The organism is Streptomyces sp. 3-6, from assembly GCF_056323165.1.
In genome coordinates this window covers 229,863-287,533 of record NZ_JBWHZP010000003.1, presented here as the reverse complement: position 1 = coordinate 287,533, position 57,671 = coordinate 229,863, and the positions used below count along the sequence as shown (strand labels likewise).

Genomic DNA, 57,671 nt, shown 5'->3' with positions numbered 1-57,671 from the left:
GACACGGCCACGATCTCGTCCGCGACGGTCCGGTCGTAGGCGGTCGGCCAGAAGTCCTCGCCGACGCCCTCGACCAGGTACGGACGCCCGGAGCCGCCGGAGTAGACGGAGCCCTCGGGGTCGGCGCCGATGACCTTGACGCGGCCGTCGCTGGCGTCCTTGAGGTAGCGGCCGGTGCCGGAGATGGTGCCGCCGGTGCCGACGCCCGCGACGAAGTGGGTGATCTTCCCCGCCGTCTGCTCCCACAGCTCGGGGCCGGTGGAGTGGTAGTGCGACAGCGGGTTGTTCGGGTTGGAGTACTGGTCCGGCTTCCAGGCGCCGGGCGTCTCACGGACCAGCCGGTCGGAAACGTTGTAGTACGAGTCGGGGTGCTCGGGCGCCACGGCGGTCGGGCACACCACGACCTCGGCCCCGTACGCGCGCAGGACGTTGATCTTGTCCAGGGACACCTTGTCCGGGCAGACGAAGATGCACTTGTAGCCCTTCTGCTGGGCCACGATGGCGAGCCCCACGCCCGTGTTGCCGCTGGTGGGCTCGACGATGGTGCCGCCCGGCTGCAGTTCCCCGCTCTTCTCCGCGGCCTCGACCATGCGCAGGGCGATGCGGTCCTTCACGGAGCCGCCGGGGTTGAAGTACTCGACCTTGGCCAGGACGGTCGCCCTGATGCCCTTGGTCACGCTGTTGAGCCTGACGAGCGGGGTGTTGCCGACGAGGCTGATCATCGAGTCGTGGAATTGCACCGTTGTCTCCGGATGCTGCAAAAGATGCGGTCGTGGTGGTCCAGCCAGCCTAGGCCCTTCGCGGGACGGACGGTCCGCGCCGGGCGCGGGCCGCGGCCGGGTCGTTCACTCTCCGTGGGATTGGACCACGGTGCGTACGGGGCAAGCACTGGGTGAGGGCTTCGGAGGAGGTGGCGGCGAGGCATGACGAGCATGTCGAGGGCGAGAGCGGCCCGGCGGATCGCGGCGGGCGCGGCGTACGGCGGCGGGGGCATCGGCCTGGCCGGCGCGGCCACCGTGGGACTGCTGGTGGCCCAGGCGCAGCTGGCGCGGCGCCGGGTGGGCAACGGCATGTCGCCGCACGTGCCGAACGCGGACGGCCTGTACGGCGCCGCCTACACGGTGCCCGGACGGCCGGCGCTGCGGCTGACCATGCTGGGCGACTCCACGGCCGCCGGGCAGGGCGTGCACCGGGCCGGGCAGACCCCGGGCGCGCTGCTGGCCTCCGGGGTGGCGGCGATCGCGGAGCGGCCGGTGGGACTGAGCACGGTCGCGGTGCCGGGGGCCTGCTCCGACGACCTGGACCGGCAGGTGTCGCGGGCGCTGGCGGACCCGTCCCGGGTGCCGGACATGTGCGTGATCATGATCGGGGCGAACGACGTCACGCACCGCATGCCGGCCACCCGTTCGGTGCGCCACCTGTCGGCGGCGGTGCGGCGGCTGCGCACCGCCGGCGCGGAGGTGGTGGTGGGCACCTGTCCCGACCTGGGCACCATCGAGCCGGTCCAGCAGCCCCTGCGCTGGCTGGCCCGGCGGGCCTCCCGGCAGCTGGCGGCGGCGCAGACGATCGGCGCGGTGGAGCAGGGCGGCCGGACGGTGTCGCTGGGTGATCTGCTGGGCCCCGAGTTCGCCGAGAACCCGCGCGAGCTGTTCGGCCCGGACAGCTACCACCCGTCGGCCGAGGGGTACGCGACGGCCGCGATGGCGGTGCTGCCGACGGTGTGCGCGGCGCTGGGCCTGTGGCCCGCGGAGGAGGAGCGTCCCGACGCCTCCCGCCGCGAGGGCTTCCTCCCGGTGGCCCGGGCGGCGGCCGAGGCCGCGTCGGAGGCCGGTACGGAGGTCGCCGCGGCGATGCCGTCGGGGCCGCGCGGGCCCTGGGCCCTCCTCAAGCGCCGCAGGCGCCGCCGCGTCCAGGAGGCCGAACCCGCCACCCCGACGGCCCCGGCGTCGGCGTCCTCGTCGTCCTCGTCATCCGCGTCCACGTCCACGTCCCGGCAGCTCTGAGCGCGGGCACCGGCCGGCACGGCCGGGTGGGGTGCGGGGCGCGGAGGGGGCCCGCACGGCGGGCGGCAGCCGGGTGCCGCACCGCGGACCGGCCCGCGGTGAGTGGAGAGTGAGTGCGTCGGCGGGTGAGTGCGATGGTGGCCGGTGGGTGACCGGACGGACGACAACCGGCCGGGTGAACGATCACGCGGGCGGGGCCGGACCCGGCCGGTCGGCCGAGCGGCGCAGGGACCGGTCCCCGTCAGAACCGGCCACCCGCCCGAGCCTGTCCCCGCCCGGCCACCGCCTGAACCGGTCGGTCCCGCCCGAACCGATCCCCGCCCGAACCGATCCCCGTCCGAACCGGTCACATCAGCCGCACGCGCCGTATCATCGACAGCACGCAACAAAAGCAAGCGCTTAGACAGTTGCGGCCCATGTCACACCGCGCCCCCCGTGACCCCGCCGATACGGCCGGGTAACTTCCCAGGCAGCCCTGCCCGACCGCGCGGTACGCCGCACGCCGCCCGATGACCGCCGCCCGACCACCACCCCGACCGGCGCGAAGCGCCGCCCCTTCCCTCAGGAGCCGTGATGCCCGAAGCCGTGATCGTTTCCGCCGCCCGCTCCCCCATCGGCCGCGCCTTCAAGGGGTCCCTGAAGGACGTGCGCCCGGACGACCTCACCGCCACGATCGTCCAGGCCGCCCTCGCCAAGGTGCCCGAGCTGGACCCGAGGGACATCGACGACCTGATGCTCGGCTGCGGTCTGCCCGGCGGTGAGCAGGGCAACAACCTCGGCCGGATCGTGGCCGTGCAGATGGGCATGGACCACCTGCCGGGCTGCACCATCACCCGTTACTGCTCGTCCTCGCTGCAGACCTCCCGCATGGCGCTGCACGCCATCAAGGCGGGCGAGGGCGACGTCTTCATCTCGGCCGGCGTCGAGACGGTCTCCCGGTTCGCCAAGGGCAACTCCGACAGCCTCCCGGACACCCGCAACCCGCTGTTCGCCGAGGCCGAGGCCCGCACCGCGGCGGTCGCCGAGTCCGAGGGCTCCACCTGGCACGACCCGCGCGAGGACGGCCTGGTGCCCGACCCGTACATCGCGATGGGGCAGACCGCGGAGAACCTGGCCCGCCTCAAGGGCGTCACCCGCGAGGAGATGGACGAGTTCGGCGTCCGCTCGCAGAACCTCGCCGAGGAGGCCATCAAGAACGGCTTCTGGGAGCGCGAGATCACTCCCGTCACGACGCCCGACGGCACCGTGGTCACCAAGGACGACGGCCCGCGCGCGGGGGTCACCATGGAGGGCGTCGCCGGGCTGAAGCCGGTCTTCCGCCCCGACGGCCTGGTCACCGCCGGCAACTGCTGCCCACTCAACGACGGGGCCGCGGCCCTCGTCATCATGAGCGACACCAAGGCCCGCGAGCTGGGCCTGACCCCGCTGGCCCGGATCGTCTCCACCGGCGTCTCCGGCCTCTCCCCGGAGATCATGGGCCTCGGCCCGGTCGAGGCGTCGCAGCAGGCCCTGCGCCGGGCCGGCCTCACCATCGACGACATCGACCTGGTGGAGATCAACGAGGCGTTCGCCGCCCAGGTGATCCCGTCCTACCGCGAGCTGGGCATCCCGCTGGAGAAGCTGAACGTCAACGGCGGCGCCATCGCCGTCGGCCACCCCTTCGGCATGACGGGCGCCCGGATCACCGCCACGCTGATCAACTCGCTGCAGTTCCACGACAAGCAGTTCGCCCTGGAGACCATGTGCGTCGGCGGCGGCCAGGGCATGGCGATGGTCATCGAGCGCCTCAGCTGAGCACCGCAGCGTGACCGCGGCGGCACCCTCCGTCCGCGTTCGGCCCGGAACCCCGGAACCACCGGGGCTCCGGGCCGATTTGTGATCCAATCGCCCTCAGGATGTGACCTATCCCTCCCGCCACCGGGATTCACGCAGGTCAGGGCCCTACCTCTCGCCCCCCTGGAAACAACACTCTGTCCGTTTCGTGACGTTACGCACTGACAGATGGTTAGTCCGCCCTTCAAGCTGATGTAGGAAGTCGGGGGTCGACTTTGAACCGGGAGTACGTCAGTGAGCGCCATGCCGATCGCCCTGCTGATCACCACGGCCGCCACCGGCGCCGTGGGCGTCGCGGTCCTGCGCAGCATCTTGGTGCTGCGGCGACAGGTCGCGGCCCTGCACACCGAGCTGGCCGAGAGCCGAGCCGCCGCCACGCGCGCGCTGCTTCCGTCGGCCCGGACGGCCGACGCGGACGAGATACGCGCGGCCGTCGCGGAAGCCCTCGCGGAGGAGCGCGAGCGGGAGCTGGCCGAGGCGCGGGCCTTCTGGGCCGCCCAGGAGGCGCGGGACGCCTCCGACGCGCCGTCCCTGCTGGGGCTGTCCGACAGTGAGCTGTTCCTGCCCCGGCAGGCCGACTTCGTGGGCCTGGAGGTGGAGGCGGTGGCCGAGGCCGGCGCCGAGGCCGACGAGCACCCCGCCGACTCCCCGGAGCTGGCCGCCGCCCGTCGCCGCCACCCCTCGCACCCGGACTTCGTCCCGAACCCGCCGCCGGCCGTGAACGACCACGAGCGCACCGTGGCGACGCTGGAGGAGCTGGCGGCCACCCGGGTGGAGCTGGCGGACGTCCGCCCGGGCCCGCTGGGCACCCTGGACGTCTACGTCTTCGCCGACGGCACCACCCTGTGCATGACGCCGGGGCACCGGGAGACCGCGGAGCGCCTGGCGACGGCTCTGCGGGCGGGCGAGAGCCCGTTCCTGCTCGGCGGATCCGGCATCTCGGGGGCGTACACCCTGACGTTCTCCTGCGGCGAGGACAACGTGTACATCCTGGCGGACCGGGTCATAGCGTCCCTCTGACCGCCCCGGCCCCGGCCGCGGTGCCGGTCACCACACGGTCACCGCACCGGTCACCGGTCACCGACCCCGGACGCCGACGCGAGCGCGGGTCCGGGCCCGCCCCTCGGCCACGACCCGCCCAACGGCCCGTGGCCGCTCCGCTCCGCGCCGGGCCCTCGTCAGACCCCGGCGCGCTTCTGCGCCTCCTCCACCAGCCGGGTCGCCTCGGCGACCTCGTCCTCGTTCTTCAGTACGAGCGCCAGGTCGTGCCCGGCGACGGTGATCTGGTCCGCGGCGGCGAACATCCCGGCGTCGGGCATCTCTCGGGGCTCGGTGCCCGGCTCCTCCGCCAGCTGGGTCCGGCGGGCGAACTCCCTGGCCAGGGCGAGGGCCTCGGCCGCCGCCCCGCGTTGCAGCCGGCTCTGCGGCGCGGCCCGCAGACGGTCGGCGAAGTGATCCACGGCACGGGTGAGGGATGTCGTATCAACCACGCGGCGAGCGTACGCGGCGCGGCGGGACTGTTGCCAACGGACGACCGCTCGGGCACGGTGACCTGAAGGACCGGCTTTCATCCCCTGCGTCCGGAGGCGCCGATGTCCCAAGTCTTCTCCGAGGAGACCCATCGCAACCTGCTCGCCCGCATCCCCCAGTGCACCGGTCGTGAGATCTCCGACTGGCTGCGCACCGTCGACGACGGCCCGGCCCTCCGCTTCGAGGAGAAGGTCAGCTGGCTGCGTCACGAGTACGACCTGGCGTACGGCCACGCCAAGGCGATCGTCCACGAGTACGACCTGAGGAGGGCAGCGCGCAACCTGCGCTAGCACGGGCCGCCGCCCGGCACGACGAAGGGCCCCGGGATTCCGGGGCCCTTCCGCGTGCCTGGGGTGGCGACGCGTCAGTCGCTGCTGTTGAAGATCGCGATGAGTCGCAGGAACTCGAGGTAGATCCACACCAGCGTCAGGGTGAGGCCGAAGGCGGCGAACCACGCCTCCTCGCGCGGGGCGCCGTAGGCCAGCCCGTCCTCGACCTGCTTGAAGTCCAGGGCGAGGAAGCAGGCACCGAGGATGATGCCGATGATGCCGAAGACGATGCCGAGCGGGCCGCTGCGGAAGCCGAGGCCGTCACCGCCGCCGAAGACCGCGAACAGCAGGTTCACGCCCATCAGCAGGACGAAGCCGAGCGCTGCCGCCATCACGAAGCCGTAGAAGCGGCGGTTGACGCGGATCCAGCCGGCCTTGTAGGCCACCAGCACACCGGCGAAGACCGCCATGGTGCCGAGCACGGCCTGCATGGCGGCACCGTCGGCGATGCGGTTGTCGACGATGCTGGAGATCACGCCGAGGAACACACCCTCGACGGCCGCGTACGTCAGGATCAGCGCCGGCGAGGCCTTGCGCTTGAACGACTGCACCAGCGCCAGGACCATGCCGAGCAGCGCGGCACCGATGCCGATGCCGTACGACCGGCTGATGTTGGCGTCGTCCACGGGCAGCAGGGCCCAGGCGAGCGCCGCGGTGACGACGAGGACACCGAGGGTCGATCCGGTGCGGATGATGACGTCGTCCATGGTCATCCGGCCGGGAGCGGCCGGAGCCTGCGGCGGCGCACCGTGCTGCAGGTCCTGCTGGGCGTACGGGTTCTGCGCGTACGGGTTCTGCGCGTAGGGGTTGCCCGTCGGCTGCGCGTACGGGTTGCCCTGCGTGGCGACAGCGGGACCCCCGGCCTGCGGCGCGGTGCCGAAGCCCGCGTAGCCGTTGTCGCGGCTGAACCCCCGTCGCGAGAAGACCGGGTTTCTGCTCCTCATTTCACTCCTCCATGGCCGCACTGCGCGGCCTTGGCTCAAGAGTAATAGGTAGGCAAAGGGAATGACCCAGTGCTTGGGGAGGATCTTTCCCTCGTCGTGCTGCTCAACACGCTACGCGGCCGGGTGATTCCCCTCACCGGCGGGCGCCGGACCATGACCGAGCCGGTACCTTCCCGGGACCTGGGGGAGATCAGCCGACGGTGTCGACGATCACATGACGGCCCGAGATGTCGAGGGCGGGGCCGGGCAGCGGGACCCGTTCGGGGGCGGCGCCGGTGGCCCGGGTGTGGTCGCCCAGGGTCACGCCGGAGCCCCAGCTCCACAGGCCGCCGTCGGTGTCGATGGCGTATCCGGTGAAGCCGTGGGCGGCGATCCGCCGGACGGCGGGCAGTCCGGGCACCTTCACCGGGCGGGCCGAGGAGTGGTCCGAGACGTCGCCGTCCCCGAGGGTGCCGCTCACGCCGCGGCCCCACGCCCGGACGGTGCCGTCCCGGTCGAGGGCGAACGCGACGTCGTTGCCGCCCGCCACCTGGACCACGTCCTTCAGGCCGGGCACCCGCACCGGCCTGCCGGTCTGTCCGCCGCGCGGTTCCACGCCGAGCACACCGTGCACGTTGTTGCCCCAGGCGCAGACCGCGCCGTCGGCCGTGGCCGCGACCACCGCGCCGCCGGTCGAGGCCAGGGAGACGACGCCGCGGACGCCGTCGATCCGGGTGAGCCGGGTGCTGTCCCGGTCCCCCAGCACGTCGGTGAGGTTGATGCCCCAGCCGAGCACCCGTCCGTCGGCGCGCAGCGCGAACGCGGTCAGCGAGTCCGGCGCCATCGAGTGGACGCCGTCGGCGCGCGGCACGCGGCGGGGCCGGGGCACCCCCGCGTAGCCGTCCCGGCGTCCGGCGTTGACGAGGATGTTCTGCGAACCCCAGGCCAGCACGGAGCCGTCGGCGCGGACGACGAAGAACGTGCTGCCCCCGTGGTGCACGGAGCGGGCGTCGGTGATGCCGGCCACCTGACGCGGGGTGTCGAGGTGGCCGCGTTCCTGGGAACCGTGCCCGAGGGAACCCTTGTGGTTCTGGCCGTACGTCCACACGGTCCCGTCGGCCCGTACCGCGGCGGTGCTGAAACCGTTGTCCGCCACGGAGACCACGTCGGTCCAGCCGGGCACCAGCCCGCCGCCCCACCGGTCGGCCTCCCCGGCGCCCAGATGCCCCCCGGACCACACGGCACCGGGCTGGACCCGCGCCGGCTGCGGGCGCCCGGACTCCCCCTCGGGACAGGCCGGCGCCGCCATCACCGCCCGGTCGGCCTTGCTGCAGCCCACGGCTCCCAGCACCACGATCCCCGCCACCAGCGTCCGCAGCCATCGTCCGCCACGCATCGTCGCCCACCCCCGTCGGCTCGCGCCCGGCACACGGTTCGTCCGGGCAGGACCGATCTTCGCATCGGTCCCCCGCGTACCGGGAGGCTCGGGCACTGTGACGTTCGCGGGGCGGCACGCGAGGGCGCGGCCGGGGGCGGGCCGGGGGCGGACCGTCCCGCCGCCGGGCGGGCGGGCCGCTCGGGGGTCCTCGGCGGCCGGGCGACAGCGGGCCGCCCGGGGGCGTGGCCGAGCCGCCGCGAGGGCGTTGCCGGGTGGGGTGGGGGGTGTGCGGGGGCGCCGCGGGGGCGTTGCGCTCCCAAAGCCGCAAGCGGCCGTGAGCCGTTCCGGCCGGTGCCGTCCACCGGGACCGAGGACGTGATGGTGCCCGGAGCCGGACTTGAACCGGCACGCCCGCGAAGGGGCAGCGAGGTTTAAGCTCGCCGTGTCTGCTATTCCACCATCCGGGCAGGCCATGGGCTCCGCTTCGAGCGTGCCGAGCCTATCGGGCCGCCTCGTGCGAACTACGGGGCAGCTGGCCGATGTTGTCTTATTTTATTGATGTCTGAGGGTGCATCAGCACCCGGTACGCGCCATCAGCACTTGCCACCAGCGTTGCGTGCGATGTGGCACCGCGTGCGCGGAATGACGGAATTTCACCGTCCGAACAAGGGCGCGCCACCTGTTCCGGTCATCACTCGGACATCCGTCCCCTCAGGGGCGCCCGTCATCCCCAGGTATGACACGGCGCCCGCCCGTCCCCCCTCAGTCGCCCCCCGGAACCGGCGCCTCGGGTGACTACGCGGCGGCAAACGGACGGAACGATGGAAGACGTCACCGAGCATCACGTCGCCCGTCAGGAGAACCATCCCGTGACCACCGCACCCACCGCCGCCCGGACCACCGCCGTGGCCGCGCGCGCCGCGGAGCTGTCCAAGATCTACGGCGAGGGCGAGACCCGGGTCGTCGCCCTGGACCGGGTCTCCGTCGACTTCCAGCAGGCGGAGTTCACCGCGATCATGGGCCCCTCCGGCTCCGGCAAGTCCACGCTGATGCACTGCGTGGCCGGTCTGGACACCTTCTCGTCGGGCTCCGTGCGCATCGGCGAGACGGAACTGGGGTCGCTGAAGGACAAGCAGCTCACCCGGCTGCGCCGGGACAAGATCGGCTTCATCTTCCAGGCGTTCAACCTGCTGCCGACGCTCAACGCGCTGGAGAACATCACGCTGCCGATGGACATCGCGGGCCGCAAGCCGGACCGGGAGTGGCTGGACACGGTGATCCGGATGACCGGGCTGTCCGACCGGCTCGGTCACCGGCCCTCGCAGTTGTCGGGCGGCCAGCAGCAGCGGGTGGCGGTGGCGCGGGCGCTGGCCTCCCGGCCCGACATCGTCTTCGGTGACGAGCCGACCGGGAACCTGGACTCCCGCTCCGGCGCCGAGGTGCTGGGCTTCCTGCGCAACTCGGTGCGCGAGCTGGGCCAGACGGTGGTCATGGTGACCCACGACCCGGTGGCCGCCGCCTACGCCGACCGCGTGATCTTCCTCGCGGACGGCAGGGTCGTGGACGAGATGTACGGGCCCACGGCCGACAAGGTCCTCGACCGCATGAAGCAGTTCGACGCGCGGGGCCGCACCAGCTGACGCCCCCGCGGCCCCGCCTCGCACCCGCCTCGCGCCCTTCCGCGCCGCCGCCCAGGGCCTCGCACGCCGCGCGCCCGGCCTGCCTCCACTCACCGGGCGGGTCCACCGGGCGGATCCACCGGGCGGGCCCGCGCCCGCCGCGCGCGACCGGCCCGCGGGCCCGTCGTGGCCGTCAGCCGTGTCCGCGCGACCCCCGGCTCCCGTGCCGGGGGGCGGGCTCCGGCCCTCCATCCCTCGCCCTCACCGTCTGGACTCGAGAAGACACCCATGTTCCGTACCGCCTTGCGCAATGTGCTCGCGCACAAGGCCCGGCTCCTGATGACCGTGCTCGCCGTGATGCTCGGCGTGGCCTTCGTGTCGGGGACCCTGGTCTTCACCAACACCGTCTCCGCGGCCCTGCAGAAGCAGTCCGCCAAGGGCTTCGACCACGTCGACGTAGCCGTCACCCCGGGCTGGAAGGACGCCGAGGGCGACCGGGTCGGCGAGGCGCACGACCTCACCCGCGCCCTGGTCGACCGGAGCGCCCGGGTGCCGGGGGCCGAGCAGGCCATCGGCATCGTCACCGGCTTCACCGCGCTCGCCGACAAGGACGGCAAGCTGATCGGCGACGACTTCCAGTCGCAGGGCGGCAACTACTGGGGCACGAAGGACCCCCGGTACCCGCTGTCCGAGGGCCGCGCGCCGAAGGGCGAGGGTGAGATCCTCATCGACTCCGAGACGGCCCGGCGCGCCGGGTACGAGGTCGGCGACACCATCCGGATGTCCGTCGACGGCCCCGTCCTGGAACCGGTCGTCACCGGCGTCTTCACCACCGACGACGGCAACGTCGCGGCCGGGGGCAGCCTCGCGCTGTTCGACACCGCGACCGCGCAGAAGCTGTTCGGCAAGACCGGCACCTTCGACGAGATCGCCGTCAAGGCCAAGGCCGGCGTCAGCGACACCGCGCTGCAGGCGCAGCTGGAGAAGGCGCTGCCGTCCGGCGTCGTGGAGATGCAGACCGGGACCGAACTGGCCGACGACCAGGCGGAGATGATCGCCTCCTCCATGAGCGGCCTGAAGCAGGCGCTGCTGGTGTTCGCGGGCATCGCGCTGTTCGTGGGGACGTTCATCATCGCCAACACCTTCACCATGCTGGTCGCCCAGCGCACGAAGGAGCTGGCCCTGATGCGCGCGGTCGGCGCCTCCCGCCGCCAGATCACCCGCTCGGTGCTGATCGAGGCGTTCGTGGTGGGCGCGATCGCCGCGGTCGCGGGCCTGGTCGCCGGCGTGGGCATCGGCGTCGGACTGCAGTCCCTGATGGGCGCGCTGGACGCCCCGATGCCGGACGGGCCGCTGGTGATCAGCACGGGCACCATCGTCTCCGCGTTCGCCGTCGGCATCCTGATCACCATGCTCGCCGCCTGGCTGCCGGGCCGCCGGGCCGCGAAGATCCCGCCGGTGGCGGCGATGAACTCGGTGCACGCCAAGGCGACCACCAAGTCGCTGGTGCTGCGCAACACGCTGGGCGCGCTGCTCTCGGCGGCCGGCATCGCGGTGGTCCTGGTGGCCACCACCCTGAAGGGCTCCGACGGCCAGGCACCGATGGGCTTCGGCGCGGTGCTGCTGATCGTCGGCGTGTTCGTCCTGACGCCGCTGCTGTCCCGCCCGCTGATCGCCGCGGCCGCCCCGGTCCTGCGCGTGTTCGGGATCTCCGGCAAGCTGGCCCGGCAGAACTCGGTGCGCAACCCGCGCCGCACCGCGGCCACCGCGTCCGCGCTGATGATCGGGCTGACCCTGATCACCGGCATGACGGTGGCGGCGGGCAGCCTGCAGAAGTCCATCGACAAGATGGCCGCCTCGGCGATCGAGGCCGACTACATGGTGTCCATGGCGAACGGCAACGCGCTGTCCCCGGACGTCGAGAAGAAGCTGAAGGAGGCCGACGGCGTCACCGCGACCAGTCCGATGCGCAACGCCGCCTCCCGCATCGACGGTGAGACGGAGTTCCTGACCGGGGTCGACGGCTCCACCTTCGGCCGGCTGACGCGGTTCGAGGTGACGTCCGGCGCCTTCGAGATCGGCGGCCGGCGGGTGGTCGTGGACGACGAGACCGCCAAGTCGTACGGCTGGAAGACGGGTTCCGAGTTCACCGCGGCCTTCGAGGACGGGAAGAAGGAGCGGCTGGAGGTCTCCGGCATCTACCGGGGCAACGAGATGATCAGCGGCATCATGCTCGACACCGCCACGCTCGCCCCGCACCAGTCCGAGCCGAACGACATGCTGGTCATGGTCAAGACCGCCGACGGCCCGACCGGCACCGCGAAGGAGTCGCTGGTCGGACTCCTCGGCGACAACCCGGGCATCAAGGTCCAGGACAAGAAGGACCTCTCGGACGAGCTCGCGCAGATGTTCACCGTGGTGCTCAACATGGTGTACGGCCTGCTGGCGATGGCGGTGATCGTGGCGGTCCTCGGGGTGATCAACACCCTGGCCATGTCGGTGTTCGAGCGTGCGCAGGAGATCGGCATGCTCCGGGCCATCGGCCTGGACCGCAGGGGCATCAAGCGGATGGTCCGGCTGGAGTCGCTGGTGATCTCACTGTTCGGCGGGGTGCTCGGTATCGGGCTCGGGGTCTTCTTCGGCTGGGCCGCGGGCGAACTGATGGGGAACAGCATCCAGACCTACGAACTGGTGCTGCCGTGGGCCCGGATGGGCGTCTTCCTGGCGCTGGCCGCCGCGGTGGGCGTGCTGGCCGCGCTGTGGCCGGCCCGCCGCGCGGCCCGGCTGAACATGCTCCAGGCCATCAAGGCCGAGTAGCGACCGTCCGTCCGCCCGCGACGACGGGGTCCCGTTCCGGTGGCGGACGGGGCCCCGTCGTCGTGTGCGGCGGGGCGGGGCGCGTCGGTTCCGGGTGCGGATGTGGGGGGGTTCGCGGTGCGTCGGTCCGGGTGCGGATGCGGCGGCGCGGGGCGCGTCGGTTCCGGGTGCGGGGGCGGGGGGTCCGTGGTGCGTCGGTCCGGGTGCGGGTACGGCGGTGCGGGGCGCGTCAGTTCCGGGTGCCGGTGCAGGTGGTGGCGGTGCGGGTGCGGGGGCGCGGGCGCGTGGGTCCCGGGTGCGTGGGTCCCGGGTGCGGGTGCAGGTGGCGGCGGTGCGGGGCGTGTCGGTCCGGGTGCGGGTACGCCCGCGGCCTGTCGGGCCCGGGGGCGGGGGCGGGTCGCGTGGCGCGTTCAGTTCCAGGTGCGGGGGCGCAGGGGCAGGCCGGACGCGCCCGACGCGGCGGGGCGGACGGCGAGGACCTGGTTGACGCCGATGCGGTTCTTCTCGAAGGCGAGGGCGGAGGCGGCCATGTAGAGCCGCCACACGCGGGCCCGGCCGGGTCCGGCCAGCCGGGCCGCGCGGTCCCACTGCGCCTCCAGGTTCGCCACCCACCGGCGCAGCGTGAGCGCGTAGTGCTCGCGGAGCGCCTCCACGTCCCGCACCTCGAACCCGGCGCGTTCCAGCAGGCCCACCGTGGTGCCGACGGGGGCGAGTTCGCCGTCGGGGAAGACGTAGGCGTCGATGAACGGGTCCAGGTCGTACGTCCCTTCGTCGCGTTCGGGGCGGCGGCCGATCTGGTGGTTCAGCAGGCGCCCGCCGGGCGCGAGGAGCCCGTGCAGACGGGTGGCGTACTCCAGGTAGCGGGACGAGCCGACGTGCTCGGCCATGCCGATGGAGGAGATCGCGTCGAACGGACCGTCGGCGACGTCCCGGTAGTCCTGGACGCGGATCTCCACCCGGTCGGCCAGGCCCTCCTCGGCGACGCGTTTGCGGGCGTGGGCGGCCTGCTCGTGGGAGAGGGTGACGCCGACGACGTCCGCCCCGTGCTCCCGGGCGGCGTGCACGGCCATCGCGCCCCAGCCGCAGCCCACGTCCAGCAGCCGCCGGCCGGGCTCCAGGGCGAGTTTGCGGCAGACCAGTTCCAGCTTGTCGTGCTGGGCCTGTTCGAGGGTGGCCCGCGGGGGCGGGGCGGACCAGTAGGCGCAGGAGTACACCATCGACGGGCCGAGGACGATCTCGTAGAAGTCGTTGCCGACGTCGTAGTGGTGGCTGACGGCGCCCCGGTCGCTGCGTCTGGTGTGCAGGCCGCGGCGGGGGCGGCGGGCCTCCTCGGCGGGCCGGGCGGGCGGCAGCGGGGGCCCGGCCAGGGCGAGCAGGCCGCGCACGGCGGAGCGGAACGCCGGGTCGCGCAGGGAGCGGGCCAGGCCCGGGGCGTCGGCGTCGCGCTCCCAGATCAGTCCCGCGAGCAGGTCCAGGGCGGTGTAGAGGTCGCCCTCGATGTCCAGGTCACCGGCCACCCAGGCGCGGGCGAGGCCGAGTTCGCCCGGCTTGAACAGCAGGTGGCGCACGGCCCGGCGGTTGCGCACGACGAGGGCCGGTGCGGACGGGGGCCCGGCCTGGGAGCCGTCCCAGGCGCGGATCCGGACGGGAAGCGGTGTGCCCAGCAGCTGATCGGCGTGGGCCTTCAGCCGCGACGCGGCGTCTGCCATGGTCTGCACCTCCATGACGGAGAATCCCGGAACGTCGTCACCACGTAAACACCCGCACGGCGACTTGGCAGCCCCCGGCGCGCGTCCGGACCGGGCGGACACCGCGGGGAGCGCCCCCTGTCCCCTCCCCCGACGCACGCACACCGGGACGGCCGTCGGCCCCGGCCTCCGGTGCGGGGCTGCGGTACGGACCCCCGGGTGCTCCTCCGGTCCGGGCTCCGGTGCCGGAATCCGCTGCCGGGTTCCGACGCCCCTCCGGTGCCGGGCTCCGGTGCCGGCCGCGCGGGCCGCCGGCGCGGGCAGGCCTGTGCGGGCGGCCCCGGGCACGGCGGTCCCGGGCATGCCGAAGGGGCCGCCCGCACCACGGATGGCGGGCGGCCCCTTCGGGCGTCATGGCTGCGGCCGACGGGCCCCGGGGAGGGGACGACCGGTCCGGCCGCGCGGCTCAGGAGGCCTTGGCCTCGGTCTTCTTCGGCTCGGCGGCGGCCACCGGGGCGGGCTTGGCCGCCTCGTAGAACTCCTCGCGCGGCGACTCGATCGCGCCCAGGGAGACGACCTCGCGCTTGAGGAACATCCCGAGGGTCCAGTCGGCGAAGACGCGGATCTTGCGGTTGAACGTCGGCATCGCCATGCCGTGGTACGCGCGGTGCATGTACCAGGCGAGCCGGCCCTTGAGCTTGATCTTCATCTTGCCGACGACGATCATCGCGACGCCCTTGTGCAGGCCGAGGCCCGCGACCGCGCCCTTGTTGGCGTGGCTGTACTCCTTCTGCGGGAAGCCCCGCATGCCGGAGATCACGTTGTCGCCGAGGACCTTGGCCTGGCGCAGCGCGTGCTGGGCGTTCGGCGGGCACCAGGCGTTCTCGTTGCCCGCCTTGCGGCCGACGAGGTCCGGGACCTGGGCGTTGTCGCCCGCGGCCCAGATGTAGTCGGTGCCGGTGACCTGGAGGGTCGGCTGGGTGTCCACGTGACCGCGCGGGCCGAGCGGCAGGCCGAAGCGGGCCAGCGCCGGGTTGGGCTTGACGCCCGCGGTCCACACGATGGTGTTGGAGTCGACCTCCAGGCCGTTCTTCAGCACCACGTGGCCGTCCACGCAGGAGTCCATCGACGTGGACAGGTAGACCTCGACGCCGCGGCTCTCGAGGTGCTCCTTGCCGTACTGGCCCAGCTTGGGGCCGACCTCGGGGAGGATCCTGTCGGCGGCGTCGACGAGGATGAAGCGCATGTCCTCGCGGGACACCGTCTTGTAGTACTTGGCCGCGTCCCGGGCCATGTCCTCGACCTCACCGATGGTCTCCGCGCCGGCGAAGCCACCGCCGACGAAGACGAAGGTGAGCGCCTTGCGGCGGATCTCCTCGTCGGTGGTCGAGTCGGCCTTGTCGAGCTGTTCGAGGACGTGGTTGCGCAGGCCGATGGCTTCCTCGACACCCTTCATGCCGATGCCCTGCTCGGCGAGGCCGGGGATCGGGAAGGTGCGGGAGACCGCGCCGAGCGCGATCACCAGGTAGTCGAAGGGCAGCTCGTACGCCTCGCCGACCAGCGGGGCGATCGTGGCGACCTTGCGGTCCTGGTCGATGGTGGTGACCCGGCCGGTGAGCACCTCCGCCTTGGGGAGCACGCGCCGCAGCGGGACGACGACGTGTCGCGGGGAGATGTTGCCGGCGGCGGTTTCCGGGAGGAAGGGCTGGTAGGTCATGTACGACCGCGGGTCGACGACGGTGACGGTCGCCTCGCCGTAACGCATCTTCTTCTGGATGCGCCGAGCTGCGTACAGGCCTACGTACCCACCGCCTACTACGAGGATCCTGGGACGCTCCGTGGTGCTCATGCCATCGAGTATCCACCCGCCCGAGGGGGGTACCTCGTGCGCCCCTTCACAAGCTCGGGCACCCCTTGTGCTACACTCCGCGGCCCCTGTGATCCAGACCATGGCCGCGATCGGGAACCCACACCACCGTCGCCACGTTGTCAATGCCGCGTGAGCTGCCTCTCCGGCAGTTCGGGGCCGCTGTGAGGCTCCTCGCACCCCGCTCCGGACCCTCCGACTCCGGCCTCCCCCGGCCGCCTGCTGAACATGTTCAAACGGGCCCCGAGCCCCCGAAAGGGCCAACCGGCCCCCATTCTGCGCACCGCCGGGCCCATTTCCTTGTGAAGAACTTCACGAACTTTCCGGCCGCGGGCCCTCCCGAAGCGCCCCCAGGGGCCCTCACCAGCGCTCGGATGCGTGCCGACCCCGCTCGGGGGAGCACCACGAGGGACGGCGTGAGCGCCCCGGAGGAGGCGCACGGAGAGGGCCGGACGGGACGGTGCGGACGTCATGGAGGACATGAACGGCGAACTCGCCACCCTTGTCGTCCACAGCGATCCGCGACGTCCCGCCCGGCACCGTCTCAGCGCGCCTCGGCGGCGCAGCTCCAGGCGATCCCGTCGAGGATGTCGTGCTCGCTGGCGACGACCTCCCGGGCGTCCATGCGCTCCATCACGGCCAGCAGCACCAGTGCGCCCGCGGCGATCACGTCGACCCGGCCCGGGTGTATGGACCCGATCGCGGCGCGCTCGGCGTGCGTGGACCGCAGCAGCCGGTCGCTGATCTCCCGCACCCGCTCCCGGGAGATCCGGGAGTGGTGGATGGCCGCCGAGTCGTAGGCGGGCAGGTCCTGGGCGATCGCCGAGACGGTGGTCACCGAACCGGCGAGCCCGACCAGGGTCCGCGCCTCGCGCAGCGGGACCGTCTTCTCGGCGAGGTCCAGGGCGGCCTCGATGTCGGCGCGCATCGCCGCCACCTGCTCGGGCGCCGGCGGGTCCGTCACCGCGCCGTCCCGCACCAGGTGCCGTTCGGTCATCCGGACGCAGCCGATGTCGACGGAGCGGGCGGCGCGGACCCGGTCGTCGCCGACGACGAATTCCGTGGAGCCGCCGCCGATGTCGACGACCAGGAACGGGCGGTGCAGGTCGGTGCGGCCGGTCAGCTCCTTGGTGGCGCCCGTGAAGGAGAACTCGGCCTCCTGGTCGCCGGTGATGACCTCGGGCTCCACGCCCAGGATGTCGACCACCCCGCGCACGAAGTCGTCCCGGTTCCCGGCGTCCCGGGAGGCGGAGGTGGCGACGAAGCGGAGGCGCTCGGCGCCGTGCCGCTCGATGATCTCCGCGTACTCCCGGCAGGCGGCGAACGTGCGCTGCAGCGCCTGCGGCGCCAGCCGGCCGGTGCGGTCGACGCCCTCGCCGAGCCGCACGATCGTCATGCGCCGGTCCAGGTCGGTCAGTTCACCGGTTCCGGGGTCGACGTCGGCCACCAGCAGACGGATCGAGTTGGTGCCGCAGTCGATGGCGGCGACCCTGTTCATCGGGCGTCCTCCCGCTCCGCGGCGGCCGGGTCCCCGGGCGTCACGCACGGGCCCTTGCGCCACCACTCGGGGAGCATGGCCAGCGCCTCGTCGCCCAGCGGGTTGACCCCGGGGCCCGCGGCCAGGGAGTGGGCGACCAGGACGTGCAGGCACTTCACGCGGTCCGGCATGCCGCCCGCGCTCGGGAAGCCCGTCAGCTCCTCGATCTCGTCGCGGCGGCGGATGTAGTCCTCGTGCGCCGCCCGGTAGGAGGCTGCCAGTTCCGGGTCGGTGGCCAGGCGTTCGGTCATCTCCTTCATCACGCCGTTCGCCTCCAGCGTCCCGATCGCCGAGGAGGCGCGCGGGCAGGTCAGGTAGTAGAGCGTGGGGAAGGGGGTGCCGTCGGGCAGCCTCGGCGCCGTCTCGACGACGTCCGGCTGTCCGCAGGGGCAGCGGTGGGCGATCGCGCGCAGTCCGCGCGGGGGCCGGCCCAGCTGCTCCCGGAAGGCCGCGACGTCCGCGTCGGTGGGCTCGGTGCGCGGGGTCGTGGGCGGGGGTGTGTCCATCGTTGTCTTTCTTCGGGGTGTCACGGGTGCCGGGCCGCCGGACGGCGGCGGTCACGGGCGCGGGGTCACCGGTCGGCGGCGTCGGCCTTGTCGACCCCGTCCCAGACGTTGGCGTACCAGGGGCGGTCGGCTGCCCGGGTGTCGGCGCGCGACCGCTTCACCGGGCCCGGGTCGACGACGACGAACCCGGTCTCGCCGGGCATGACGTAGTGCAGGCGGCGGCGGATCTCCTGCTCGGCGTAGGCGTCGTCCTGCCAGCGGGCCTTGAGGTCGCGCAGCTCCTCGACGCGCTGCCGGGCCTCCTCCTGCTGCCGCTGCAGGTCGGCGATCTCGGCGCGCTGGGAGACGTACTGCCGCATCGGGTAGGCCAGGGCCACGATCAGCGAGCAGACCACCAGGGCGAGCAGCGCGGCCCGGCCGGTGAGCCGGGAGCGGCGCGCCTGCCGCTTGGTCTGCGAGCGGTAGACCCGGGCCGCGGTCTGCTCACCGATGAGCCGGATCCTGGTCGCGGTGGAGAAACGGTCCCGGTCCTTCACCGCCATGTGCCCGCCTCCGGTTCGCCGTCGTCGTCCGTGGGTCTACGTGCGTACGTCCCCGCACACGGTACGGGACCGGGACGGGGACGTACGGACGACGCTTCCTACGGGGCGGGCGCTCAGCCCTTGAAGCGGGGGAAGGCGCTGCGGCCCGCGTACACCGCGGCGTCGTCGAGGATCTCCTCGATGCGCAGCAGCTGGTTGTACTTGGCGACCCGCTCCGAGCGGGCCGGGGCGCCGGTCTTGATCTGGCCGCAGTTGGTGGCGACGGCCAGGTCGGCGATGGTGACGTCCTCGGTCTCGCCGGAGCGGTGCGACATCATGCACTTGAAGCCGTTGCGCTGGGCCAGCTCGACGGCGTCCAGGGTCTCGGTGAGCGAACCGATCTGGTTGACCTTGACCAGCAGGGCGTTGGCGGCGGCCTCGTCGATGCCGCGAGCCAGGCGCTCCGGGTTGGTGACGAACAGGTCGTCACCGACGAGCTGCACCTTGTCGCCCAGCTTCTCGGTGATGGTCTTCCAGCCGTCCCAGTCGTCCTCGAACAGCGGGTCCTCGATGGACACCAGCGGGTACGCCTCGACGAGCTCGGCGTAGTACTCGGTCATCTCGGCGGCCGTGCGCTCCTTGCCCTCGAAGACGTAGGAGCCGTCCTTGTAGAACTCGGAGGCGGCGACGTCGAGCGCCAGGGCGATCTGCTCGCCGGGCGTGTAGCCGGCTTCCTTGATCGCTTCGAGGATGAGGTCGAGGGCCTCGCGGTTGGAGCCGAGGTTCGGGGCGAAGCCGCCCTCGTCGCCGAGGCCGGTGGCCAGGCCCTTGCTCTTCAGGACCTTCTTCAGCGTGTGGTAGACCTCGGTGCCCCAGCGCAGGGCCTCGGAGAAGGACTCCGCGCCGATCGGGGCGATCATGAACTCCTGGATGTCCACGTTGGAGTCGGCGTGCGAGCCGCCGTTCAGGATGTTCATCATCGGCACCGGCAGCAGGTGCGCGTTGGGGCCGCCCAGGTAACGGAACAGCGGCAGGTCGCTCGCCTCGGAGGCGGCGTGGGCGACGGCGAGGGAGACGCCCAGGATGGCGTTGGCGCCGAGGGAGCCCTTGTTGTCGGTGGCGTCCAGGTCGAACATGGCCTGGTCGATCAGGCGCTGCTCGGTGGCGTCGTAGCCGACGAGCTCCGGGCCGATCTGCTCGATGACGGCGAGGACGGCCTTCTCGACGCCCTTGCCCTGGTAGCGGTCGGGGTCCCCGTCCCGCAGCTCGACGGCCTCGAAGGCGCCCGTGGAGGCGCCGGAGGGAACGGCGGCACGACCCGTGCTGCCGTCGTCGAGGCCGACCTCGACCTCGACCGTGGGGTTGCCTCGGGAGTCCAGGATTTCCCGGGCTACGACGACGTCGATGGACGGCACGAGCATCTCCTTCGTGGATGTGACGCGAGTGGGCAGGGCCTCGGTGGCTCTGCGAGACCGAGCCTAACCGGCTCCGGGCGATCGGCCATCCGGTCGCCCATCCCCTGGACATCCGTGGCTCGTGCCTCGGAGTGCCGCGGGGGACAGAGCAGAGCTTAGATTGTTTCTTCACGGAACAAAGACGGCCCTGGAGACCGTGACCGGAAAGTGGCCGGCTCGGAGGTTCCCCGGGGGAGCTCGGAGGAGTTCGGCGAACGGCCCGGGAAGGCGTCCGGCAAGAGGCCCGGACATGGCCCCGCCCCGGTGCGTACGGGGGATCACGCACCGGGGCGGGGAGCCGGGGGAGGCCGGGCCGGGAGACACGCGGCCCTGGGGCTGCTCCTTACTTCAGGTGCAGCTGCTGGCCCGGGTAGATGAGGTCGGCGTCCTGGACGACGTCGTCGTTCAGCTCGAACAGCTTGGCCCAGCCGCCCTTGACGTCGTGCTCCTCGGCGATGGAGCTGAGAGTGTCACCCTTGACGACCTTGTACTCGCCGTCGCCCTTCTTGACCTTCTTGCCGGTCGGGGTGGTGACGGTCTTCTTCTGCGCCGGACGCTCGGCGGAGCGGGACGGCTTCTGCTGCTCGGTGGAGCGCTCGGCGGTGGAGCCGGTGTCCTGCTTCGGGGCGCTCTGCTGCGATCCGCCGCCCTGGTTCTGGGTGGAGCCGCCGCCGGTGTACGCGGCGCCGGACAGGCCCTTGCCGCAGACCGGCCAGGCACCCTTGCCCTGGCCCGCGAGGACCTTCTCGGCGATCTCGATCTGCTGGGCCTTGGTGGCCTGGTCGGCGGTGGAGGCGTACTTCGTGCCGCCGTAGCCGGCCCAGGTGGAGGCGGAGAACTGCAGACCGCCGTAGTAGCCGTTGCCGGTGTTGATGGACCAGTTGCCGCCGGACTCGCACTGGGCGACGGCGTCCCACTCGGCGGCGGTGGCGGCGGAGGCGTTGCCGGCCGCCATCAGCGGGGCGGCGACGGCGGCGCCGGTCACGCCGACGACGGCGATGGCGCGAGTGGCCTTGGACGGACGACGGTGCTTGCCCTTGCCGGAAAACAGCATGGTTGGATCCCCTCACCGACGCCTACGAGGTGAGCTGTCGGGTTCGGGCCGGTTGAGTTGCCCGGCCACGCCCCTCACGGGACGCGGCTTCACCCCAAGCCGCACCCGGCGTTCAACCACCGGATCCGGCACCTACCTTGGGTCCCCCGCTCCTGCCTACGGCGCACTGGTGCGACGACTGTTCCCGGGCTGCCACTGGCAGGATTCGGCGTGGCGGCAGCCGGGGCCCGCGATGGCGAGCGGTCATGACCGTAGACACGCGTTCGGCGGAATTTCAAAGACGATCACGGCTTCTGAGACCTATGTCTCACAAACTTTAAACCGGACATTCAGCACGAAACATGACGTCAACTGTCGCCGTCCGGCGGGTTGTTCACCCACCCCTTTCGCCCGGAACGCCCCCGGCCGGAAGCTTCTGACCGGGGGCGTTCCACCCAAGTGGGCTATTTCGGGACCCTGCTGGCGGCAGGACGAGAGAGGGCTCGTCATCCGCTCCCGGGACGGAGCGGGTTCGCCGCCGGTTCCGGGCGGGTCACCTCGGAATCCGGGCGGGTTCGCCACGGGTCCAGGGCGGGTTCGCCACGGGGTCCAGGGCGGGTTCCCCACGGGGTCCAGGGCGGGTTCCCCACGGCTCCCGGGGAGCAAGGAGACCCGTCAGCCGCCCCGGAGGGGAGAGCGGCTCGTCACTGGTTCCAGGAGGAGAGCGGGCTGCCCTGCGCCGACAGGGACGCCTCGGGCGTGGCGGACGGCTGCGCCGGGACGGCGGGGGTGGACGACTCGGAGGCGGACCAGAGGCCCCCGACGGCACTCACGCCCGGCGTCCCGCCCATCACCCCGCGCGCGGCACCGGCGTCGTGCGCGACGTAGCCGCCCTCCGGGGCGCCCGCACCGCCTCCGGAGACCTCTTCCGGGGCGGGCGCGCCACGGTGGCGGCCGGTGCCCTCCGCGGGGGTGCCGGCGGATGCCGACGGGGCGTCACCCTTGTCCGCACCGCTCGCCTTGCCCGCATTGCGGGATTTCTCACCCTCGACGGAGGGGGAAGCCGGGCTCGTGGGCGAGGCGGCCGGGTCGTCGGCCTTCCCGGTGGCGCCGCCCGAACCGTCCGCGGTGCCGGTCCCGCCCGGGGTGCTCTGCGACGGGGAGGGGGTCGCGGACGCCGAGGCGGACGAACCGCCGGACCCGGACTCCGGACCGGCGGGCGGGGCCGAGGAGTTGCCCAGCCCCAGGGAGCCCGGGATGTCCGTTTCCTCCGTGGCGGAGTCACCCTGGCCGGCGCCGCCGTCGGACGAGTCGGGCTGCAGCCCCGCGACGAGACCGCAGGTCGCCCAGTCGCCGACGCCCTCGGCGGCGAGCGCCTTGTCGGCTATCTCGATCTGCTGGCGGCGGCTGGCCAGGTCGGCGCTGGCCGCGTACTCGAGCCCGCCGTACTTCTCCCACTTCTCCTGGCTCATCTGGAGGCCGCCGTAGTAGCCGTTGCCACTGTTCTCGCTCCACGAGCCGCCGGTCTCGCACTCCGCGATCCGGTCCCACGTCTTGCCGTCGGCCGCACTGGCGCTGCCGGCCGCCAACAGCGGGAGGGCGATGGCGGAGCCGGTGACTCCGGCCGCGACGACGAAAGCCGGTGCCTGGCGGGGGCGACGGTGCCGACCGTTCCCGGAGAGCATGCGGAGACCTTTCACACGACAGCGGTTGCCACGCGGCGGACGCGAACTCACGTGCGCCACGCTGTTGATGGGTGAACGTATCGGGAAGGATCTCTTGTCACAAGTTAATGCCGCGCAGATCACGTGGAGATCACGGAGTGTGAGACTGTGTCACGTTTCCGCTGGTCGGCTCGGGGGCACTGAGGCGCCGTCCGGTTCGCTCGGCTTTGCCGGAGGAGTGAATTCCACCGGCAGGGTGCGCAGTCCGCGCATGATGAGCCCGCCCCGCCAGCGCAGTTCGGCCGGATCCGCCGCCAGCCGGAGGTCCGGCAGCCGGGTCAGCAGGGTGGCGAGCGCGGTCTGCCCCTCCAGGCGCGCCAGCGGGGCACCCAGGCAGTAGTGGATACCGTGGCCGTATCCCAGGTGGGGATTGTCACGCCGCGCCAGGTCCAGCACGTCCGGCCCGTCGAACCGTTCCGGGTCCCGGTCCGCCGCCGCGAGCACGACCAGCACCGGGTCCCCGGCGGCGATCCGCTGCCCGCCGATGGTGACCGGCTCCGTCGCGAACCGCCAGGTCGCCAGTTCCACGGGGCCGTCGTAGCGCAGCAGTTCCTCCACCCCGGTCTCCAGCAGTCCGCGCTCCCCGGCGGCCAGGGAGTCCTGGAGCAGGGCGCGCTGCGCGGGATGGGTGAGCAGGGCGTAGGTGCCGTTGCCGATGAGGTTGACGGTGGTCTCGAAGCCGGCGAACAGCAGGATGAACGCCATCGCGGCGGCCTCGTTCTCGGTGAGGTGCTCACCGTGGTCCGAGGCCCGGATGAGACCGGAGATGAGGTCCTCGCCGGGGGCGGGCTCGGCGGGCAGGGCCGCGCGCTTGCGGTGGATCAGGTCGGCGAGGTAGCCGCGCATCTTCTTCACCGAGCGCGCCACCCCGCCCCGGGGGCCGCCCTGGTGGCGGATCATCATGCCCGCCCAGTCCCGGAAGTCGTCCTGGTCCTCCCGGGGGACGCCGAGCAGGTCGCAGATGGCGTGGATGGGGAGCGGGAAGGCGAACTCGTGGATCAGGTCGGCGGAACCGCGGGCGGCGAAGGCGTCGATGAGCCCGTCGGTCAGCTCCTGCACCCGGGGCGCGAACTCCGCCACCCGGCGCGGGGTGAACGCCTTGCTCACCAGCCGCCGCAGCCGGGTGTGGTCCGGCGGGTCGATGTTGAGCAGATGCGTCATCAGCTCCGCCTTGCGCTCCCCCGGGATGCCGGTCCTGCCCTTGGCGTGCGCGGACTCGTCGTGGTGCGCCGGGTTCTTGGACAGGCGGTTGTCCGCGAGGGTCCGGCGCGCGTCGGCGTACCGGGTCACCAGCCAGGCCTCCACCCCGCTCGGCAGCCGCGTCCGGTGCACGGGCGCGTGCTCGCGGAGCCAGGCGTAGGCGGGGTAGGGGTTGCTCGCGAACTCCCACGTGAACAGTTCGGGCACGGGGCGCGTAGAGGGAAGTGGGGGAGACACGGGAGGTACGGGAGGCGCAGGAGGTACGGGAGGCGCAGGAGGTACGGGAGATACGGGAGACGCAGGAGGTACGGGGGGCACCGGTGATGCGCGGTGCTCCGGCGGCGGGGGCTGATCGGTCACGGTTCGACCGTATCCGGAGGGGCGGGCGCGGGCGGCGGGGGTATCCGGGGGGGGAGGGGCCCCCTCCCCCCTCCCTCCCCCACCCCCTCCGCCGCCCGCACCGCGTCCCGCTACTCCCCGCTCCCCTCCCCCACCCCCTCCGCCGCCCGCACCGCGTCCCGGTAGGCGCGGGCCGCCGCGCGCAGGGCCGCTTCCGGGTCGACGCCCTCCGCCTCGGCCCGCACCGCCAGGGCGAGCAGGTCGTAGCCGATGCCCTCGCCCCGGGGCAGCGGCACGTCGAGACCCGCGGTGCGCACCCGGGAGGCCAGCTTGGCGGCGAGGGCCAGGCCGGGCTGGCCGAGGGGGATGCCCTCGGTGACCGAGGTGCGCCGCTTCTCCTCGGCCTTGGTGCGCAGCCAGTGCTCCTTGACCTCCTCGGGGGTGGTCGCGGTGGCGTCGCCGAAGACGTGGGGGTGGCGGTGGATGAGTTTGGCGACGATGCCGCCGGCCACGTCGTCCAGGGAGAAGGGCGCCTCGGGGTGCTCCTCGGCTATCCGGGAGTGGAAGACGACCTGGAGGAGGACGTCGCCCAGCTCCTCGCGGAGTTCGTCGCGGTCACCCTCCTCGATCGCCTCGACGAGTTCGTACGCCTCCTCGATGCCGTACTTGGCGAGGCCCTGGTGGGTCTGGAGGGAGGACCACGGGCAGGCGGCGCGGATCCGGTCCATGACCTGGACGAGGTCGAGGACCCGGGCGCCCGGCAGGTCGTAGGAGCCGGGGAGCAGTTCCAGTGCGGGCATGCGGACCCGGCCGCTGCCGGCCAGGCGTGCGAGGCCGTCGGTCAGTGCGGGTTCGCCCTCGCCCGTGGCGACGACCACGACCGTCCGCCCGCCCGCGCAGGCGTCGACGAGTTCCTCGGCGGCCGGGGCCGCCTCCTCGACGGCCAGGCCGGCCTCCCGCAGGTAGGGCAGCTGCGGGTGGGCGCCGTCCGAGCACAGCACCCGGTCGGCCGCGTGCAGGGCCTGCCAGGCGGGCCAGGACAGCAGGCCGGGGGCGACCCGGTGGCTGGTGGTGAGCAGGACGACGCGGCCGGGGTCGGCGGCGTCGGGGCTGGTCGGCGGGGCACTGTTGGCGTTCACGCTTCGAAACTAACGCACTGCGCCGACGGCCCCGTGAAGTTGTCCACAGGGCCGTCGGCGCGGTCGTACGGTCGTACCGCCCTCGTGCTCACCGGGGCGGGCGGGGCCGGTCAGGCGGTCCGGGGTGCTCCGGCGCCGGTGACGTCGCGGAGCCACGGGGTGGTGGCGTCGACGCGGCTGCTCTTCTCCGGGTCCCAGCTGCCGTAGCGCGGGTTGAGGTCGACGTCGAGTTCCTTGCCCGCCTCGGAGAGTGCCTGCCAGAACTCGGGCCTGCTGGTGTCGGTGCCGAGGCTCTCGGCCAGCTTCTGGGCGGTGACCTGGAGGCGGAGGTTGTCGTCGAGGCGCTGCGGCGGGATGCCGTACTGCTGGAGCCAGGCCGCTTCCAGCGCCTCGGCGCCGCCCGCCTGCTCCTGGAGGTCGGACCGCAGCTGCTGGACCTCGCGGTCGCTGACGGTCACCCCGGCGTCCTCGGCGGCGCGCTCCAGCACCCGGTCCAGGACCATGCCGTTCAGTGTGTCCCGGGTCAGGCTGCCGGTGCGGGCGACGGCCTGCTCGTACTGCGCCTCGTCGGGCACGGCGGCACGCTGGGCCTCGCGGATCTGGTCGACCCGCTCCTCCAGCTGCGCGACGGTGATCCGCTGGCCGCCGACGACGGCCGCCGCCCCCGGGTGCGCGTCGTTGCCGCACGCGGTGAGCAGGGGTGCCGCCGCGACGAGCGCGGCGGTGAACAGGAGCGCGGTGCGACGGCGGCGGTGCAAGGAAACCTCCTGAGGAGCTTGTGCGGCGGTGCACAAAGTCTTGCGATGATCGATGGTAGGCATCGGCCAAGCTCTGGCCAACCCATTCGACCAACGATTCACCGGCACTTCCGGCACCGCCGCGCGGCCCGGGAGTCCGGTCCGCCGGGCTGCGGCCGCTATCCGCGCACTTGTCCCAGCCACTCCAGCGTCCGCCGGACCTCGACGGCCGTCGGGTGGCCCGGACCCTGGAGGCGTTCGACGTCGTGGAGCAGCCGCATCAGGGTGCTGTGGGCGGCGGCACGGTCGCCGAGGGCGAGCAGGAGGTGGCCGATGCGGCGGCGGACGTCGTGGGCGAGCTCGGGGTCGCCCGAGACGTACTGGTTCTCGAAGTAGCCGAGCAGTGACCGGTACTCGGCGAGGGCGGCGGCCGGCTCGCCGAGCTGCTCCAGGCACTGGGCGGCCTCGTAGCGGTAGCGCAGCGACTGCGGGTCGGCCTGGCCCGCCTCGGCCGCGCGTTCCTCGGCGAGGAGGCGCAGCTCGGGCAGGGCGCGCCGGTACTGGCCGTCGTCCAGCAGGGTGGCCGCGTACTGCTTGCGCAGGGTGCGGACGACCGGGGACTGCTCGCCGTGCTGCTCGGCGGCGACCGGCAGGATGCCGCCGAGGATGTCGACGGCCTGGGTGATCCGGCCCTCGCCGAGGAGCCGCTTGACCTCGTCCACGGCGACGGCGACGTCCGCCTTCTCCGCGGCGGGCGCCGGGGGCGTGGCGGGGGCGGGCTGCGGCGCGGGGGTGCGCGCCCGGTCGGGCCAGGGGGCGTGGGGGCGCAGGAAGGGCCGGGTGGGGTCGAGCGGCGCCCCGGTGGGGGTCCCGCGGGAGGGCAGCAGCAGGGCCAGGTGTTCGTAGACCTCCTGGGCGGAGTCCGGGCGGTGCTGGGGGTCCTTGGACAGCAGCCGCAGCACCAGCGCTTCCAGGGCCTCGGGGACCTCCGGGCGGATCCTGCGGACGGGGACCGGGGGCTCGTAGAGGTGCCGGTGCAGCACGCCGAGGGCGGTGGAGCCGGCGAAGGGCACGTCGCCGCTGAGCAGTTCGTGCATGAGCACGCCGAGCGCGTAGAGGTCCGTGTAGGGGCCGACGGCGCCGCCCATGGCCTGTTCCGGGGCCATGTAGGCGGGCGAGCCGATGGGTGACCCGGTGTGGGTGAGGCGGGTGGTGTCGCTGTCCATGACGGAGGCGACGCCGAGGTCCAGCACGGTGACCGTGCCGTCCTGCTTGATCATGACGTTGCGCGGCTTGAGGTCGCGGTGGACGATCGGCACGGCGTGCACCGCGCTGAGCACGGCGCACAGCTGCGCGGCCACGGCGACCGTCCACTGCCACGGGTAGGGGGCGTTCTCGGCGAGGTGGTCGCCGAGGTCGGCGCCGTCGACGTACTGCATGACGAGGAAGAGTTCCTCGCCCTCGCTGCCCGCGTCGTGCACCGTGACCAGGCCGGGGTGGTCGACCTGGGCGGTCACCCGGCATTCGCGCACGAAGCGGCGGCGCAGTTCGTCGGCCTCCTGGCCGGCCACCTTGTCCGGGCGCAGCAGCTTCACCGCCACCCGCCGGTCCAGGCGTTTGTCGTAGGCCGTCCAGACCTGTCCCATGCCGCCCTGTCCGATCAGCGTGGACAGTTCGTAGCGGCCGGCGACGACTCGTCCCGCCGTCACGCTCACCTTCCGTTGCCGTGGATCCCGCCGGGGCCGTGGTGGCCCTCGGGACCGTCGTGTCTGCGCAGGTAGTCGCTGAGCTCGTCGAGTTCGGCGCGCACCTGGTCGATGCGCTGGGGCGCGGGGGGCGGCGTCGTCGGCGGCAGGGGGGCGGCCGGTCCCGGGTGCGGGGTCTGGTGCGGGGGCACGGGCGGGACCTGCTGCGGGGGGACGGGGTGCTGCGGAACGGGGGGAGAGGAAACGGCCGTGGTCGCGTACGGCGAGGGCGGCGTGGGCTGCGGGTACCCGTAGGGGGCCGTCCCGTGGCCGAGCGGGCCCGGGTAGGGGTGCGGCCGGCTGTGGTGGCGGATGTCGACGACGAGGTAGTAGGCGGCGGCGCCGATGCCGAGCAGCAGCATCAGGGCCACGGCCATGTCGGTGCGGACGTCCGCCTCGGGGAGCGAGCCGACCACCATCAGCAGGGCGATGGACAGCGGGATGCTGACCCACGCGACGGCCCAGTCCAGGGTGCGGCCCCGCAGCAGCGCCACCCGGAACAGGGGGACGCAGGACAGCAGGCCGCACGAGAGGAATCCGGCGAGGGCGATCAGCACACGCAGGGTGATCACCGTTGCCGCGCTGCGAGGGGGCTGCGGCGCGCCGTGGCCGTACATGACTGCTCCTGAACCGGTGTGGCCGACGAGGACTGGGTGCGAGCGTCGAAGCTCGTTCGAGCCATGAGCGTATAGGCCAGGGGGGACAACTGGTCCCGCGTTGTACCGAACCGTTGTCGACCCGATCACTTCCGTCGCCCTCCCGGACGGGCCTCCCGTGGCGTCCGTGGGGCCGGTTCGGGTGCCGGACCCCGGGATTGCCCCGGGCGCACGGGGGCGCCCCGGGGCCGCCCGGACGGGCGGAGTCCGGGGCGCGCCACGCCCGTTCGGGGTCCACGCCGGTCCGTCCGGTGCCCGGCGTGCCCGGCCGGACACGGTGCGGGGCCGGGCAGAACCGGGCGGGGCCGGGCGGGGGCTCGCTCGGGCGGGCCGGTTGCCGGACCTCGGCACACGGGGCCGGGCGGGCCGGCCGACGCGCTCACCGGCCGGCCGTCCCCGGTCAGCGGCACCGGCCGTCCCGTTCAACGGCCGGCCGTCCCCGGTCAGCCGCCGCACTGCCGCAGCATCATCTCCTTGTCGGCCTTCGTCACCGGCATCTCGTACTTGACGGCGACCTGGGCGAAGCGGACCGCGTACGCGCACCGGACGCCCTTGCTCGGCGGCAGCCAGGACGCCGGGCCGGAGTCCGACTTCGCGGAGTTGGCGCGGCCTTCGACCGGGAGGAGGTTGAGGGCGTCGTTGGCGAGCTGCCGGCGCTTGCTCTCCGGCCAGCGCGAGGCGCCCATCTGCCAGCTGTAGGAGAGCGGCACGACGTGGTCTATCTGGACCTCGGCGGCCTTGGCCTTCTTCCAGGCGATGTCCTTGCCCGTGTACGGGTCGTACAGGTCCATCGAGACGACCACGCAGTCCGAGCCGCTGCGGAACTCGACGTTGCGCCCGTGGAGTTCGAGCAGGTCGTTGCGGGTGTCGCAGCCGTTCCTGGCGAACGGGACGCCGTCGGCCGTGTCCATCCAGGCGTAGCCGAACTCGTCGCGGTCGTAACCGGTCTTCGGTCCGCGGCCCTTGGTGGCCACCTTCTCGATGAGGGCGACGGCCCGGTCACGGTCCGCCTCCTCCTTCACGGGGGCGAGTCCCGGCTCGGTCCCGTCGGGGTTGTCCAGCGGGCTGACGGCCCGGCCGTCGCCCGCGGCGCCGGCCTCGGGTCCCGACGCGGGGGTACCGGCGCTGTCGAGCGCCTCGCAGCCCGTCAGGAGGACGACGGCCGCGCACACCGCCGCCCCGGTCCACCGGGTCGCCGCCGCCCCTCCCCTGCTCCGACGCCTCGCGTACCACGTCACAGTGGCCCCTCCCCTGGTGCTGTCGTGCCCGGCCCGCGCGGGCCGGTGGTGCCGGGATCACCGTAGCGAGTCGGAGGTCCAGACCACATCTGGGCGAAAATGCGCATTCCACGCATGTCACGCGTATGGTCGTAGATGAGTCACCTCGGAAGGAGTTCCTGGATGGGCATCTTCGACAAGTTCAAGAGCAACAAGTCGGCGCAGGAGAAGGCCAAGCAGGCCTCCGACGCCGCGGAACAGAAGATCAACGAGAGGACCGGCGGCAAACACGCCAAGCACGTCGACACCGCTCAGCAACAGGCCGAGCGCCGTCTCGGCATGGAGGGCGACCGTACCGACGAGCCGTAGGTCTCCCGCAGCCATCGGACCGGGACCCACCGGGTGTCCGTCGTGACCGGTACAGCAGGCCGCGACCCGAACAGAAGCCGCCTCACGGCCCGTTGCCGTGGGCGGCTTCCGCATGTCACCGTCGCCGTCGCCCTCGCCGTGGGCGGCCTCGTGCTCCCGGTGTCCCGTCCCGGTCCTTCCCTCAGGACCCCAGCACCGACGTCAGGAACTCGCCGACCCAGCCCAGCAGCTCCCGCCCGACCAGCGGCTTCCCGCCGACCCGGGCCGTCTTCGGGCGGGGCACCAGCACCTGGTGCGCGGCCGGCTTGACGACCGTGCCCGGGTAGAGCCGCTTGAGGCGCAGCTCCTGCGACTCCCGCAACTCCACCGGCGCGAACCGGATGTTGGTGCCCTGCAGCACGACCTCCCCGACCCCGCACGCCCGGGCCAGCATCCGCAGCCCCGCCACCAGCAGCAGGTTCTCCACCGGCTCGGGCACCTTGCCGTACCGGTCGACGAGTTCCTCCCGTACGGCCTTGATGTCCTCCTCGGAGTTGGCGGAGGCGATCGCGCGGTACGCCTGGAGGCGCAGCCGCTCGCCGGGCGCGTAGTCGTGCGGGACGTGTGCGTCGACGGGCAGCTCGATCTTGACCTCGAGCGGCGGCTCCTCCTCGATCTCGCCGGTCTCCAGCTGCCGCCGGTAGTCCGCGACGGCCTCGCCGACCATCCGCACGTACAGGTCGAAGCCGACGCCCGCGATGTGCCCGGACTGCTCACCGCCGAGCAGGTTCCCGGCGCCGCGGATCTCCAGGTCCTTCATCGCCACGTACATGCCCGCGCCCATCTCCGTGTGCTGGGCGATGGTGGCGAGGCGTTCGTGCGCGGTCTCCGTCAGCGGCTTCTCCGGCGGGTACAGGAAGTACGCGTACCCGCGCTCCCGGCCCCGGCCGACCCGGCCGCGCAGCTGGTGCAGCTGGCTGAGGCCGAAGTTGTCGCCGCGCTCCACGATCAGGGTGTTGGCGTTGGAGATGTCGATGCCGGACTCGACGATCGTCGTCGACACCAGCACGTCGAACTTCTTCTCCCAGAAGTCGACGACGACCTGCTCCAGCGCCGCCTCCGACATCTGGCCGTGCGCGGTGGCGATCCGCGCCTCGGGCACGATCTCGCGCAGCCGGGCCGCCGCCCGGTCGATCGACTCGACCCGGTTGTGGATGTAGAAGACCTGCCCCTCGCGCAGCAGTTCGCGGCGGATGGCGGCGCCGATCTGCTTCTGCTCGTACGGGCCGACGAAGGTGAGCACCGGGTGGCGCTCCTCCGGCGGGGTGGTGATCGTCGACATCTCACGGATGCCGGTCACCGCCATCTCCAGGGTGCGGGGGATGGGGGTGGCGGACATCGTCAGCACGTCGACGTTGGCGCGCAGCTTCTTCAGCTGCTCCTTGTGCTCGACACCGAAACGCTGCTCCTCGTCGACGATGACCAGGCCCAGGTCCTTGAACTTGGTCTCCGACGAGAACAGCCGGTGGGTGCCGATGACGACGTCCACGGAACCGTCCCGCAGCCCCTCCAGGACCGCCTTGGCCTCCGTGTCGCTCTGGAAGCGCGACAGGGCCTTCACGACGACCGGGAACTGCGCGTACCGCTCGCTGAAGGTGCCGAAGTGCTGCTGCACCAGCAGCGTGGTGGGCACCAGGACGGCGACCTGCTTGCCGTCCTGCACGGCCTTGAAGGCGGCCCGCACCGCGATCTCGGTCTTGCCGTAGCCGACGTCTCCGCAGATCAGACGGTCCATGGGGACCGTCTTCTCCATGTCCTCCTTGACCTCGGCGATGGTGGTCAGCTGGTCGGGCGTCTCCGCGTAGGGGAAGGCGTCCTCCAGTTCCCGCTGCCAGGGTGTGTCCGGTCCGAAGGGGTGCCCGGGGGCCGCCATGCGCGCGCTGTACAGCTTGATCAGGTCGGCGGCGATCTCCTTGACGGCCTTCTTGGCGCGCGCCTTGGTCTTGGTCCAGTCGGCGCCGCCGAGCCGGTGCAGGGTGGGGGCCTCGCCGCCCACGTACTTGGTGATCTGCTCCAGCTGGTCGGTGGGAATGTACAGGCGGTCGCCGGGCTGGCCGCGCTTGGCGGGCGCGTACTCCACGACCAGGTACTCGCGGGTGGCGCCCTGCACGGTGCGCTGCACCATCTCGATGTAGCGGCCCACGCCGTGCTGCTCGTGCACGATGTAGTCGCCCGCCTCCAGAGTGAGCGGGTCGATGGTCTTGCGGCGCCGGGCCGGCATCCGCGCGCCCTCCCGGCCGGACGCCTTCTGCCCGGTCAGGTCGGTCTCGGTGAGCACGGCCAGCTTCAGCGCCGGGTCGATGAAGCCGTGGTCGACGCAGCCGCAGGAGACGTGCACGACGGACGGGGCGATCTCGCCGAGGTCGGCCTCCAGGCGGGCCGCGATGCCCTCACCGCCCAGCACCTCCACCGTGCGGGACGCCGGGCCGTGCCCCTCGGTGAGATACACCGTGCGCCAGCCGTCGGCCAGCCAGCCCTTGGTGTCGGCGAGCGCCCGCGCGGTGTCGCCGCGGTAGCTCTCGGGGGCGTGCATGCCGAGCTTCAGCGTGGTCTCGTCGACTTCCTCGTCGGCGGCGAACGGCGACACCGACCACCACATCACGCCCAGCTCGCGCGCCCGCTCCCGCACGTCCGCGAGCGGCCACAGGGAGGCGGCGCCGACGTCGATGGGTGCCTCGCCCCCGCCCGCCGTGGCGGCCCAGGACGCCTGCAGGAACTCCTGCGACGTGGCCACCAGGTCCGCGGCGCGGGTGCGGACCCGCTCCGGGTCGCACACGACGGCCATGGCGCCCTCGGGCAGCACGTCCAGCAGCAGCTCCATGTCGTCGACGAGGACGGGCGCCAGGGACTCCATGCCCTCCACGGCGATGCCCTCGGCGATCCTGCCGAGCAGGTCCCCCAGCTCGGGGTGCTCCTCGGCGAGCGCCCGGGCGCGCTCGCGCACCTCGTCGGTGAGCAGCAGCTCGCGGCAGGGCGGGGCCCACAGGCCGTGCTCGGCGATCTCCAGGGACCGCTGGTCGGCGACCTTGAAGTAGCGGATCTCCTCGACGTCGTCGCCCCAGAACTCGACCCGCAGGGGGTGTTCCTCGGTGGGCGGGAACACGTCCAGGATGCCGCCGCGCACGGCGAACTCCCCGCGCTTCTCCACCAGTTCCACGCGCGCGTACGCGGCGGCGGCGAGCGCCTGGACGACCTGCTCCAGGTCGGCGCTCTGCCCGGTGCTCAGCGCCACCGGCTCCAGGTCCCCGAGCCCCTTGACCTGCGGCTGGAGCACGGAACGCACCGGCGCCACGACGACGGAGACGGGACCGGTCTCCGGGTCGTCGGCGCGGGGATGGGCGAGGCGGCGCAGCACGGCCAGGCGGCGGCCGACGGTGTCGCTGCGCGGGCTGAGCCGCTCGTGCGGCAGCGTCTCCCAGGACGGGTACTCCACGACCCCCTCGGGCGGCAGCAGCGACCGCAGGGCCGCCGCCAGGTCCTCGGCCTCCCGGCCGGTCGCCGTGACCGCCAGGACCGGCCGGCCGGCGTCGCGGGCCAGGGCGGCGACCGCGAAGGGGCGGGCTGCGGGGGGCCCGACCAGGTCGACGTGCATGCGGTTGCCGTCGGTGGCCGCCGCGATCGCTTCCGCGAGGGCGGCGTCCTTGACGACGGCGTCGAGCAGACCGTGCAGGCTCATGCGGGGCGGGATCCCTCCGGGGGTGTGCAACACGACGGGCCCGACACGCGCTGCGGGCCGGGGGTGTCCAGCGTACGACGCCGGGCCCGCTCGTGCGGCGGGCTGTGGACGGCACGGGTACCCGTCAGGGCGCCCGCGATGCCGTGTGACCTGGACCGCCGCCCACGGGCCGGGCGCCGGGACCGGTCCCGGTACCCGCGGGGGCGGCCACCGCGAGGCGGCCCGGCTCCCGCCGGGGCGGAGGCACCGACGGGGCTTCGACGTCCGCGGGGACATCGCCGGGGGTGCGTCGGGGGCCTCTACGGTGCGGGGCGCTCAAGCCGGGGTGCCGAGGGCCGGGGGGCCGGGGGGCCGGGGGGCCGCGAGGTTCGCGGAGCGCGGGCCGCTCGGGCCGGGTGCCGGGGACGGGGGACCGAGGCCGCGCGGGCCGGGGGCCGAGGGCGCGGAGCCGGCGGGCCGGGGGTGCGAAGCCGACGGTCGGCGGCCGGGCGCGCGGGGCGTCGGCCGCCCGCGCCGGTGACCGTCGGCCGGCGCGCGCGGCCGCTCCGCCCCGCCGCACGCGTCCGGCGCACACGTCCGGCGCACGCGTCCGGCGCCGGGGTCCCGTGGGACGCCCGGCGCCGGATGTTCCCCCGCACCCCCCGTGTGCGGTGGTCGCGCGCTGCTCGTGCCGTGCCCGTGCCCGTGCCGTACGGCGCGGGGCTGCCGACCGGTCCGGTTCCAGTACCGGAGCCGGTGCCTGTACCGGAACCGGCCGGCGCCCTCGGCCCTAGTCGGTGGCGATGGCGTTCAGGACGTTCATCCGGCCCGCCCGGAAGGCCGGGACCAGGGCGGCGAACAGGCCCACGAAGGCCGATCCGACGAAGACCCCGATGATCGTCGGCCACGGGACGTCCAGGACCTTCAGCCCCTCCAGCGCGAGGAGCTGCTGGGCGGTGGCCCCCCAGCCCAGGCCCAGCCCGAGGCCCAGCAGGGCGCCGAAGAGGGCGATGACGACCGACTCCATCCGGATCATGCGGCGCAGCTGCCGGCGCGAGAGGCCGATGGCCCGCATCAGGCCGATCTCCCGGGTCCGCTCGACGACCGACAGGGCGAGGGTGTTCACCACCCCGAGGACCGCGACGACGATCGCCAGGCCCAGCAGGCCGTAGATCATGTTGAGCAGCTGGCCGATCTGGTCCTTCAGGGCCTCCTTGTAGTCGGTCTGGTCGCGCACGTCGTACTGCGGGAACGGGTCGAGGGACTTCTTGAGCGCGGCGTACGCGGCGTCCTTCTGGCCGTCCTCGGCCGCGGCGAACATGATCTGGTTCAGCGGCATCCGGTCGGCCGGGACGTACCGGGACATCGTCTCGATCGACGTGTACATCGCACCGGCGTCGACGACGCTCTCGCTGCTGGTGATGGCGCGGACCGTCAGGTCACCGGCCGTGCCGTCCCGGAACGCGACCTTCACCTTCGAGCCGATCGTGATGCCGTGATCCTTCGCGAAGTCCTCGTGGACGGACATCGCGCCGGGCAGGTAGGCGTCCGACAGCTTGCCGGCGACGGTCTCGACCCGCAGGTCGGTCGCGTACGTCGGGTCGGCGGCCGTGATCGAGGAGTCCTTGGTGGTCTTCCCGTCGGGCGTGGTGAAGTCCGCGTCGGTCCACCGGTACTCGGTGACGTGGTCCAGGCCCGGGGTGGCCTTCACGGCGGCGACGACCTCCGGGGTGAGGAGCACCCCCTGGTCGTTGCCGATGATGAAGTCCGTGCCGACCGTCTTGTCGAGTTCCTCGGTGGCCGAGGCGACCATGGAGGAGCCGACCACGGACAGGCAGGCGACCAGGGCGAGACCGATCATCAGGGCGGCGCCGGTCGCGCCGGTGCGGCGCGGGTTGCGCAGCGCGTTGCGCTCCGCCATCCGGCCGACGGGGCCGAAGGCCCGCAGCAGGACCGCGCCGAGCACCCGGACCACGCCCCCGGCGAGGAGCGGGCCGACGGCGATGAAGCCGACCAGCGACAGCACCACGCCGAGTCCCAGCCACAGCGAGCCCTCGGTGGCCTTGTCGGCGGAGCCCGCCAGGTAGAGGAAGAGCGCGCCGCCGCCGGTCAGGACCGTGCCGACGATGCCGCGCACCCGGCCGGCCCGGGCGTCGGCGGGGGCGCCCGCGTCGCGCAGGGCGGCCATCGGGGAGATCCGGCCGGCCCGGCGGGCGGGCAGGTAGGCGGCGAGGACGGTGACGACGACGCCGAGGAACAGGCCGATCGCGGGGGTGGTCCAGGCGACGGTGAGGTCCCTGGTGGACAACTCCATGCCGATGGAGCCCATGAGCTTCATCAGTCCGACCGCCAGCCCGATGCCCGCGGCCACGCCCAGCACCGAGCCGACCAGGCCGAGGAGGAGTGCCTCCACGAGGACCGAGCGGTTGACCTGCTTGCGGGAGGACCCGATGGCCCGCATCAGGCCGATCTCCCGGGTGCGCTGGGCGACCAGCATGGAGAAGGTGTTGATGATCAGGAAGATGCCGACGAGGAAGGCGATGCCGGCGAAGCCGAGCATGGCGTACTTCATGACGCTCATGAAGCCCTCGACGTCCTTCTGGTTCTCCTCCGCGGTCTCCGCGGCGGTCTGCACCTTGTAGCCGGTGCCGAGCTCGGCCCGCACGTTCTTCTTGAGCTGCTCGTGGCTGACGCCGTCGGCGGCGGTGACCTGGACGTTGGTGTAGACGCCGCCCTTGCCGACCAGCGCCTGCTGGGCGGTCTTCGTGTCCAGGAAGAAGATCGCCGCGCCGGGGTTGGTGACGGTGAAGTCGGCGATGCCGGAGATCTCGGCGCGGTGGGTGCCGACGGCGCTCATCACGCCGATCTCGTCACCCAGCTCCAGGCCGTGCTTGTCGGCGGTGTCGGAGTCCACCATGATCTGGTCCGGGCCCTCGGGCGCCGCGCCGGAGGTGATCTCCATGGTGCGGGCGTCGTTGGAGTTCCAGGACCCGACGATGGTGGGCCCGCCGTTGGTCGGGGACAGGTCGTCGCGGTCGGCGTCGACGACGGTCACCGAGGTGGAGAACACGGTGCCCTCCGCCACCCGCACGCCGTCCGCCTCGCGCACCTTCTCCAGGACGGAGGCCGGCATCACCGGCGGCTTGCCGTTGCGGGAGGTGGTCTCCCCGGTGTCCGAGGCGTCCTTCCCGCTCACCGTGACGTCCGCCGAGGTGGCCGCGAACAGCTTGTCGAAGGTGGTGGACATGGTGTCCGTGAACACCAGGGTGCCGCAGACGAACGCCACCGACAGCAGCACCGCCACCGCCGACAGGGCCATCCGCCCCTTGTGCGCGAAGAAGTTGCGCATCGAGGTCTTCAGGACGGTCATGACGTGCGCCCCCGGGCGTCGAAGTCCTTCATGCGGTCCAGGACCTGCTCGGCGGTCGGCTGGTGCATCTCGTCGACGATGCGGCCGTCCGCCAGGTACAGCACGCGGTCCGCGTAGGAGGCGGCGACCGGGTCGTGGGTGACCATCACGATGGTCTGGCCCAGCTCGTCCACCGAGCGGCGCAGGAAGCCGAGGACCTCGGCGCCCGCCCGGGAGTCGAGGTTCCCGGTCGGCTCGTCACCGAAGATGATCTCCGGCCGGGCCGCCAGCGCCCGCGCCACGGCGACGCGCTGCTGCTGCCCGCCCGACAGCTGCGTCGGCCGGTGCTTCAGCCGCTCCGCGAGCCCGACGGTCTCCACCACCCGGTCCAGCCACGCCTTGTCGGGCTTGCGGCCGGCGATGTCCATGGGCAGCGTGATGTTCTCCAGCGCGTTCAGCGTGGGCAGCAGGTTGAACGCCTGGAAGATGAAACCGACGCGGTCGCGGCGCAGCCGCGTCAGCTTCTTGTCCTTCAGGCCGGTGATCTCGGTCTCGTCCAGATGGATCTGACCGCTGGTGACGGTGTCGAGCCCGGCGAGGCAGTGCATCAGCGTGGACTTGCCGGACCCCGAGGGGCCCATGATCGCGGTGAACCGCCCGCGCTCGATGTCCACGTCGACGTGGTCGAGCGCGACGACCCGGGTCTCACCCGACCCGTACGCCCTCACGACCTGCCGCGCCCGCGCGGCAACGGCCGTACGCCCGCCAGTGCCCCCGTGCCTGGGAATGGTCACAGCCGATGTCACGGTACGTCTCCTATGTCGGTCATCAGATGGATGCGGCGGTGCCGCCGGCGCCGTCCTGATCGGGACGGCCGTCGTGTCCCGCGCGTGGTGCGGTCTCGCGTGGTGCGGTCTCGCGTGGTGCGACGTGCTTCAGTCTGTCGGCGGGAGGGGGCCGGGCGCCCTGGTGTTCAGCGCAGTCTTCTGCTGAGGAAAACCCCACCCCCGGCCCTGGGCCCAGCCGCCCCCCAGCGGCGTAAAGCCAGGTTAAGGACGCACCCCGGCCCGGTACGTCCTCCGACGGAACGACCCCTCCCCGAGCCGATGTACGGAGGGACCCCTAAGGGCTCTCCCCCCACGGGCGGAGACGGTCTCGGGGTCGCCGCCGCCCACGGGCCCCCCAGACTGCACCCTCCCGCTGCGTCAGGGTCAATGCGAAGCTGTCCCACGACAGGTAGATGCAAGGGGCACAGAAACCGGACGGGACGGCGAACGGACCGGAAAGGACACCACCGGGACATGCGGGACGGCCACGGAGCACCAGGAGCGGACCCGGCGGTGGACGACACCGGCCCCGTGGCCGGCGGCACCGCGCGCACCGCGCGCACGGCCGCGACCGGCCGGCGCGGGACCGTCGTCGCCGCCCTCATGCTGGCCATGGCCCTGTCGGCCCTCGACTCGACGATCGTCTCCACCGCCGTCCCCCAGATCGTCGGCGACCTCGGCGGCTTCTCCTACTTCTCCTGGCTCTTCTCCGGCTACCTGCTCGCCGTCACCGTCACGCTCCCCGTCCACGGCAGGCTCTCCGACACCTTCGGCCGCAAACCCGTGCTCGTGGCGGGCGCGGCGGTGTTCCTCCTCGGCTCCCTGCTGTGCGCGCTGGCCTGGAACATGGCGGCCCTGGTCGCGTTCCGCATCGTGCAGGGCCTGGGCGGCGGCGCCCTCCAGGCCACCGTGCAGACCCTCGCCGCCGACCTCTACCCGCTGGAGCAGCGCCCCAGGATCCAGGCCCGGCTGTCCACCGTGTGGGCCGTGTCCTCGGTCGCCGGGCCCGGCCTGGGCGGCCTCCTCGCCACCTACGCCGACTGGCGCTGGATCTTCCTCGTCAACCTGCCCATCGGCGCCCTCGCCCTGTGGCTGATCGTCCGTCACCTGCACGAGATCCGCCCCGCCGTGCCGTCCCGGCCGCGCGTCGACTGGGCGGGCGCCCTCACCGTGTTCGCCTGCGGCGGCGCCCTGCTCACCGCGCTCGTGCAGGGCGGGGTCGCCTGGGACTGGCTGTCCACGCCCTCCCTCGCCCTGTTCGGCACGGGACTCGCCCTGGTGGCGGTCCTGGTCGTCGTGGAACGCCGGGCGGCCGAGCCCGTCCTCCCCGGCTGGGTGTGGCGGCGCCGCACCATCGCGGCCGTCAACCTCGCCCTCGGCGCCCTCGGCCTGCTGATGATCGCACCGGCCGTGTTCCTGCCCACCTACGCCCAGACCGTCCTCGGACTGGCCCCCGTGGCCGCCGGGTTCGTGCTGTCCGTGTGGACCCTGACCTGGCCCGTGTCCGCCGCCCTCAGCCAGCACGTCTACCGCCGGATCGGCTTCCGCGACACCGCCCTGCTCGGCATCGGCGTGGCCGCCCTCACCCTCGCCGCGTTCCCGCTCCTGCCGTATCCGGGCCACGCCTGGCAGCCGATGCTGCTGATGACGGTGCTCGGCGCGGCCCTCGGCCTGTTCCAGCTCCCGCTGGTGGTGGGCGTCCAGTCGTCGGTGCGGTGGGAGGAACGCGGCACGGCCACGGCGTCGGTGCTGTTCTGCCGCCAGACCGGCCAGACGGTGGGCGCGGCCCTGTTCGGCGCCGTCGCCAACGGCGTCCTGGCCGCCCGGCTCGGCGGCTCGGGCGGCCTGGACGCGGTGACCGGCTCCCTCGGCGACGGCGCCGTCCCCGAGGCGACCCGGCGGGCCGTCGCGGACGCCGTCGAGGCCGTCTACCTGGGCGCGGCCGGTGCGGCGGCCCTCGCGTTCCTGGTGCTGCTGGTCCTGGCCCCGCGGACCTTCCCGGTACTCCGGGACTGAGGCCGCGGCGCGGGCGGCGCGGCGGCCCCGGCCCTCCTGGTACCGCGAGGGACCTCGCGGGTGCTCCGGGACCGAGGCCGCGGTGCGGACGCGGCGGCCCCGGCCCTCCTGGTACTGCGTGCGGGCGACCTCGCGGGGGCTCCGAGACCGAGCCTGCGTAGGCTGCGCGCCATGGCCACCCTGACGCTGGAACGCCTCCGCGCGGAGCACGCCCCCGCCGTGCTGGCCTTCGAGCGCGCCCACCGCGCCCACTTCGCCCGCTCGGTGCCCGACCGGGGCGACGCGTACTTCACCCCGGCCGGTTTCGCCGCCCGGCACACGTCCCTCCTCGCCGAACAGGAGGCGGGCAGCTGCCACTTCCACGTCGTGCTCGACGAGAACGGCACGCTCCTGGCCCGCGTCAACCTCGTCGACGTGGCCGACGGCTCCGCCGAACTCGGGTACCGGGTGGGCGCGGACGCCACCGGCCGGGGCGTCGCGACAGCGGCGGTGGCCGAGGTCTGCCGCCTCGCCGCGCGGTCCTACGGCCTCACCACCCTGACCGCGTCCACCACGCTCGACAACCCGGCGTCCTCGCGCGTCCTCACCCGCAACGGCTTCACCCGCACCGGCGCCACCACCCTCTCCGGCCGCCCCGGCGTGCGCTACGTCCGACGGCTCGCCGCTCCCTGACCCGCCGGGGCCTGACACCCGAGCCGGAGGCGCCGGACACGCACACGGGGCATGGGGTACCGCAATCGGAGACCAGGACGGCAGCCGGCGGGCAGCGCACGGCGGACGGCACCGGACACCGGGCGCGACGCACCCCGGCACCGCCCCCGGCCGCCCCCACGCCCCCCGTACACCCCGCGCACCGTACGAGCCGGGCCCGGCCGGAACTGTTCCGACCGGGCCCGGCTCCTGCTCCCGCACGTCAGCGAGGGCGCCTCACAGCAGGCCGTCCCACATCTGCTCCAGCAGCACCGACCACCAGCTCTCCGGCGACCCCAGCGCCGCCGGGTCCAGCGCGGCCAACTGCGCCTGGAAGTCGACGGTCCAGCGGCCCGCCTGCTCCTGGTTCAGCCCGAACCGCAGCCGCCACATCCGCCCCAGCAGCGCGAGGCAGCGCGCGAACTCCAGCACCCCGGTGTTCACGAACTGCGGCGGCACGGACGACCCGCCCGGGCCCGCCTCCACCGGCACCGCGACGATGTTCGCCGTGCCGTACTGGACACAGAGCGCCTTGCCGAAGTCGCTGCCCAGGACCAGGTACGACCCGGCGTCCGGCGCGGGCTGGACGCCCCGCTCCGCCGCAAGCTCCGCCAGCGTCGGCACCGGACGGCCCGGCTGCGCCTGCGCCCAGAAGAACGGCCCCATGTCCAGCGGCAGTCCGGCCACCACCAGGGTGTGCGCCACCACCGGCGGCACCCCCTGCCGGGACACCGCCGCCTGCTCGAACCGGAACACCCCCGGGCCGAACGCCGCCGCCAGCTCCTGCGCGACCGCCTCCGGCGGCACCGGAGGCACCGGCGGCACCGGCGGAATCGGCGCCCGCACCGGCGCAGGACGCGCCGGGCCGTCCGCCACCTGGTGCAACTCACCCTGGTGCGCCAGCAGTTGCTGCATGCCCTGCTGCCGGCTCGCGTGGTCCGTGCCGTACGGGGCGATGCTGGTGATCCGCGCCTGCGGCCACTGCTCCCGGATCATCCGCGCACAGTACGCGCCCGGCAGCTCGCACGACTCCAGCTCCGTGTGCAGCTCCAGCACCTGATCCGGCGGCACGTTCATGCCCCGCAGCTCGTGGAAGATCTGCCACTCCGGGTGCGGCGTGCCCGGCGCCGAACGCCGGATCAGCTGCTGCTCGGAGCCGTCCTGCGCCCGGTAGCGCAGCACCGCCTGGTAACCCGGGCCGACGGTCGGCAGTCCCGTCGGCTGCGGCGGGTAGCCGTAGGCCGGCGGCGGCCCGGGCACCGGACCCCCCGGCGGCATCTCGTGGACGCCACCCGGCGCACCGGGCACGCCCTGCGGCGGGGTGCCGGGCACCCCCTGCGGCGGGGTGCCGGGCACCCCCGGGGCCGGCGCGGGCGGTGGCGGGGGCGGCACGGGCGCGCCGGGGCCGGCGACCGGGGGCCCGGCCAGCACGGTCTCGGCATGGTGCACGGGCCCGGTACCGCCGGGGGCCCCGGGCGCACCCGGGGGCTGCGGGCCACCGCCCGGCTGCTGCGGCCCCGGACCGGCGAGCATCGTCGCCGCGTGGTGCACCCCGCCCGACGGCGTCCCGGGCGCGTTCGGCGGACCCGGGGGCGGCGGGGCCGGCGGACCGGCCGGCCCGCGGCCCCCCGCCGAACCCTGCGACGCGTCCGGGACCCCGCCCTGCGAGGCGTCCGGGGCCCCGGACCCGTCGAGCCGCAGCGCCGAGCCCAGCTGCGTCGGCACGTACGCGCCGGAATCCCCGGCACCACCCGGCCCACCCGACGAGCCGGACGACGCGCCCGGAGCACCCGGGGGCGGCGGAGGCGGCGGCGGGGTGCCGCCGGGCCGCGCGCCCGGAGTGCCCGGGGCGCCCGGCGGAGGCGGAGTCGTCGGACCCGTGCCCCGGCGCGGCGGCGGGGTGGCCTTGCTGGTCGCGGCGTCGGCGATGTCCCCGGCGTTCGGCGGCAGCGGCCGCTGCGGGGCCGCCGCCCCGCCCTGCGAGCCGTCGAACGGGGCGCCCGCCCGGGTGGGCGGCGGACCGCCCCGCTGCGCGTCCGCGCCCACGGGCCCCGGGGCCCCGGCTTCCGGCACCGCCGGCGCGAGGGCCGTGGGCGGCAACTGGCTGCCGCCGGACATCAGCGCCGTCTGCGCGTCCGCCGTGACCGACGGGCCCGGCGGCGTGTCCTCGCCGGACTCGCTCAGCGACGACGCGAACACGGTGTCGGGCAGCGGGACCGACCGGTCATCACCGGCGTCCGCGGTGGTGTCGGTACCGGCCCACGGCGTCGCCCCGGCGTCCCCGCCCGGCACCGCGTCCCGCGGCTCCCCGGCCCCCCCGGCCGCCGGCCAGGCGGTCCCGCCACCGGACGAGGCACCCGGGGCGGGCGCGGAGGCAGCGGCGGGCGTCGCGGGCCCGGGGGAGGAGGGAGCGGGAGACGTAGAGGAAGGGCCGGGCACGGCATCGGCGACCGGCACCTCCGTCGCCCGGGTCGGCGCGGGTCCCCCGGGTACCTCCGCACCCCGCCCGGCAGTCCCCTGCGTCCCCGGCGTACCCCGCGGCCCCGTATCGCCACCGCCGGTCCCGCCGGCCGCACCGCCACCGGTGTCACCGGCCCCGGCCGCACCGCCACCCGTGTCACCGGCCCCGGCGGCAGCAGCCGTCCTGGAGGACGCGTCCCCGCGACGGTCCGGAATGCCCATCCGGTCCGCCGCCTCCTGCAACCACTCCGGCGGACTCAGCAGGAACGACGTCTGGTTCAGATCCACCCGGGCGGCCGGCGCGGGCGCCGGCTCCGGCTCCTCCTCCGCCCGGCCGTACTCCTCCTCGAACCGGCGGATCACCTCGCCCACCGGCAGCCCCGGCCACAACGTGGCCTCACCGCTGTCCCGGGCGATCACCAGCCGGTGCGCGCCCCCGTCCGAACGCGGACCGTCCGCACGGTCCTCCGCCCACACCACGAACCCCAGGTCGAACTCCCGCACCCGCACCTCACGGTGCTGGTACGCCGGCACATCGCCGTTGACCCACTCCTCCGCGCGCTCCTGCGCCTGCGCGAACGTCACCATCGCTACGACTCACTCCCCGCGGAAGAAACCGGGACGACCTCCGCGAAGCCGCCGTCCACCATCAGGTTCGCCACCGTCTCCAGCTCCGGCGGCGACCCCGCCAGCCGCGACAGGAACACGTCGAAGTCGTCCCCACACGGCAGCAGCAGCCGCTCCACCCGCTCGGCCGGAGGCAACGCCGGGTCCACGTCCCGCACGTCGTCGTACGCGCAGAACCACACCGACCCCACCCGGTCACCGCGCACCTTCACCGCCAGCAGACCGCCCTGCACGAAAGCGACGCACAGATAGTCCTTCGTCAGGTGATCACGCAGACACTTGTTGACGTACACGAGGTCGTTGACCGCCGCCTCGTCCCGCACCGTGAAGAACGGCTGGTCCACCAGCAGCCCCAGCTCCGCGTCGAGCGCCGTACCCACCGGCGCGCAGCCGCCCGCCGCCTTCAGGAACGACCGGTACGCGCCCGGCAGCCGGTACCCCAGGTCCTCCTCGACCCCCAGCACCTGCGCCTCCGTCACCGCCACACCCGACTTCGGCAGCCCGAAATGCGCCGGACGCGTCTCCTGCAACGGACGCGTGCCCCGCTTCGCCTGGTCCACGTGCGACGAGGCCACCCCACCGTGATGCCGCAGCAGCGCCTTCACCTCGACCGGCACCAGCTCCAGCCGGCGCGAGTCCACCACGTGGTGCCACGTCCAGCCGTGCGGCGTCGCCACCGCCGGGACCGTGTCCCACAGCGGGTGACCGCTCGCCGCCAGAGCGGCGTTCGCCGACACGTAGTCCGTCAGCCGCAGCTCGTCGACACCGAAACCCTCCGGCGGCTCCGCGATCCGCGCCGCGGCCCGCGCGTAGGGCGAGAAGTCGGGGTAACCACGCTCGTCCACCCGCACCCCTCTCGGGTGACGGGCCGCCCGCACCGGATCCGGGAAGTGCACGACCTGCCCGGCGTAGGCCGCGTTCGGCGGCGCGGCGTGTCCCCCGGCCTGGCGGCCGGGAGGTGCCCCCAGCCCGAGCCGACCTGTCGTCATGGCGGTTGCCCCCTGCGGCACTCTGTACGACCCGCACGACCACGTGTGGACCACTACGGAACGTATTCGACTCTCACGTCTGTTTCGACTGCTTACCGTCCCGCACCCCTCCGGCGCCCCCACGCAAACGTGCGGCACACCGCGGGAATCGCGGTGCCGACAGCCTAAGCGGTACGACGACACCGGTCACCGGCCCCGGCCCCCGACCCCTCCACTTCCGTGACCAACCGTCACCCTCCGGTGACAGACCGCCCAAACCCGGGCGTGTCGTTCCGCCCCAGCTTCCCGATCAGCCACGCTGTTTGGCACTCTGTGACCACCGGGGGATGCTCGGGAGGGGAAGACGATCGTGAACATGGCGCAAACGGGACGGCACACCGGGCACACCGGCGACCCCCGAACCGGTGACCCCCGCCTCGACTGGAGCGCCGCCGACGCCACCCCCGCCCCCCTCCTCCACCACCGCCGCGACGGCATCCTGCCCACCGTCGCCGCCGCCCTCTCCGTCCGCGGCGCCACCCTCACCGGCACCCCCGCCCGCGCCGACACACCCCCCGCCCTGCACCCCCTGGTCCAGGACTTCCTCGACGCCCTCACCAGCGCCCAACGCGACCGCTTCACCGGCCGGTGCGCGGAAACCCTCCTCATCTCCCGCCACCTCACCGCCGCCGACGCCGCCCGCAGCAAGCGCGCCGCACGCAAGCCCATGACCAACGGCGAGGCCCGCAAAGCCCTCAAACACGCCAAACTCACCACCCGCCGCATCCGCGAGGACGGCGACCCCCTGCACGGCTCCTTCGCCACCCCCTGCCGCGCCTGCACCGCCCTCAGCGCCCACTTCGGCGTCCGCATAGTCGACCCCGGCACCACACGCGACTGACCCGCCGCCGGCCCCGGCCGCACGGCCGGCCGCACCGTCCGCCCCGCGCGAGGCACCCGCACCACCGGGCCCACCGAACCGGCCCCTGTCCCCGTCCCCGACGAACGAACGGCAGATGCACACCGACAGCGCCCCCGTCCCCCGCCCCTCGACCCCGATCGAGCAGGGGACACCCGCAGCCCGCTTCCCCGAGCCCGTCGACGCCGCCCTGCGCACCGCGGGCTGGCAGCCGGGACGCTGGGACATCAAGCAAGCCGAGATCTGGGCCGACTCCCTGCGCGACCACACCTCACCCGCCGGGCACCGCCACCACGTCTTCCCCGCGGCCGTCGAAGCCTGGGCCGAATTCGGCGGGCTCTCCCTCCGCCCCACCGCCCCCGGCCGGCAGGTCGCCCCCGCCGCCCTCCACCTCGACCCGCTCCACGGCCTCCACCTCGCCCGCACCCTCGGCGACCTCGGCCGCGCCCTCGACACCCGCCTCAGCCCCCTCGGCGCCGAGACCGACACCGACGCCCTCCTCGCCATCGACGCCGAAGGCCGCGTCTACGCCCTCGACCACACCGGCGACTGGTACCTCGGCCCCGGCATCGACCACGCCCTCACCGCACTCCTCACCGGCACCCACCCCACCCGCCTCACCACCGGCTGACCGGGCACCCCTCCGCCGACGGGCCGCAGCACCGGCGCCCCACCGCCGGCGGACCGCAGCACCGGCGGACCGCACCACCAGGCGTCGCCGGCGGCCCCGAAGGCGGCGGGGTCCTGCACCGCGCCGAGCCAGGCACCGAAACCTGGGGCCGCAGACCCGGGCCACAGGCCCCACCGCCCAGGGCCGGAGCCCACAGCCGGGGCCGGGAGGCCACACCCCCCAGGGCCGCAAGCTCCACCCGGCAACCAGCCCCCGCCCGAGCACCCCGACCGGACACGGCCTGCACGCCCTCCGGCACCCCCACCCGCCCGGGACCCCCAGCCCGACGGCGCCCCCACCCCCTACAACGCCGGAATCACCGCCGACACCCGGAAACCCCCCGCATCCGTCGGCCCCGACACGAACACCCCGCCCAACGCCGACACCCGCTCCCTCATCCCCACCAGGCCGTTCCCCCCGGACGGCAACCGCGCCGACGACGCCGCCTCCGGAGGCGGCTCGTTCTCCACCTGCATCGCGATCTCCGACACCCGGTGCGCCACCCGCACGTACGTCTTCGCCCCCGCCGCGTGCTTGTGCACGTTCGTCAACGCCTCCTGCACCACCCGGTACGCCGTCGACTCCACCCGCGGCGCGTACGACCGCCTCTCCCCCACCACCGACAGATCGACCACCATCCCCGCCGCGGCCGACTGCTCCACCAGCTCACCGATCTCCGACAACCACGGCCCCTGCCCCTCGGCCGCGTCCTCCCCCGCCTCGGCCGCACGCGACGCCGCCGCGGCCGCCGCCTCCCCCACCGCCGCCAACGGCACCGACTCCCGCTCCGCCACCCGGCCGGACCGCAGGACACCCAGCATCTCCCGCAACTCCGTCAACGCCTGCCGCCCCATGTCCCCCACCAGCGCGGCGTTCTTCACCGCCTTCTCCGGGTCCTTCCGCGCCACCGCCTGCAACGCCGCCGCGTGCACCACCATCAGCGACACCCGGTGCGCCACCACGTCGTGCATCTCCCGCGCGATCCGCGTCCGCTCCTCGTTCCTGGCCCACTCCGCGCGCTCCTCCGCACGCTCCGCCAGCAACTGCAGCTCCCGCTCCAGACTGTCCGCCCGCTCCCGCAGACTCTCCATCAGCCGGCGCCGCGCCCCCACGTACAGCCCGAACAGCACCGGCGGCGCCGTCACCCCCAGCGCCGTCGTGATCGCCGCGAACGGCAGGAACCAGCCGCCCACGCCCAGATCCCCGCGCGCCATGTCCTGCCGCACCGTCACGAACGTCACGATGAGCGTGCCGACCACCGACATCCCCGCCAGCAGCCCGATCACCCGCCGCGGCAGCTCCGACGCCGCCAGCGTGTACAGACCCACCACCGCCAGCACGAACCCCATCTGCGCCGGGGTCACCGCGATCGCCACCAGCACCACGACGATCGGCCACTTCCGCCGCACCACCAGCACCGACCCCGCCAGCAGCCCGAACAGCACCCCCACGGCCACCGGGATCCCGGTCTCCCGCGCGAACGGCACCCCCTCCAGCCCGCACTCCAGCGCGGACACCACCGCGAGCCCCACATCCAACGCCGCACTGCGCCGCCGCGCCCACCACCAGGGCCCACCGCGGGCCGTCACCTGCTCTTCCCCCGTCGCGGTCATGCCTCCAGCCTACGGGCGGCCACCCCGGCTTTTCCGGCGAGTTTCCGCTCTGGTCCACACCACAGAGGGTGACCGTTGGGATGCGGTACGCCCCGAATTCCCTCGAACTGCCGAATCGCTCACCGTTCGATCCCGGAAGGGATCATTCCGGCCGGACGGTAGGGAGGTGACACACGTACACAGCAAATACGCCGACTTCGAGAGCCTGCGGGAACAGGCGGTGGCGCTGCGCCGGGCAGGGCTCAGCCGGCGCCAGATCCGCGACCGCCTCCACGTCGACAACAACGACATCCTCAACCGCCTCCTCCAGGGCGAGCCCGCCCCGGAATGGACCAAACGCCCGAACGCGAAGGACGACCTGCGGGAGAAGGCCCGCGAGCTCCGGCTCCAGAACTGGACCTACGACCGCATCCAGGTGGAGCTCGGCTGCTCCAAGAGCTCGGTCTCGTTGTGGGTGCGCGACCTGCCGAAGCCGGAACGGCGCGAGGCGACCGAGCAGGCCAGGCTGGCGGCGCGGAAGCGCTGGGAGCACGAGCTGGCAGTCCGCGACGAGCAGCGTCGGCAGACGAAGGAGACCGCAGCCGCGGAGATCGGGATCATGTCGGAGCGCGATCTCTTCATCGCCGGCGTCGCTCTGTACTGGGCCGAAGGAGCAAAGGACAAGCCGTACGATCGGCGGGAGAACGTCCTCTTCGTGAACAGTGACCCCGGAGTCATCAAGCTCTACCTGGCCTGGCTGCTCATGCTGGGGGTGGAGCGCGAAAGGATCAGCTATCGCCTCATGATCCACGCGACTGCGGATGTAGAGGGCGCCAAGCGGTACTGGGCCGACCTCGTCGGAGTGGACGTCTCCCGCTTCCAGAAAACAACCATCAAGAAGCACAACCCGAAGACCGTCCGCAAGAATGTGGGCGACACCTATCACGGCTGCCTGGTTGTACGCGTCTCACAAGGAGCCGACCTGTACCGACGCATCGAGGGTTGGTGGGGCGGGATGCTCTCCGGGATCACGGAGCAGCCTGCCTCAGGTAAGGTCTGACGCAGCCATCCGCCATGGGGTAACTGGTAGCCCGCGAGCCTTTGAAGCTCTGTAGTGCTGGTTCGAATCCAGCTGGCGGAGCTGCTCGGTTCGGGCCCTGACCTCTCGGTCGGGGCCCGCACTCATTCCCCCCACGAACCCCCCGCTATCCTGCGGAGGTCCACCCCCACCCACCACAGCCGAAGGGCATCCCGTGAGCGCCATTCGCCCGGCAGCCGTCGTCGTTCTCGCAGCGGGTGAGGGCACCCGCATGAAGTCGGCCACTCCGAAGGTCCTGCACGACATCTGTGGCCGTTCCCTGGTGGGCCACGTCCTCGCCGCCGCCGGTGAGCTGGAGCCGGAGAACCTGGTCGTCGTCGTGGGGCACGCCCGGGAGCAGGTGACCGCGCACCTGGCCGGGATCGCTCCGGACGTCCGGAGCGCCGTGCAGGCGGAGCAGAACGGCACCGGGCACGCGGTGCGGATGGGGCTGGAGGAACTGGGCGGGGCCGTCGACGGGACGGTGATCGTGGTGTGCGGGGACACGCCGCTGCTGACGGGTGCGACGTTGCGGGAGCTGGCGGCGACGCACGCGGCGGACGGGAACGCGGTGACGGTGCTGACCGCGGAGGTGCCGGACGCGACCGGGTACGGCCGGATCATGCGGGACGAGGCGTCGGGCGCGGTGACGGCGATCGTGGAGCACAAGGACGCGTCGGAGGCGCAGCGGTCGGTCCGGGAGATCAATTCGGGTGTGTTCGCGTTCGACGGGCGTCTGCTGGCGGAGGCGTTGGGGCAGGTGCGGACGGACAATTCCCAGGGTGAGGAGTATCTGACGGATGTCCTGGGGATTCTGCGGTCGGCGGGTCATCGGGTGGGGGCGTCGGTGGCGGGTGATCACCGGGAGATCGCGGGGATCAACAACCGGGTGCAGTTGGCCGAGGCGCGGCGGATCCTGAACGACCGGTTGTTGACGGCGGCGATGCTGTCGGGGGTGACGGTGGTGGATCCGGCGTCGACGTGGGTGGATGTGTCGGTGACGTTCGAGCGGGACGTGGTGGTGCATCCGGGGACGCAGTTGCACGGGTCGACGCATTTGGCGGAGGGCTGCGAGGTGGGCCCGAACACCCGTTTGACGGATACGCGGGTGGGTGCGGGTGCTCGGGTGGACAACACCGTGTCGGTGGAGGCGGAGGTGGGCCCCGAGGCGTCGGTGGGGCCGTTCGCGTATTTGCGGCCGGGGACGCGGCTGGGCCGTGGGGGCAAGATCGGCACTTATGTGGAGACGAAGAACGCGTCGATCGGTGAGGGGACGAAGGTTCCGCACCTGTCGTATGTGGGGGATGCGACGATCGGTGAGTTCTCGAACATCGGTGCGGCGAGTGTGTTCGTGAATTATGACGGGGAGCACAAGCACCACACGACGGTGGGGTCGCACTGCAAGACGGGTTCGGACAACATGTTTGTGGCGCCTGTCACGGTCGGGGACGGGGCGTACACGGCTGCGGGCTCGGTGATCACGAAGGACGTGCCGCCCGGTTCGCTGGCCGTGGCCCGTGGTCAGCAGCGGAATATCGAGGGTTGGGTGGCGCGCAAGCGTCCGGGGAGTGCTGCGGCGAAGGCCGCTCAGGCGGCTGCCCGGGAGGCGTCCGGGGAGGGCTGACCGGACGGGCGGGGCTGGAAACAGGCGTACCGTGATAAGTGCACATCCGCACCCCACCTGCTGTGATGGCCTCGTTCGCGGGCGCCGGCGGCCGGTGGTGACCGAGCTGCGACACCTCTGAGGAGAAAGTGCTGTGACCGGGATCAAGACGACCGGCGAGAAGAAGTTGATGTTCTTCTCCGGCCGCGCCCACCCCGAGCTTGCCGAGGAGGTCGCCCAGGAGTTGGGTGTCGGGGTCGTCCCGACGAAGGCCTTCGATTTCGCGAATGGCGAGATCTATGTGCGGTATCAGGAGTCGGCGCGGGGTGCCGACTGTTTCCTGATCCAGAGCCACACGGCGCCGATCAACAAGTGGATCATGGAGCAGTTGATCATGATCGACGCGTTGAAGCGTGCGTCGGCCCGGTCGATCACGGTGATCGTGCCGTTCTACGGGTATGCGCGGCAGGACAAGAAGCACCGGGGGCGTGAGCCGATCTCGGCGCGTCTGATCGCCGATCTGATGAAGACGGCGGGGGCGACGCGGGTGCTGACGGTGGATCTGCACACGGATCAGATCCAGGGCTTCTTCGACGGTCCGGTGGATCACCTGTTCGCGTTGCCGCTGCTGGCGGACTACGTGGGCGCGAAGGTGGACCGGGAGAAGCTGACGGTGGTGTCGCCGGACGCGGGCCGGGTGCGGGTGGCGGACCGGTGGTGCGACCGGCTGGGCGCGCCGCTGGCGATCGTGCACAAGCGCCGGGACAAGGACGTGGCGAATCAGGTCACGGTGCACGAGGTGGTCGGTGAGGTGCGCGGCCGGGTGTGTGTGCTGGTGGACGACATGATCGACACGGGTGGCACGATCTGTGCGGCGGCGGACGCGTTGTTCGCGCACGGTGCGGAGGATGTCATCGTGACGGCGACGCACGGTGTGCTGTCGGGTCCGGCGGCGGACCGGCTGAAGAACTCGCGGGTGAGTGAGTTCGTGTTCACGGACACGTTGCCGACGCCGGCGGAGCTGAGCAAGGACCTGGACAAGCTGACGGTGCTGTCGATCGCGCCGACGATCGCGAGCGCGGTGCGTGAGGTGTTCCGGGACGGCTCGGTGACCAGCCTCTTCGACGAGCAGTAAGGGTTCTGCACCGGAGCCCGCACGGGGTGCGCACCGGGGTCCGGCCGGGGTTCCGGCCGGACCCCGGTGATCGTTTTGAGTACGGCCTCCCCCTCCGAGTAGACTGCGGCAGTTGCTCGGCGAGGGAGGCCGTGCCGCTTCGTGAGGAGCCGGCGCGGCGGTCCGTTATCGACGCGCTCTTCGTAGCAGGCCGTTCGTGGCCGGGTGACCACGTCCGTTTTCTGACTTCGAGGAGTGATGAGCATGGCAGACGTCGTTCTGCACGCCGAGACCCGCAACGAGTTCGGCAAGGGCGCCGCGCGCCGCATCCGCCGCCAGGACAAGGTCCCCGGTGTGGTGTACGAGCACGGCCTGGAGCCGCTGCACGTGTCCCTGCCGGGCCACGAGCTGCTGATGGCGCTGCGTACCCCGAACGTCCTGATCGAGCTGGTCGTGGACGGCAAGGGCAGCCAGCTGGCGATCCCGAAGGCCGTGCAGCGTGACCCGCTGAAGGGCTTCCTGGAGCACGTGGACCTGCTGATGGTGAAGCGCGGCGAGCGTGTCACCGTGGAGATCCCGGTGGTTCCCGAGGGCGAGCTGGCCCCGGGCGGCAACCTGCTGGAGCACGTGCTGTCGTCGGTGTCGGTCGAGATCGAGGCGACCAACATCCCCGACACCCTGACGGTGTCGGTGCAGGGTCTGGACGCCGGTGCGGCGATCCTCGCCAAGGACCTGGACCTGCCCAAGGGCTCCGTGCTGGTCACCGAGGAGGACGCCACGGTCCTGCAGGTGCTGGCGCCGCAGGCCGAGGAGCTCCCGGGCGACGAGGACGAGGACGCCGAGGTCTGATCGTCCCGGTAGCCGCTTCACGTTCGGCCGCTGCTCCCGTGCGGGGCGGCGGCCGTCGTGTGCGGTGGGCGGGGACGGTGGGACCCGGAGTGAGGAGACTGGGACGTGACGACCGATGCGGCGGCTCCCTGGCTGGTGGTGGGGCTGGGCAATCCGGGCCCCGAGTACGCGATGAACCGGCACAACGTGGGGTTCATGGTGGCGGATCTGCTGGCCGGGCGGACGGGCGGCCGGTTCAAGCGGGCCGGCAAGGCGCAGGCGCAGGTGGTGGAGGGCCGGATCGGGCCGCCGGGGCCGGGGAGCCGGCGGGTGGTGCTGGTGAAGCCGATGTCGTACATGAACCTGTCGGGCGGTCCGGTGAACGCCCTGCGGGAGTTCTACAAGGTGCCGCCGGAGCGGGTGGTGGCGGTCCATGACGAGCTGGACATCGACTACGGGGTGCTGCGGCTGAAGCTGGGCGGCGGGGACAACGGCCACAACGGGCTGAAGTCGATGACGAAGGCGTTCGGGCGGGAGTACCACCGGGTGCGGTTCGGGATCGGCCGGCCGCCGGGGCGGATGCCGGTGGCGGACTACGTGCTGCGGGACTTCTCGTCGGCGGAGCGCAAGGAGCTGGACTACTTCGTGGACCGTGCGGCGGACGCGGTGGAGTGTCTGGTGCTGGAGGGTCTGGAGCGGGCGCAGAGTTCCTACAACTCCTGACGGGCCGCTCGGCTCTCCCCGGGCCGCTCCGCTCCCGCCGGGCCGTGCGGCTCTCCCCGGGTCGTGCGGCTCTCCCCGGGTCGTGCGGCTCTCCCCGGGCCGCTCGGCTCTCCCCGGGTCGTGCGGCTGCTGACGGGCCGCTCCGGCCGGGGCCGGGTCGCTCCGGCGCCTGACGCGTTCTGCGACCGGCGACGAGGTGGGGACTTCTCCCCTCTTGTCCCCCACCCGAGTTGACGCCCCGTACAACAATGGCCAAGGATCCGGCCATGCATTCTGCGGTCGGGTCCCGGCGGAGTACCTCCGTGCTGCGGCTGTGCCGGTTGGCGGCGATGGGCACGGTCACCGTGCTGATCCTGGTCGCGGGGGTGTGGGCGTCGTGGGGGACGGCGCAGCACGTGATGCTGACGAAGGGGCGCGAGCGCGGCACGGTCGAGGTGACGGAGTGCGGCGACGGGTCCTGTGCGGGGCCGTACGCGCCGCTGTCGCCGGGGTCGCAGCCGCGGCCGGAGGTCGTGCTGGAGGACTCGGTGGCCGTGCGGGAGAACGCCACGTACACGGTGGTGCTGAAGCCGGGCGGCGCCGAGGCGGTGCGCTCGGGGCCGGCGGGGGTGCTGTTCGCGTGGATGCCGCTGGCGGGTGCGCTGCTGCTGGCGTCGGTGGTGGTGGCGGGCGGTCTGGGCGCGACGCGGACGGCGTGGGTGATGGCGCTGACGGGTGCGGGGCTGCTGACGACGGCGTTCCTGCTGGTGTGATGGGCCCCGACGGCCGAGCGCACCGCCTCCTCCCACCTCCCCCGCCTCCCCCTGGCGCCGTGCGAACCCCGGATCGGGCACCCGTTCCCGCCCGCTGCCCCCTCGCACGAGCGATGCCCTCGCCCCACCGGCACCCGCTCATACGACCCGTGCCCCCTCACACGACCGGTGCCCCCGGCCCCCGCGGGGGCCGGGGGCACCGGCGTGTGGTGTTCCGGGCCGGGTCCGTCCGGTCAGCCCGTGTTGCGCAGGCCGGCGGCGACGCCGTTGACGGTGAGCAGCAGGGCGCGGGAGAGCAGCGGGTCGACCTCCTGGCCGGCTTCGGCCGCTTCGCGGTGCCGCTTGAGGAGGGCGACCTGGAGGTAGGAGATCGGGTCGAGGTAGGCGTCGCGGATGGCGAAGGTCTGCTTCAGGACGGGGTCGGCGTCCAGCAGTTCCTGTTCTCCGGTGACGCGGAGCACCTCGGTGACGGTCAGTTCGTGCTCGGCCCGGATGGTGTCGAAGATGTGCTTGAGCTCGTCGGGGACGAGGGTGTCGACGTAGTGGCGGGCGATCCGCAGGTCGGTCTTGGCGAGGGTCATCTCGACGTTGGAGATGAAGTTGCGGAAGAAGTGCCACTGCTCGTGCATCTCGTCGAGCACGGTGTCGAGGCCGGCTTCGCGCAGGGCCTTCAGGCCGGAGCCGACGCCGAACCAGCCGGGGACGATCTGGCGGGACTGGGTCCAGCCGAACACCCAGGGGATGGCGCGCAGTCCGTCGAGTGAGACGCCAGTGCCGGGGCGGCGGGAGGGCCGGGAGCCGAGGTGGAGGTCGGCGAGCTGGTCGACGGGGGTGGAGGCGAGGAAGTAGGCCGGCAGGCCGGGGTCCTCGACGAGCTTGCGGTAGGCGGTGTGGGCGGCGTCGGAGACGACGTCCATGGCGGCGTCCCAGCGGGCGAGGGCCTCGTCGGACTGGCGGGGCGCGGTGTGCAGGGCGGACGCCTGGAGGGTGGCGGCCACGGAGAGTTCGAGGTTCTCCCGGGCGAGGGCGGGGATGAGGTACTTGTCGGAGATGACCTCGCCCTGTTCGGTGACCTTGATCTCGCCTTCGAGGGTGCCCCAGGGCTGGGCGAGGATGGCGTCGTGGGTGGGGCCGCCGCCGCGGCCCACGGTGCCGCCGCGGCCGTGGAAGAGGCGCAGGCGGACGCCGTAGCGGTGGGCGACGTCGCGCAGGCGGCGCTGGGCGCGGTGGATCTCCCACTGGCTGGTGGTGATGCCGCCGAACTTGGAGGAGTCGGAGTAGCCGAGCATGACCTCCTGGACGTCGTCGCGCAGGGCGACGAGGCGTCGGTAGGAGGGGTCGGCGAGCATGTCCTCCAGGATGGTGTCGGCGGCCCTGAGTTCGTCGGTGGTCTCCAGGAGGGGGACGATGCCGATCTTCGCCCAGCCGGCGTGGAGGTCGATGAGTCCGGCCTCGCGGGCGAGGACGGCGGCGGCGAAGACGTCGTCGGCGCCCTGGCACATGGAGATGATGTAGGACTCGATGACCTCGGGTCCGAAGACCTCCAGGGCGCGCTTGACGGTCTGGAAGACGCCGAGGGTCTTCTCGCCGGCGGCGTCGACGGGGGCCGGGGTGGGGGCGAGGGGCCGGCGGGAGCGGAGTTCCTTGGCGAGCAGCTTGGTGCGGTAGTCGCGGGGCATGTCGGCGTAGCGCCAGGACTCCTCGCCGAGCCGGTCGAACAGCTGGCCGAGGGCGTGGTGGTGGGCGTCGGCGTGTTCGCGGACGTCCATGGTGGCGAGGTGGAGGCCGAAGGCGGCGAGGGTGCGGATGGTGCGGGCGAGGCGGCCGTCGGCGAAGAGTCCGCCGCGGTGTTCGCGCAGGGACGTCTGGATGATCCGCAGGTCGGCGAGGAGGCCCTCGGTGCCGAGGTAGTCGCGGCCGGGTTCGTGGGGGGTGCCCTGGGCGAGGCGGAGCTTGGTGTTCTCCAGCTTCTGGCGGATGCAGGTGGCCTTGAGCCGGTAGGGCTCCTCGGCGTTGAGGCGCTTGTAGCGGGGGCTGATGCCGGGGAGGTGGTCGAGGTCGGCCTGCAGGGAGGTGAGGAGTTCCTCGGTGGCTCCGGTGTAGCGGATGGAGTTGGAGAGGAAGCCGCGGAGTTCGTCGATCATCTCCAGGGCGTCGTTGATGCCGTGTTCGTGCTGGAGGATGAGGACGTCCCAGGTCACCTCGGGGGTGACGTTGGGGTTGCCGTCGCGGTCGCCGCCGATCCAGGTGCCGAAGGTGAGGGGGCGGGTGTCGTCGGGCAGGACGACGCCGGCGCGTTCGAGTTCGGCGGTGAGGTCCTCCAGGACCTCGCCGACGGCTCCGGCGTGGAGTTCGTCGAGGTAGTAGATGGCGTTGCGGGCCTCGTCGGCGGGTTCGGGGCGGACGACGCGCAGTTCGTCGGTCTGCCAGACGAGGTCGATGTTCTCGGCGAGGCGGGTGTCGAGGCGGCGCCGGTCGGAGGCGAGGACGGGGGTGTCGAGGAGGGCCGCGATGCGGCGCAGCTTGTTGAGGACGGAGCGGCGGGCGGCCTCGGTGGGGTGGGCGGTGAAGACGGGCCGGATGTTGAGGTGCCGGACCGTGGCGCGCAGGTGTTCGGGGTCGGCGTCCTTGAGGCGGTCGGCGGTGCGGGCCAGCAGGCCGCCCTCGGCGGCGCGGCGGGCGCGCAGTTCGCGGCCGCGGTGCACCTGCTCGGTGACGTTGGCGAGGTGGAAGTAGGTGGAGAAGGCGCGGACCAGTTTGGCGGCCGTTTCCAGCTCGGTGCCGCGCAGGAGTGCGGCGGCGGCCTCGCCGTCCTCGCGGGTGAGGCGGCGGACCTTCTCGACGAGGTCGAGGAGTTCGGGGCCCTCCTGCCGGACGAGGGTCTCTCCGAGGAGGTCACCCAGTCGGCGGATGTCGGCACGCAGCTCGCTGCTCGTCGTGGCCTGGTCGTCGGCACTGCTCACAGGTGCGGCTCCTTGCAGTGTGTGAAGCTCAGCTGGAAGGGCCCGGACGTCGTCCCGTGCGGGGCTGCCGCTCGGGAGGCGGGCATCCGGGAACAGGTTCAGAGCGGACCGCGCTGTCCGACCGGTCTCCAGGATAGGTGTCGGGTCGGACGCGCTGGGCCACGGGCTCTTGCCGCGGGGCGGCACACTGCCATACTTACGTCGGCGTAGGTTACGGGACCGTAGGAAGTTCGCGGTGCCGGTCACCGGGCGCCACCCTCCATCCACACACCCCCCAGGGGACAGGTATGACCTCACGCTCCGATGTGATCGAAGAAGCTTCGAAGAAACCGCGCACGGCCGATGACGCGCCCTCCGCCACGCTGGGCGGGGAGCGCAAGCGTTCCATCGAGCAGATCACGCTGCTGCTCTTCATCACGGTTCCGTTCCTGGCGCTGCTGGCGGCGGTGCCGCTGGCCTGGGGCTGGGGGGTGAGCTGGCTGGACCTCGGTCTGCTGGTGTTCTTCTACTTCCTCGGGTGCCACGGCATCACCATCGGTTTCCACCGGCACTTCACGCACGGCTCGTTCAAGGCGAAGCGCCCGCTGAAGATCGTGCTGGCGATCGCCGGGTCGATGGCGGTGGAGGGGCCGCT

At 73.0% G+C, this 57,671-nt stretch carries 43 protein-coding genes, 2 tRNA genes and 1 riboswitch (2 of these 46 cut by a window edge); of the genes, 19 read left to right on the top strand and 26 right to left on the bottom strand.

Features of this window, described 5'->3' with window-relative positions:
• Nucleotides 1–740, bottom strand: partial view of a cystathionine beta-synthase gene (locus AC02VZ_RS07325; protein WP_432056159.1) — the 5' portion only. Its footprint begins 649 nt before the window's first position; the window shows 740 of its 1,389 coding nt (coding positions 1–740); it begins with the start codon at nt 738–740; its stop codon lies beyond the left edge, outside the window.
• 183 nt (nt 741–923) lie between these two features.
• On the opposite strand from AC02VZ_RS07325, the gene AC02VZ_RS07320 reads away from it, so the two are divergent.
• From AC02VZ_RS07320 to AC02VZ_RS07310, 3 genes are all read left to right on the top strand, one after another.
• Nucleotides 924–2,003 carry an SGNH/GDSL hydrolase family protein gene (locus tag AC02VZ_RS07320; RefSeq protein WP_476474873.1) on the top strand — a complete coding sequence of 360 codons (1,080 nt, stop codon included), beginning with the start codon at nt 924–926 and terminating at the stop codon, nt 2,001–2,003.
• 573 nt (nt 2,004–2,576) lie between these two features.
• The gene (locus AC02VZ_RS07315) at nt 2,577–3,797 is read left to right on the top strand and encodes an acetyl-CoA C-acetyltransferase (RefSeq protein ID WP_432056157.1); all 1,221 of its coding nucleotides are present in this window, start codon (nt 2,577–2,579) and stop codon (nt 3,795–3,797) included.
• 273 nt (nt 3,798–4,070) lie between these two features.
• Nucleotides 4,071–4,856 (top strand): hypothetical protein, encoded by a 786-nt coding sequence (locus tag AC02VZ_RS07310; protein WP_432056156.1) that lies wholly within the window; start codon nt 4,071–4,073, stop codon nt 4,854–4,856.
• Between the two features lie 158 nt (nt 4,857–5,014).
• Here the strand turns inward: AC02VZ_RS07310 and AC02VZ_RS07305 are convergent, their stop codons facing one another.
• Nucleotides 5,015–5,326 (bottom strand): hypothetical protein, encoded by a 312-nt coding sequence (locus tag AC02VZ_RS07305; protein ID WP_432056155.1) that lies wholly within the window; start codon nt 5,324–5,326, stop codon nt 5,015–5,017.
• A gap of 102 nt (nt 5,327–5,428) precedes the next feature.
• Between AC02VZ_RS07305 and AC02VZ_RS07300 the strand changes: the two genes are divergently transcribed.
• Complete coding sequence (locus AC02VZ_RS07300; RefSeq protein ID WP_362102428.1) at nt 5,429–5,656, top strand: DUF4287 domain-containing protein; 228 nt, start codon at nt 5,429–5,431, stop codon at nt 5,654–5,656.
• Between the two features lie 74 nt (nt 5,657–5,730).
• On the opposite strand, the gene AC02VZ_RS07295 is transcribed toward AC02VZ_RS07300, so the two are convergent.
• The 3 genes from AC02VZ_RS07295 to AC02VZ_RS07285 all read right to left on the bottom strand — a co-directional run bounded on the left by AC02VZ_RS07295 (nt 5,731) and on the right by AC02VZ_RS07285 (nt 8,463).
• Entirely contained in the window at nt 5,731–6,639 is a 909-nt protein-coding gene (locus AC02VZ_RS07295; RefSeq protein WP_476474872.1) for a Bax inhibitor-1/YccA family protein, read from the bottom strand.
• A gap of 190 nt (nt 6,640–6,829) precedes the next feature.
• Complete coding sequence (locus tag AC02VZ_RS07290) at nt 6,830–8,014, bottom strand: RCC1 domain-containing protein (RefSeq protein ID WP_476474871.1); 1,185 nt, start codon at nt 8,012–8,014, stop codon at nt 6,830–6,832.
• Between the two features lie 361 nt (nt 8,015–8,375).
• Nucleotides 8,376–8,463: transfer RNA gene (locus AC02VZ_RS07285), tRNA-Leu, on the bottom strand.
• A gap of 402 nt (nt 8,464–8,865) precedes the next feature.
• Between AC02VZ_RS07285 and AC02VZ_RS07280 the strand changes: the two genes are divergently transcribed.
• Together AC02VZ_RS07280 and AC02VZ_RS07275 are read left to right on the top strand one after the other, a co-directional pair.
• The gene (locus AC02VZ_RS07280; RefSeq protein ID WP_432056152.1) at nt 8,866–9,636 is read left to right on the top strand and encodes an ABC transporter ATP-binding protein; all 771 of its coding nucleotides are present in this window, start codon (nt 8,866–8,868) and stop codon (nt 9,634–9,636) included.
• A gap of 267 nt (nt 9,637–9,903) precedes the next feature.
• Entirely contained in the window at nt 9,904–12,432 is a 2,529-nt protein-coding gene (locus AC02VZ_RS07275; RefSeq protein ID WP_432056151.1) for an ABC transporter permease, read from the top strand.
• 410 nt (nt 12,433–12,842) lie between these two features.
• Here the strand turns inward: AC02VZ_RS07275 and AC02VZ_RS07270 are convergent, their stop codons facing one another.
• The 14 genes from AC02VZ_RS07270 to AC02VZ_RS07205 all read right to left on the bottom strand — a co-directional run bounded on the left by AC02VZ_RS07270 (nt 12,843) and on the right by AC02VZ_RS07205 (nt 29,750).
• On the bottom strand, nt 12,843–14,141 hold the full coding sequence (locus tag AC02VZ_RS07270) for a class I SAM-dependent methyltransferase (protein WP_432056150.1): 1,299 nt from the start codon (nt 14,139–14,141) through the stop codon (nt 12,843–12,845).
• 445 nt (nt 14,142–14,586) lie between these two features.
• Entirely contained in the window at nt 14,587–15,969 is a 1,383-nt protein-coding gene (locus AC02VZ_RS07265) for an NAD(P)/FAD-dependent oxidoreductase (protein WP_432056149.1), read from the bottom strand.
• 562 nt (nt 15,970–16,531) lie between these two features.
• Nucleotides 16,532–17,485: a Ppx/GppA phosphatase family protein gene (locus AC02VZ_RS07260; protein WP_432056148.1), complete on the bottom strand. Its 954-nt coding sequence runs from the start codon at nt 17,483–17,485 to the stop codon at nt 16,532–16,534.
• Nucleotides 17,482–18,030, bottom strand: a complete 549-nt coding sequence (locus AC02VZ_RS07255; protein ID WP_432056147.1) for a DUF501 domain-containing protein — start codon at nt 18,028–18,030, stop codon at nt 17,482–17,484. The genes AC02VZ_RS07260 and AC02VZ_RS07255 overlap by 4 nt, the downstream gene beginning before the upstream one ends.
• A 65-nt stretch (nt 18,031–18,095) precedes the next feature.
• Entirely contained in the window at nt 18,096–18,572 is a 477-nt protein-coding gene (locus tag AC02VZ_RS07250; protein ID WP_432056146.1) for an FtsB family cell division protein, read from the bottom strand.
• Between the two features lie 113 nt (nt 18,573–18,685).
• On the bottom strand, nt 18,686–19,966 hold the full coding sequence (eno, locus tag AC02VZ_RS07245) for a phosphopyruvate hydratase (protein ID WP_432056145.1): 1,281 nt from the start codon (nt 19,964–19,966) through the stop codon (nt 18,686–18,688).
• A gap of 382 nt (nt 19,967–20,348) precedes the next feature.
• Nucleotides 20,349–21,059, bottom strand: coding sequence for a transglycosylase family protein (locus AC02VZ_RS07240; protein WP_432056144.1), 711 nt, complete (start codon nt 21,057–21,059; stop codon nt 20,349–20,351).
• A gap of 4 nt (nt 21,060–21,063) precedes the next feature.
• Nucleotides 21,064–21,233, bottom strand: a riboswitch (cyclic di-AMP (ydaO/yuaA leader).
• A gap of 509 nt (nt 21,234–21,742) precedes the next feature.
• The gene (locus AC02VZ_RS07235; RefSeq protein WP_476474870.1) at nt 21,743–22,723 is read right to left on the bottom strand and encodes a transglycosylase family protein; all 981 of its coding nucleotides are present in this window, start codon (nt 22,721–22,723) and stop codon (nt 21,743–21,745) included.
• 150 nt (nt 22,724–22,873) lie between these two features.
• Nucleotides 22,874–24,199 (bottom strand): cytochrome P450 family protein, encoded by a 1,326-nt coding sequence (locus tag AC02VZ_RS07230; protein WP_432056142.1) that lies wholly within the window; start codon nt 24,197–24,199, stop codon nt 22,874–22,876.
• Nucleotides 24,200–24,432: 233 nt separating this feature from the next.
• Complete coding sequence (locus tag AC02VZ_RS07225; RefSeq protein WP_476474869.1) at nt 24,433–25,440, bottom strand: nucleoside triphosphate pyrophosphohydrolase; 1,008 nt, start codon at nt 25,438–25,440, stop codon at nt 24,433–24,435.
• Nucleotides 25,441–25,550: 110 nt separating this feature from the next.
• A complete protein-coding gene (locus tag AC02VZ_RS07220; RefSeq protein WP_476474868.1) occupies nt 25,551–26,198 on the bottom strand; it encodes a SurA N-terminal domain-containing protein in 648 nt (215 codons plus the stop codon).
• Nucleotides 26,199–26,356: 158 nt separating this feature from the next.
• A complete protein-coding gene (locus AC02VZ_RS07215) occupies nt 26,357–27,850 on the bottom strand; it encodes a protein kinase domain-containing protein (RefSeq protein WP_432057486.1) in 1,494 nt (497 codons plus the stop codon).
• 38 nt (nt 27,851–27,888) lie between these two features.
• Nucleotides 27,889–28,539, bottom strand: coding sequence for a hypothetical protein (locus AC02VZ_RS07210; protein WP_432057481.1), 651 nt, complete (start codon nt 28,537–28,539; stop codon nt 27,889–27,891).
• A 482-nt stretch (nt 28,540–29,021) separates the two neighbouring features.
• Entirely contained in the window at nt 29,022–29,750 is a 729-nt protein-coding gene (locus tag AC02VZ_RS07205) for an HNH endonuclease family protein (RefSeq protein WP_432057485.1), read from the bottom strand.
• A gap of 228 nt (nt 29,751–29,978) precedes the next feature.
• Here AC02VZ_RS07205 and AC02VZ_RS07200 point away from each other — a divergent pair, with 228 nt between their 5' ends.
• Nucleotides 29,979–30,164 (top strand): antitoxin, encoded by a 186-nt coding sequence (locus tag AC02VZ_RS07200; protein ID WP_432057480.1) that lies wholly within the window; start codon nt 29,979–29,981, stop codon nt 30,162–30,164.
• Between the two features lie 181 nt (nt 30,165–30,345).
• On the opposite strand, the gene mfd is transcribed toward AC02VZ_RS07200, so the two are convergent.
• The 3 genes from mfd to AC02VZ_RS07185 form a co-directional block, all read right to left on the bottom strand.
• A complete protein-coding gene (mfd, locus tag AC02VZ_RS07195; protein ID WP_432057479.1) occupies nt 30,346–33,879 on the bottom strand; it encodes a transcription-repair coupling factor in 3,534 nt (1,177 codons plus the stop codon).
• A gap of 769 nt (nt 33,880–34,648) precedes the next feature.
• The gene (locus AC02VZ_RS07190; RefSeq protein WP_476474867.1) at nt 34,649–37,228 is read right to left on the bottom strand and encodes an ABC transporter permease; all 2,580 of its coding nucleotides are present in this window, start codon (nt 37,226–37,228) and stop codon (nt 34,649–34,651) included.
• Entirely contained in the window at nt 37,225–38,013 is a 789-nt protein-coding gene (locus tag AC02VZ_RS07185) for an ABC transporter ATP-binding protein (protein WP_476474866.1), read from the bottom strand. Before AC02VZ_RS07185 ends, AC02VZ_RS07190 begins: the two co-directional genes overlap by 4 nt.
• A gap of 495 nt (nt 38,014–38,508) precedes the next feature.
• Between AC02VZ_RS07185 and AC02VZ_RS07180 the strand changes: the two genes are divergently transcribed.
• A complete protein-coding gene (locus AC02VZ_RS07180) occupies nt 38,509–40,050 on the top strand; it encodes an MDR family MFS transporter (protein WP_476474865.1) in 1,542 nt (513 codons plus the stop codon).
• A gap of 171 nt (nt 40,051–40,221) precedes the next feature.
• Nucleotides 40,222–40,722: a GNAT family N-acetyltransferase gene (locus AC02VZ_RS07175; RefSeq protein WP_476474864.1), complete on the top strand. Its 501-nt coding sequence runs from the start codon at nt 40,222–40,224 to the stop codon at nt 40,720–40,722.
• A 255-nt stretch (nt 40,723–40,977) separates the two neighbouring features.
• On the opposite strand, the gene AC02VZ_RS07170 is transcribed toward AC02VZ_RS07175, so the two are convergent.
• Complete coding sequence (locus AC02VZ_RS07170; protein ID WP_476474863.1) at nt 40,978–43,788, bottom strand: SUKH-4 family immunity protein; 2,811 nt, start codon at nt 43,786–43,788, stop codon at nt 40,978–40,980.
• Nucleotides 43,789–43,790: 2 nt separating this feature from the next.
• Entirely contained in the window at nt 43,791–44,816 is a 1,026-nt protein-coding gene (locus AC02VZ_RS07165) for an SMI1/KNR4 family protein (RefSeq protein WP_476474862.1), read from the bottom strand.
• Between the two features lie 349 nt (nt 44,817–45,165).
• On the opposite strand from AC02VZ_RS07165, the gene AC02VZ_RS07160 reads away from it, so the two are divergent.
• The gene (locus AC02VZ_RS07160) at nt 45,166–45,696 is read left to right on the top strand and encodes a YwqJ-related putative deaminase (protein WP_432057472.1); all 531 of its coding nucleotides are present in this window, start codon (nt 45,166–45,168) and stop codon (nt 45,694–45,696) included.
• 115 nt (nt 45,697–45,811) lie between these two features.
• Nucleotides 45,812–46,345, top strand: a complete 534-nt coding sequence (locus AC02VZ_RS07155) for an SUKH-3 domain-containing protein (RefSeq protein WP_432057471.1) — start codon at nt 45,812–45,814, stop codon at nt 46,343–46,345.
• Nucleotides 46,346–46,686: 341 nt separating this feature from the next.
• Here the strand turns inward: AC02VZ_RS07155 and AC02VZ_RS07150 are convergent, their stop codons facing one another.
• The gene (locus AC02VZ_RS07150) at nt 46,687–47,997 is read right to left on the bottom strand and encodes a sensor histidine kinase (RefSeq protein ID WP_476474861.1); all 1,311 of its coding nucleotides are present in this window, start codon (nt 47,995–47,997) and stop codon (nt 46,687–46,689) included.
• A 166-nt stretch (nt 47,998–48,163) separates the two neighbouring features.
• On the opposite strand from AC02VZ_RS07150, the gene AC02VZ_RS07145 reads away from it, so the two are divergent.
• The 7 genes from AC02VZ_RS07145 (at nt 48,164) to AC02VZ_RS07115 (ending at nt 54,074) form a co-directional block, all read left to right on the top strand.
• Nucleotides 48,164–49,036, top strand: coding sequence for a hypothetical protein (locus AC02VZ_RS07145; protein WP_476474860.1), 873 nt, complete (start codon nt 48,164–48,166; stop codon nt 49,034–49,036).
• Nucleotides 49,037–49,044: 8 nt separating this feature from the next.
• A tRNA-Gln gene (locus AC02VZ_RS07140) sits at nt 49,045–49,117 on the top strand.
• A 112-nt stretch (nt 49,118–49,229) separates the two neighbouring features.
• Nucleotides 49,230–50,678, top strand: a complete 1,449-nt coding sequence (glmU, locus tag AC02VZ_RS07135) for a bifunctional UDP-N-acetylglucosamine diphosphorylase/glucosamine-1-phosphate N-acetyltransferase GlmU (RefSeq protein WP_476474859.1) — start codon at nt 49,230–49,232, stop codon at nt 50,676–50,678.
• 133 nt (nt 50,679–50,811) lie between these two features.
• Nucleotides 50,812–51,792 carry a ribose-phosphate diphosphokinase gene (locus AC02VZ_RS07130; RefSeq protein WP_432057467.1) on the top strand — a complete coding sequence of 327 codons (981 nt, stop codon included), beginning with the start codon at nt 50,812–50,814 and terminating at the stop codon, nt 51,790–51,792.
• A 243-nt stretch (nt 51,793–52,035) separates the two neighbouring features.
• Nucleotides 52,036–52,620: a 50S ribosomal protein L25/general stress protein Ctc gene (locus AC02VZ_RS07125; RefSeq protein ID WP_432057466.1), complete on the top strand. Its 585-nt coding sequence runs from the start codon at nt 52,036–52,038 to the stop codon at nt 52,618–52,620.
• A gap of 105 nt (nt 52,621–52,725) precedes the next feature.
• On the top strand, nt 52,726–53,322 hold the full coding sequence (pth, locus tag AC02VZ_RS07120) for an aminoacyl-tRNA hydrolase (RefSeq protein WP_432057465.1): 597 nt from the start codon (nt 52,726–52,728) through the stop codon (nt 53,320–53,322).
• Between the two features lie 266 nt (nt 53,323–53,588).
• Nucleotides 53,589–54,074, top strand: coding sequence for a hypothetical protein (locus AC02VZ_RS07115; RefSeq protein WP_432057464.1), 486 nt, complete (start codon nt 53,589–53,591; stop codon nt 54,072–54,074).
• 233 nt (nt 54,075–54,307) lie between these two features.
• Here the strand turns inward: AC02VZ_RS07115 and ppc are convergent, their stop codons facing one another.
• The gene (gene ppc, locus AC02VZ_RS07110; protein ID WP_432057463.1) at nt 54,308–57,037 is read right to left on the bottom strand and encodes a phosphoenolpyruvate carboxylase; all 2,730 of its coding nucleotides are present in this window, start codon (nt 57,035–57,037) and stop codon (nt 54,308–54,310) included.
• 287 nt (nt 57,038–57,324) lie between these two features.
• Here ppc and AC02VZ_RS07105 point away from each other — a divergent pair, with 287 nt between their 5' ends.
• Nucleotides 57,325–57,671 carry the 5' portion of an acyl-CoA desaturase gene (locus tag AC02VZ_RS07105; protein ID WP_476474858.1) on the top strand. 667 nt of this gene lie beyond the right edge of the window, so 347 of the gene's 1,014 nt are visible here — the first part of the coding sequence; the start codon lies at nt 57,325–57,327; its stop codon lies off the right edge, out of view.

What these genes read in the sequence shown, in the direction of transcription:
- AC02VZ_RS07320 (WP_476474873.1), top strand. Translation starts at nt 924, where the DNA reads ATGACGAGCATGTCGAGGGCGAGAGCGGCCCGGCGGATCGCGGCGGGC.
- AC02VZ_RS07315 (WP_432056157.1), top strand. Translation starts at nt 2,577, where the DNA reads ATGCCCGAAGCCGTGATCGTTTCCGCCGCCCGCTCCCCCATCGGCCGC.
- AC02VZ_RS07300 (WP_362102428.1), top strand. Translation starts at nt 5,429, where the DNA reads ATGTCCCAAGTCTTCTCCGAGGAGACCCATCGCAACCTGCTCGCCCGC.
- AC02VZ_RS07295 (WP_476474872.1), bottom strand. Translation starts at nt 6,639, where the DNA reads ATGAGGAGCAGAAACCCGGTCTTCTCGCGACGGGGGTTCAGCCGCGAC.
- AC02VZ_RS07290 (WP_476474871.1), bottom strand. Translation starts at nt 8,014, where the DNA reads ATGCGTGGCGGACGATGGCTGCGGACGCTGGTGGCGGGGATCGTGGTG.
- AC02VZ_RS07275 (WP_432056151.1), top strand. Translation starts at nt 9,904, where the DNA reads ATGTTCCGTACCGCCTTGCGCAATGTGCTCGCGCACAAGGCCCGGCTC.
- AC02VZ_RS07270 (WP_432056150.1), bottom strand. Translation starts at nt 14,141, where the DNA reads ATGGCAGACGCCGCGTCGCGGCTGAAGGCCCACGCCGATCAGCTGCTG.
- AC02VZ_RS07265 (WP_432056149.1), bottom strand. Translation starts at nt 15,969, where the DNA reads ATGAGCACCACGGAGCGTCCCAGGATCCTCGTAGTAGGCGGTGGGTAC.
- AC02VZ_RS07260 (WP_432056148.1), bottom strand. Translation starts at nt 17,485, where the DNA reads ATGAACAGGGTCGCCGCCATCGACTGCGGCACCAACTCGATCCGTCTG.
- AC02VZ_RS07255 (WP_432056147.1), bottom strand. Translation starts at nt 18,030, where the DNA reads ATGGACACACCCCCGCCCACGACCCCGCGCACCGAGCCCACCGACGCG.
- AC02VZ_RS07250 (WP_432056146.1), bottom strand. Translation starts at nt 18,572, where the DNA reads ATGGCGGTGAAGGACCGGGACCGTTTCTCCACCGCGACCAGGATCCGG.
- AC02VZ_RS07240 (WP_432056144.1), bottom strand. Translation starts at nt 21,059, where the DNA reads ATGCTGTTTTCCGGCAAGGGCAAGCACCGTCGTCCGTCCAAGGCCACT.
- AC02VZ_RS07235 (WP_476474870.1), bottom strand. Translation starts at nt 22,723, where the DNA reads ATGCTCTCCGGGAACGGTCGGCACCGTCGCCCCCGCCAGGCACCGGCT.
- AC02VZ_RS07210 (WP_432057481.1), bottom strand. Translation starts at nt 28,539, where the DNA reads ATGTACGGCCACGGCGCGCCGCAGCCCCCTCGCAGCGCGGCAACGGTG.
- AC02VZ_RS07200 (WP_432057480.1), top strand. Translation starts at nt 29,979, where the DNA reads ATGGGCATCTTCGACAAGTTCAAGAGCAACAAGTCGGCGCAGGAGAAG.
- mfd (WP_432057479.1), bottom strand. Translation starts at nt 33,879, where the DNA reads ATGAGCCTGCACGGTCTGCTCGACGCCGTCGTCAAGGACGCCGCCCTC.
- AC02VZ_RS07190 (WP_476474867.1), bottom strand. Translation starts at nt 37,228, where the DNA reads ATGACCGTCCTGAAGACCTCGATGCGCAACTTCTTCGCGCACAAGGGG.
- AC02VZ_RS07180 (WP_476474865.1), top strand. Translation starts at nt 38,509, where the DNA reads ATGCGGGACGGCCACGGAGCACCAGGAGCGGACCCGGCGGTGGACGAC.
- AC02VZ_RS07175 (WP_476474864.1), top strand. Translation starts at nt 40,222, where the DNA reads ATGGCCACCCTGACGCTGGAACGCCTCCGCGCGGAGCACGCCCCCGCC.
- AC02VZ_RS07170 (WP_476474863.1), bottom strand. Translation starts at nt 43,788, where the DNA reads ATGGTGACGTTCGCGCAGGCGCAGGAGCGCGCGGAGGAGTGGGTCAAC.
- AC02VZ_RS07165 (WP_476474862.1), bottom strand. Translation starts at nt 44,816, where the DNA reads ATGACGACAGGTCGGCTCGGGCTGGGGGCACCTCCCGGCCGCCAGGCC.
- AC02VZ_RS07155 (WP_432057471.1), top strand. Translation starts at nt 45,812, where the DNA reads ATGCACACCGACAGCGCCCCCGTCCCCCGCCCCTCGACCCCGATCGAG.
- AC02VZ_RS07150 (WP_476474861.1), bottom strand. Translation starts at nt 47,997, where the DNA reads ATGACCGCGACGGGGGAAGAGCAGGTGACGGCCCGCGGTGGGCCCTGG.
- AC02VZ_RS07125 (WP_432057466.1), top strand. Translation starts at nt 52,036, where the DNA reads ATGGCAGACGTCGTTCTGCACGCCGAGACCCGCAACGAGTTCGGCAAG.
- AC02VZ_RS07115 (WP_432057464.1), top strand. Translation starts at nt 53,589, where the DNA reads ATGCATTCTGCGGTCGGGTCCCGGCGGAGTACCTCCGTGCTGCGGCTG.